Origin of the sequence: Achromobacter sp. SD115, assembly GCF_017355315.1 — a bacterium.
GTDB lineage: Bacteria > Pseudomonadota > Gammaproteobacteria > Burkholderiales > Burkholderiaceae_B > Achromobacter > Achromobacter xylosoxidans_B.
Genome location: NZ_JADIJM010000032.1, coordinates 1 through 57,671, shown reverse-complemented (window position 1 = coordinate 57,671; position 57,671 = coordinate 1). Strand labels below are relative to the sequence as shown.

At 66.4% G+C, this 57,671-nt stretch carries 48 protein-coding genes (1 of these 48 running past the window's edge); 39 read left to right on the top strand and 9 right to left on the bottom strand.

What is annotated here, in order from left to right; translation table 11 throughout:
* From IPU70_RS30145 to IPU70_RS30100, 10 genes are all read left to right on the top strand, one after another.
* Positions 1–675, top strand: the 3' portion of a protein-coding gene (locus tag IPU70_RS30145) for an acetate--CoA ligase family protein (protein ID WP_207472808.1). 1,410 nt of this gene lie to the left of the window's left edge; only the last 675 of its 2,085 coding nucleotides appear in the window; its start codon lies beyond the left edge, outside the window; it ends in the stop codon at positions 673–675.
* Between the two features lie 36 nt (positions 676–711).
* Complete coding sequence (locus tag IPU70_RS30140) at positions 712–1,680, top strand: tripartite tricarboxylate transporter substrate binding protein (RefSeq protein ID WP_207472806.1); 969 nt, start codon at positions 712–714, stop codon at positions 1,678–1,680.
* Between the two features lie 4 nt (positions 1,681–1,684).
* Positions 1,685–2,872, top strand: coding sequence for an acyl-CoA dehydrogenase family protein (locus IPU70_RS30135; RefSeq protein ID WP_207472804.1), 1,188 nt, complete (start codon positions 1,685–1,687; stop codon positions 2,870–2,872).
* A 5-nt stretch (positions 2,873–2,877) separates the two neighbouring features.
* Positions 2,878–3,918: an acyl-CoA dehydrogenase family protein gene (locus tag IPU70_RS30130; protein WP_207472795.1), complete on the top strand. Its 1,041-nt coding sequence runs from the start codon at positions 2,878–2,880 to the stop codon at positions 3,916–3,918.
* Between the two features lie 55 nt (positions 3,919–3,973).
* Positions 3,974–4,744, top strand: coding sequence for a spermidine synthase (locus IPU70_RS30125; RefSeq protein ID WP_207472794.1), 771 nt, complete (start codon positions 3,974–3,976; stop codon positions 4,742–4,744).
* Positions 4,745–4,912: 168 nt separating this feature from the next.
* Positions 4,913–5,665 carry a GntR family transcriptional regulator gene (locus IPU70_RS30120; protein WP_207472792.1) on the top strand — a complete coding sequence of 251 codons (753 nt, stop codon included), beginning with the start codon at positions 4,913–4,915 and terminating at the stop codon, positions 5,663–5,665.
* The gene (locus tag IPU70_RS30115; protein WP_207472790.1) at positions 5,616–6,962 is read left to right on the top strand and encodes a malonyl-CoA decarboxylase domain-containing protein; all 1,347 of its coding nucleotides are present in this window, start codon (positions 5,616–5,618) and stop codon (positions 6,960–6,962) included. The genes IPU70_RS30120 and IPU70_RS30115 overlap by 50 nt, the downstream gene beginning before the upstream one ends.
* Before the next feature lie 45 nt (positions 6,963–7,007).
* Positions 7,008–7,799 carry an enoyl-CoA hydratase/isomerase family protein gene (locus IPU70_RS30110; RefSeq protein WP_207472782.1) on the top strand — a complete coding sequence of 264 codons (792 nt, stop codon included), beginning with the start codon at positions 7,008–7,010 and terminating at the stop codon, positions 7,797–7,799.
* A 5-nt stretch (positions 7,800–7,804) separates the two neighbouring features.
* Complete coding sequence (locus IPU70_RS30105; protein ID WP_207472781.1) at positions 7,805–9,346, top strand: malonyl-CoA synthase; 1,542 nt, start codon at positions 7,805–7,807, stop codon at positions 9,344–9,346.
* A gap of 198 nt (positions 9,347–9,544) precedes the next feature.
* Positions 9,545–10,516: a tripartite tricarboxylate transporter substrate binding protein gene (locus IPU70_RS30100; protein WP_013395030.1), complete on the top strand. Its 972-nt coding sequence runs from the start codon at positions 9,545–9,547 to the stop codon at positions 10,514–10,516.
* Positions 10,517–10,606: 90 nt separating this feature from the next.
* Here IPU70_RS30100 and IPU70_RS30095 read toward each other — a convergent pair whose 3' ends face one another.
* Positions 10,607–11,527, bottom strand: coding sequence for a CAAX protease (locus IPU70_RS30095; protein ID WP_207472780.1), 921 nt, complete (start codon positions 11,525–11,527; stop codon positions 10,607–10,609).
* A gap of 237 nt (positions 11,528–11,764) precedes the next feature.
* Entirely contained in the window at positions 11,765–12,721 is a 957-nt protein-coding gene (locus IPU70_RS30090; protein ID WP_207472779.1) for an aldo/keto reductase, read from the bottom strand.
* Between the two features lie 273 nt (positions 12,722–12,994).
* On the opposite strand from IPU70_RS30090, the gene IPU70_RS30085 reads away from it, so the two are divergent.
* From IPU70_RS30085 to IPU70_RS30075, 3 genes are all read left to right on the top strand, one after another.
* The gene (locus IPU70_RS30085; protein ID WP_207472778.1) at positions 12,995–13,966 is read left to right on the top strand and encodes an ABC transporter substrate-binding protein; all 972 of its coding nucleotides are present in this window, start codon (positions 12,995–12,997) and stop codon (positions 13,964–13,966) included.
* A 418-nt stretch (positions 13,967–14,384) separates the two neighbouring features.
* Positions 14,385–15,275 (top strand): ABC transporter permease, encoded by an 891-nt coding sequence (locus tag IPU70_RS30080; RefSeq protein ID WP_013395027.1) that lies wholly within the window; start codon positions 14,385–14,387, stop codon positions 15,273–15,275.
* A 1-nt stretch (position 15,276) separates the two neighbouring features.
* A complete protein-coding gene (locus IPU70_RS30075; protein WP_013395026.1) occupies positions 15,277–16,071 on the top strand; it encodes an ABC transporter ATP-binding protein in 795 nt (264 codons plus the stop codon).
* 48 nt (positions 16,072–16,119) lie between these two features.
* On the opposite strand, the gene IPU70_RS30070 is transcribed toward IPU70_RS30075, so the two are convergent.
* The 3 genes from IPU70_RS30070 to IPU70_RS30060 all read right to left on the bottom strand — a co-directional run bounded on the left by IPU70_RS30070 (position 16,120) and on the right by IPU70_RS30060 (position 20,609).
* On the bottom strand, positions 16,120–17,367 hold the full coding sequence (locus tag IPU70_RS30070; RefSeq protein WP_207472777.1) for an FAD-binding oxidoreductase: 1,248 nt from the start codon (positions 17,365–17,367) through the stop codon (positions 16,120–16,122).
* Between the two features lie 96 nt (positions 17,368–17,463).
* Positions 17,464–19,098 (bottom strand): NAD(P)/FAD-dependent oxidoreductase, encoded by a 1,635-nt coding sequence (locus IPU70_RS30065; protein WP_207472776.1) that lies wholly within the window; start codon positions 19,096–19,098, stop codon positions 17,464–17,466.
* Positions 19,098–20,609 (bottom strand): polyamine aminopropyltransferase, encoded by a 1,512-nt coding sequence (locus IPU70_RS30060; RefSeq protein WP_207472775.1) that lies wholly within the window; start codon positions 20,607–20,609, stop codon positions 19,098–19,100. Before IPU70_RS30060 ends, IPU70_RS30065 begins: the two co-directional genes overlap by 1 nt.
* Before the next feature lie 89 nt (positions 20,610–20,698).
* Between IPU70_RS30060 and IPU70_RS30055 the strand changes: the two genes are divergently transcribed.
* The 8 genes from IPU70_RS30055 (at position 20,699) to IPU70_RS30020 (ending at position 26,442) form a co-directional block, all read left to right on the top strand.
* Positions 20,699–21,085 carry a DUF350 domain-containing protein gene (locus tag IPU70_RS30055; RefSeq protein WP_041654065.1) on the top strand — a complete coding sequence of 129 codons (387 nt, stop codon included), beginning with the start codon at positions 20,699–20,701 and terminating at the stop codon, positions 21,083–21,085.
* A 41-nt stretch (positions 21,086–21,126) separates the two neighbouring features.
* On the top strand, positions 21,127–22,161 hold the full coding sequence (locus IPU70_RS30050) for an SPFH domain-containing protein (protein ID WP_207472774.1): 1,035 nt from the start codon (positions 21,127–21,129) through the stop codon (positions 22,159–22,161).
* Positions 22,162–22,167: 6 nt separating this feature from the next.
* Entirely contained in the window at positions 22,168–23,637 is a 1,470-nt protein-coding gene (locus tag IPU70_RS30045) for a DUF4178 domain-containing protein (protein WP_207472773.1), read from the top strand.
* A gap of 4 nt (positions 23,638–23,641) precedes the next feature.
* Complete coding sequence (locus IPU70_RS30040) at positions 23,642–23,803, top strand: hypothetical protein (protein ID WP_207472772.1); 162 nt, start codon at positions 23,642–23,644, stop codon at positions 23,801–23,803.
* Positions 23,800–24,150 (top strand): adenosylmethionine decarboxylase, encoded by a 351-nt coding sequence (gene speD / locus IPU70_RS30035; RefSeq protein ID WP_041654064.1) that lies wholly within the window; start codon positions 23,800–23,802, stop codon positions 24,148–24,150. Before IPU70_RS30040 ends, speD begins: the two co-directional genes overlap by 4 nt.
* Positions 24,151–24,293: 143 nt before the next feature.
* Positions 24,294–25,052: a molybdate ABC transporter substrate-binding protein gene (modA, locus tag IPU70_RS30030; protein WP_207472771.1), complete on the top strand. Its 759-nt coding sequence runs from the start codon at positions 24,294–24,296 to the stop codon at positions 25,050–25,052.
* 23 nt (positions 25,053–25,075) lie between these two features.
* A complete protein-coding gene (gene modB, locus IPU70_RS30025; RefSeq protein ID WP_207472770.1) occupies positions 25,076–25,759 on the top strand; it encodes a molybdate ABC transporter permease subunit in 684 nt (227 codons plus the stop codon).
* The gene (locus tag IPU70_RS30020) at positions 25,756–26,442 is read left to right on the top strand and encodes a sulfate/molybdate ABC transporter ATP-binding protein (RefSeq protein WP_207472769.1); all 687 of its coding nucleotides are present in this window, start codon (positions 25,756–25,758) and stop codon (positions 26,440–26,442) included. Before modB ends, IPU70_RS30020 begins: the two co-directional genes overlap by 4 nt.
* Before the next feature lie 4 nt (positions 26,443–26,446).
* Here the strand turns inward: IPU70_RS30020 and IPU70_RS30015 are convergent, their stop codons facing one another.
* Positions 26,447–27,241: a TOBE domain-containing protein gene (locus IPU70_RS30015; protein WP_207472768.1), complete on the bottom strand. Its 795-nt coding sequence runs from the start codon at positions 27,239–27,241 to the stop codon at positions 26,447–26,449.
* 158 nt (positions 27,242–27,399) lie between these two features.
* Here IPU70_RS30015 and IPU70_RS30010 point away from each other — a divergent pair, with 158 nt between their 5' ends.
* The 13 genes from IPU70_RS30010 (at position 27,400) to IPU70_RS29950 (ending at position 43,512) form a co-directional block, all read left to right on the top strand.
* Positions 27,400–27,990: a DUF4136 domain-containing protein gene (locus tag IPU70_RS30010; RefSeq protein ID WP_013395013.1), complete on the top strand. Its 591-nt coding sequence runs from the start codon at positions 27,400–27,402 to the stop codon at positions 27,988–27,990.
* 33 nt (positions 27,991–28,023) lie between these two features.
* Positions 28,024–29,217 (top strand): patatin-like phospholipase family protein, encoded by a 1,194-nt coding sequence (locus IPU70_RS30005; protein WP_207472767.1) that lies wholly within the window; start codon positions 28,024–28,026, stop codon positions 29,215–29,217.
* 192 nt (positions 29,218–29,409) lie between these two features.
* On the top strand, positions 29,410–29,775 hold the full coding sequence (locus tag IPU70_RS30000; RefSeq protein ID WP_207472766.1) for a helix-turn-helix domain-containing protein: 366 nt from the start codon (positions 29,410–29,412) through the stop codon (positions 29,773–29,775).
* 197 nt (positions 29,776–29,972) lie between these two features.
* On the top strand, positions 29,973–31,235 hold the full coding sequence (locus IPU70_RS29995; RefSeq protein ID WP_207472765.1) for an efflux RND transporter periplasmic adaptor subunit: 1,263 nt from the start codon (positions 29,973–29,975) through the stop codon (positions 31,233–31,235).
* A 62-nt stretch (positions 31,236–31,297) separates the two neighbouring features.
* On the top strand, positions 31,298–34,528 hold the full coding sequence (locus IPU70_RS29990; RefSeq protein WP_207472764.1) for an efflux RND transporter permease subunit: 3,231 nt from the start codon (positions 31,298–31,300) through the stop codon (positions 34,526–34,528).
* The gene (locus IPU70_RS29985; RefSeq protein ID WP_207472763.1) at positions 34,525–36,012 is read left to right on the top strand and encodes an efflux transporter outer membrane subunit; all 1,488 of its coding nucleotides are present in this window, start codon (positions 34,525–34,527) and stop codon (positions 36,010–36,012) included. Before IPU70_RS29990 ends, IPU70_RS29985 begins: the two co-directional genes overlap by 4 nt.
* Complete coding sequence (pdxJ, locus tag IPU70_RS29980) at positions 36,009–36,749, top strand: pyridoxine 5'-phosphate synthase (protein ID WP_207472762.1); 741 nt, start codon at positions 36,009–36,011, stop codon at positions 36,747–36,749. The genes IPU70_RS29985 and pdxJ overlap by 4 nt, the downstream gene beginning before the upstream one ends.
* 48 nt (positions 36,750–36,797) lie before the next feature.
* Positions 36,798–37,229: a holo-ACP synthase gene (gene acpS, locus IPU70_RS29975; RefSeq protein WP_054452884.1), complete on the top strand. Its 432-nt coding sequence runs from the start codon at positions 36,798–36,800 to the stop codon at positions 37,227–37,229.
* Positions 37,230–37,285: 56 nt separating this feature from the next.
* Positions 37,286–38,344 carry a beta-N-acetylhexosaminidase gene (nagZ, locus tag IPU70_RS29970; protein WP_013395005.1) on the top strand — a complete coding sequence of 353 codons (1,059 nt, stop codon included), beginning with the start codon at positions 37,286–37,288 and terminating at the stop codon, positions 38,342–38,344.
* Complete coding sequence (gene uvrC / locus IPU70_RS29965) at positions 38,307–40,133, top strand: excinuclease ABC subunit UvrC (RefSeq protein ID WP_013395004.1); 1,827 nt, start codon at positions 38,307–38,309, stop codon at positions 40,131–40,133. The genes nagZ and uvrC overlap by 38 nt, the downstream gene beginning before the upstream one ends.
* Positions 40,134–40,339: 206 nt before the next feature.
* Positions 40,340–40,912: a CDP-diacylglycerol--glycerol-3-phosphate 3-phosphatidyltransferase gene (gene pgsA, locus IPU70_RS29960; RefSeq protein ID WP_207472761.1), complete on the top strand. Its 573-nt coding sequence runs from the start codon at positions 40,340–40,342 to the stop codon at positions 40,910–40,912.
* Between the two features lie 185 nt (positions 40,913–41,097).
* Complete coding sequence (locus IPU70_RS29955) at positions 41,098–42,402, top strand: MFS transporter (protein WP_207472760.1); 1,305 nt, start codon at positions 41,098–41,100, stop codon at positions 42,400–42,402.
* 108 nt (positions 42,403–42,510) lie between these two features.
* Positions 42,511–43,512, top strand: coding sequence for a cytochrome-c peroxidase (locus tag IPU70_RS29950; protein WP_207472759.1), 1,002 nt, complete (start codon positions 42,511–42,513; stop codon positions 43,510–43,512).
* 15 nt (positions 43,513–43,527) lie between these two features.
* Here the strand turns inward: IPU70_RS29950 and queF are convergent, their stop codons facing one another.
* Positions 43,528–44,352, bottom strand: coding sequence for an NADPH-dependent 7-cyano-7-deazaguanine reductase QueF (queF, locus tag IPU70_RS29945; RefSeq protein ID WP_207472758.1), 825 nt, complete (start codon positions 44,350–44,352; stop codon positions 43,528–43,530).
* A 324-nt stretch (positions 44,353–44,676) separates the two neighbouring features.
* Between queF and aceA the strand changes: the two genes are divergently transcribed.
* From aceA to IPU70_RS29920, 5 genes are all read left to right on the top strand, one after another.
* The gene (aceA, locus tag IPU70_RS29940; RefSeq protein ID WP_013394999.1) at positions 44,677–45,996 is read left to right on the top strand and encodes an isocitrate lyase; all 1,320 of its coding nucleotides are present in this window, start codon (positions 44,677–44,679) and stop codon (positions 45,994–45,996) included.
* A gap of 204 nt (positions 45,997–46,200) precedes the next feature.
* Positions 46,201–46,839, top strand: a complete 639-nt coding sequence (locus IPU70_RS29935) for an HAD-IB family hydrolase (protein WP_207472757.1) — start codon at positions 46,201–46,203, stop codon at positions 46,837–46,839.
* Entirely contained in the window at positions 46,803–47,714 is a 912-nt protein-coding gene (locus IPU70_RS29930) for a decaprenyl-phosphate phosphoribosyltransferase (RefSeq protein ID WP_242702760.1), read from the top strand. Before IPU70_RS29935 ends, IPU70_RS29930 begins: the two co-directional genes overlap by 37 nt.
* A 2-nt stretch (positions 47,715–47,716) precedes the next feature.
* Entirely contained in the window at positions 47,717–48,049 is a 333-nt protein-coding gene (locus IPU70_RS29925) for a ligand-binding protein SH3 (RefSeq protein ID WP_207472756.1), read from the top strand.
* A gap of 119 nt (positions 48,050–48,168) precedes the next feature.
* A complete protein-coding gene (locus IPU70_RS29920) occupies positions 48,169–49,209 on the top strand; it encodes a hypothetical protein (RefSeq protein WP_242702759.1) in 1,041 nt (346 codons plus the stop codon).
* Positions 49,210–49,233: 24 nt separating this feature from the next.
* On the opposite strand, the gene IPU70_RS29915 is transcribed toward IPU70_RS29920, so the two are convergent.
* Positions 49,234–53,877: a hypothetical protein gene (locus IPU70_RS29915; protein ID WP_207472755.1), complete on the bottom strand. Its 4,644-nt coding sequence runs from the start codon at positions 53,875–53,877 to the stop codon at positions 49,234–49,236.
* 9 nt (positions 53,878–53,886) lie between these two features.
* Positions 53,887–57,671: hypothetical protein (locus IPU70_RS29910; protein ID WP_207472754.1), on the bottom strand; the 3,785-nt coding region annotated here is incomplete at its 5' end.

Below are 57,671 nucleotides of genomic sequence, written 5' to 3'. Positions count from 1 at the left end.
GCGGTTCCGGCCTTGCCCTGCAATGAAACCGACGCGCGCGAATACGTGGCCGCTTTTGGCTTGCCGCAAGCGCGCGTGGGCGCGGCCGTCAATGCGGACGAAGCCGTCGCGCAAGCGCGTGCAGCCGGTTATCCGGTGGCGCTGAAGATCCTGAGCGCCGACATCGCGCACAAGACCGAGGCGGGCGGCGTGGCGCTGCACCTGGCCGACGACGAGGCCGTGCGCCGCGCCTTTGCCGAAGTAACGCGTGCCGCGGCTGCGGCGCAGCCGGACGCGCGCATCGACGGCGCGATGGTGCAGAAGATGGAACGCGGCGTGGCCGAGATCATCGTCGGCGCCACGCGCGATCCCGTCTTCGGTCCGGTGCTGACCGTGGGCCTGGGCGGCGTGTTGACCGAGCTGTACCAAGACACCAGCCATCGCCTGCTGCCGGTGGACGAGGACATCGCGCTGCAAATGCTGCAGGAACTCAAGGCCTACGCGCTGCTGGACGGCTACCGCGGCAAGCCCCAAGCCGACGTGGCGGCGGCGTGCAGAAGCATCGTGGCGGTGGGCAATGCCCTGCTTGCCGCGCCCGCGCATGTGGCGGAAATCGAAGTCAATCCATTGCTGATCAAAGAGGACGGACAGGGCGTCGCGGTACTGGACGCGCTGATCCTGCCCGCAACCCCATAGCGCCAAGCGCGCAATGCACCCCAGGAGGAGACAAGCATGATGAAGAAACTATTGGCCGGCGTCGCGCTGGCTTGCATCGGCGTCACGGGCCAGACCATGGCCCAGGACAGCTATCCCAACCGCCCGATACGCATCGTGGTGCCGTTCTCGCCAGGCGGCGCGACCGACATCATGAGCCGCCTGCTGGCGGAAAAGCTCAGCGGCAAGCTGGGCCAGCCGGTGATCGTGGAGAACAAGCCGGGCGGCGGCACCATGATCGCGTCCGACTACGTGTCGCGCGCCGAACCCGACGGCTATACCTTGCTGATGGCGGCCTCGTCGCTGGGCATCGCGCCCAGCATCTACGCCAAGGTGAACTACGACCCGATCAAGGACTTCGCGCCCATCAGCCAGGTGGCCTCGGTGGTGCACGTGCTGGAGGTGCATCCCTCGGTGCCGGCCAAGAACGTGGGCGAGCTGATCGCCTACCTGAAGGCGAATCCGGGCAAGGTCAGCTACGGCTCGGTCGGCACGGGCAGTTCGACCCATCTGGAGGCCGAACTCTTCAACAGCATGGCGGGCGTGCAGATGACGCACATCCCGTACAAGGGCAGCGCGCCGGCGCTCAACGATCTGGTGGCGGGCCGCCTGCAAGTCATGTTCGACGCCTGGGCCTCGTCCGGCCCCTTCGTCAAGGACGGCAAGCTGCGCGTGCTGGCGGTGACCACCGCCCAGCCTTCGGCCTCGGTGCCGGACCTGCCGACCGTGGCGGCCTCGGGCCTGCCGGGCTATTCGGCCATGCCGTGGCTGGGCCTGGTGGCGCCGGCGCGCACGCCGCAGCCGGTGGTGGACAAGATCTACAGCAATCTGGCGCAGATCCTGCAACAGCCCGACGTCAAGGCGCAGTTCACGGGCCTGGGACTGGACATCATCGGCAGCGATCCCAAGACCTTCGCCGCTTTCATCCGCCAGGACGTGAGCACCTGGGCCAAGGTCGCGCGCGATTCGAATATCCGCCTGGAGTAATGGCATGACGCAGTTGGAAAGCGCCGCGCGGGAAGATGAGGCGTTCCGCCTGGACCTGCGCGGCTGGCTGGCATCGGCCTACGCCCGTTTCGCGCAGGACTGGCCGGGTGGGGCGGATCCGCGCAGCCTGGATTTCAGGCGCGCGTGGGAAGACACCTTGTGCGCCAACGGCTGGTCCGGGCTGGGCTGGCCCAAGGAGCACGGGGGCCGCGCCCTGCCGCTGTCGCGGCAGGCGGTGTTCCACGAAGAGCACGCGCGCTGCGGCGCGCCGCTGGGTGTGAACCTGATCGGACACGGCATCCTGGCGCCGACCCTGCTGCATTTCGGCAGCGAGGCGCAGAAGCGCCGTTTCCTGCCCGGCATCCTGTCGAACCGCGAAGTCTGGTGCCAGGGCTATTCGGAGCCGGGCGCCGGCTCCGACCTGGCGTCGGTGCGCACGCGGGCGGAGGCCGCGCCCGGCGGCTACCGCTTGAATGGCCACAAGATCTGGACCTCGTTCGCCGACCGCGCGCAGTGGTGCTTCGTGCTGGCGCGCACCGATCCGCAGGCGGCCAAGCACAGGGGCCTGAGTTTCCTGCTGGTGGATATGCGCAGCCCCGGCGTGCGGGTCGAGCCCATCCGCCAGATCACGGGCGAGGCCGAATTCTGCGAGGTGTTCTTCGAGGACGTGTTCGTGCCCGAGGACGGCCTGCTGGGCGAGCCGAACCAGGGCTGGAAGATCGCCATGGCCGCGGCCAGTTTCGAGCGCGGCACTTACTTCATCCCGCGGCTGGTGCGATTCGCGCAGGAACTGAGCCAGGTGCGCGAACTGGCGCTGCGCGCCGACGCCCATGGCCAGGTGCCGGCGTCTTCGGCCGCGGTGCGCCAGCAGTGGGCGCGGCTGGCGGCCGACAGCCACGTGCTGGCGCTGAAATCGCAACGCGCGCTGGCCGGCGCGATGCGCGGGGATCCGCCGGGGCCCGAGGGCTCGTCGACCAAGATCCATTGGAGCGAAGCGCACCAGCGTTTGCTGGAACTGTCGCTGCAATTGCTGGGCGAGGACGCCTGCCTGGCGGATGGCGCGCCCGACGCGCGTGCCGCCGAACTGACGCACGCCTACCTGTGGTCGCGCGCCGAAACCATACTGGCCGGCACCTCTGAAATCCAGCGCAATATCATCGCCGAGCAGATGCTCGGCCTGCCCAAGGCTTGAACCTCATGGATCTGCATCCGACCGAAGACCAGCGCATGCTGGACGACGCGGCCCGGCGATTTCTGGCCGACCGCCATCCGCCATCCGTGGCCCGCGCCGCGGCCTGCAAGCCCTATGAAGCGCGCCTGGCGCAGTGGCGCGAGTTCGCCTCCCAGGGCTGGCCGGCCTTGCTGGCGCCGGCCGCGCAGGACGGGCTGGGACTGGGCATGCGTGAAGCCTGGATCGTGGCCGAAGCCGCCGGGCGGCACCTGCTGAGCCTGCCGCTGGCGGCCAATATGGTGGTGCTGCCAACCTTGTGCGCGGCGGGAGCGGCAGGGTTGGCCGCGCAATGGGCGGGTGCCGTGATGGCGGGCGATACGTATTTCGCCGACGCCGCCATGCGTCCCGACGGCTCCGCCTTTATCGAAGGCGCGGGCGAGGGCGTGCGCGTCCTGGCGGCGCGGCGCCTGGACGCCACCCACCTGCGCTTGGAGGTGTTAGCGCCAGTGTCCGGTTCCGCCGGACTCGATCCGACCATGCCCGTGGCGCGCGTGGTCCGTCCGCAGGTGCTGGAGAGCGTCGAACTGGGGGGCGAGGCTGGAACCTGGGAGCGGTTGCGCACGCGGCTGCGCCTGCTGCGTTCGGCCGAGCTGCTGGGCGCGGCCTCGGCCGCGCTGGAAATGGCCGCGGCCCATGCGCGCGAGCGCCGCCAGTTCGACCGCGCCATTGGCGCCAACCAGGCGATCAAGCATCGCTTGGCCGAGGATTGGATGGCCTTGGACGACGCCAGACTGGCGGGCATCGCGGCCGTCGCGGCGCATGATGCGGGCGCCGCCACGACGGAACGCGACAGCCTCTTCGCGCCGCTGCTGGCGGTCGAAGCCGGCCGGCGCGCCGCGCAGAACGCCATCCAGGTCCATGGCGCCCTGGGCGTCACCTGGGAGTGCGATGCGCATCTGTACCTGAAGCGGGTGCTGCGCCTGGCGGCGGGCTTGCAGGCGGAAATGTCGCGCGCGGAATTGTTGGAACGCATCTGGGAGGGCGGGAACCGCAAGCTGGCCGCGTAGTCCGCCACGGCCGGGCGCCTGACGCGCGGGCGGCGTCCGACCTACAATCGCCGCCATGCACAAATCGAACTTTCCTTCCGAGCTGGACCAGCCGACCCTGTCCGAGGTGGACGGCGTCCGCTATCTGCACTTCAACACCGTCTGGGTCCAGGGCGCCATGCGCATCAAGAATCCGTCGGAGCTGGTGCTCGAATACACCGCGCAGATGATGGCCTGGCTGCTGTTCCTGGAGCCGCCCAAGGACGAAGCCATCGGCATGCTGGGCCTGGGCGCCGGCTCGCTGGCGCGCTATTGCGTGAAGCACGCGCGCAGCCCGCTGCTGGCGGTGGAGTGGAATCCGCGCGTGACGGCGGCCTGCCACATGTTCTTCCGCCTGCCCGGCGCGAACCGTCTCGAAGTCGAGCACGCCGATGCTGGCGCCTGGGTGGCCGATCCCATGAACGCCGGGCGCTGCCCGGTGCTGATGGTCGACCTGTACGACGCCTCCGCCGAGGGACCGGTGCGCGACAGCGTGAAGTTCTACCGCGACTGCCGCCGCGTGCTGGGCGAGGTCGGCGTGCTGGCCGTGAACCTGTTCGGCCGCCACGAGAGCTTCGGCAAGAACATCGACAACCTCTCCAAGGCCTTCGACGACCGCATCGTGCTGCTGCCCGAAGTCGAAGCGGGCAACCAGATCGTGCTGGCATTCTCCGGTCCGCGACTGGAAGTCACGCCCGCCGAATTGCTGGCCCGGGCCGAAGTGGTGGAGGCCAAGTTCGGCCTGCCGGCGCGCCGTTGGGCCCGCTCGCTGACCCGTCACGCGGTGGACGGGGTATTGCACTTCTGACGTCCAGTCCAATTTTCCAAGGACGGGCCACCGAGCCTCCGCAAGGCGGGGGCTTTTTTTTTCTTAGGGTAGCTACCGAGACGTAAGGGGTTTTCTTTTTCCCGCATCCGGCTCTATCATGGCCTTATTCATAATTATGAATTACGGCATAGTCCAGGCCGTTGACCCATGACCCTACCCATCGTCCGGCAAGCCCTCTACCTGGAAGTCGCGGACCGCCTGCGCGGCATGATCCACGCGCGCTCCCTGCGTAACGGCGAATGGATCGACGAATTGCGCCTGGCGGGCGAGCTGGGCATTTCGCGCACTCCCTTGCGCGAGGCGCTCAAGGTGCTGGCCACCGAAGGGCTGGTGCGGCTGGAGCCGCGCCGGGGCTGCTTCGTCAACGAGCTGTCGGCGCAAGACCTGGAAGACATCTTCCCTCTGATGGCCATGCTGGAAGGGCGCTGCGCGTTCGAGGCCGCGCGCAAGGCCAGCGACGCGCAACTGGCTGAACTAGAGCCGCTGCACGCGGCGCTGGCGGGCCACGCCCAGGCCGGCCGCATCGACGCCTACTACAAGACCAATTACCTGATCCACGAAGCGGTGCAGGCGCTGGCCGGCAACCAATGGCTGTCGGACATGGTGGGCAATCTGCGCAAGGTGCTGAGCCTGTCGCGCCACCGCAGCCTGTCGCAGCCCGGCCGCATCCAGCAGTCCTGCGCCGAGCACCTGGCCATATTCGAGGCGCTCAAGGCACACGACAGCGAGGCCGCGCAAGCGCTCGCGCACAATCATCTGATGCGGCAGCTGGAAGCGCTGCGCGCATTGAGCCATGCGGATGCCGCCGACGCGGCGCCGTCCGATCCCATCGTCATCGAGGAGCCCGCCCATGTCCGCACCCGCCCATCTCGCACCCGCGCGCGGCGCACGCACGCCTGAGCCCGAGGCCGATGCCGTCGATGCGGCGGCCGATGCCGCGGCGGCCGGTGCCGCGGCCGCCGCCGCTGAAAGCGCCGGCCTGATGTCCCGCCTGGGCAAGCTGTGGGAACGCGGCCGGTTGCCCAGCGAATCCGAAGTCCGGCGCCTGTTCGAGGCGCGCCTGACCGACGTGGCCGCCAACAAGCTGGCGCGCCGCTGGTGCGAGCAGTACAGCGCCGCGGACGGCAAGGACCGCCGGCTGATGCTGACGGCGCTGGCGCAGGCGCGCGGCGGCTATGCGGGCGACGGCGGCGAGGGCGTGCGCTTGTTCAAACGCTTCAATGCCCAGCCCCAGGGCCTGCGCTTCCTGGTCGAGCTGCGCGCGGACATGCTGCGCTGGCGCAAGCAGGTGGCGGGCATCCAGACGCTGGACAAGGATCTCGAAGGCCTGCTGTCCGCCTGGTTCGACGTGGGCCTGCTGGAGTTGCGGCCGCTGACCTGGGATTCGCCGGCGTCGCTGCTGGAAAAGTTGATTCTCTACGAGGCCGTGCACGAGATCACCTCCTGGGACGACCTGCGCCGCCGCGTCTCGCCGGACCGCCGCTGCTACGCCTACTTCCATCCGCAAATGCCGGGCGTGCCGCTCATCTTCGTGGAAGTGGCCTTCGCCAGCCAGATGGCCGACAACGTGCAGGTGCTGCTGGACAGCACCTTGCCACCGCAGGACCTGGACAAGGCGCGCTGGGCCATCTTCTATTCCATCTCCAACACGCAGCCCGGCTTGAAGGGGATCAGCTTCGGCAATTTCCTGCTCAAGCGCGTGGTCGAGCAGCTGCTGCACGAACTGCCCAAGCTGAAGTCCTTCGCCACGCTGTCCCCCATCCCGGGCTTCGCCGATTGGCTGGCCAAGCTGGACGCCGAGGCGGTGGAGGCCATCGTGCGCGAGGACAAGGTGCGCGCCAAGTCGCGCAAGCGCGAGGGCGTGCCCGACGGGCGGCGCTGGGTCGCGCGCTTGGCCAAGGCGGCCCAAGGCAAGGCCGTGGACGTGGTCAAGCGTGCCGGTTTCCGCCTGACGGCCAATTATCTGCAGTCCATGAAGAACGGCATGCCGGTGGACGCGGTGGCGCGCTTTCACCTGGGCAACGGCGCGCGCATCGAACGGCTCAACTGGGCCGCGGATACCTCGCCCAAGGGGCTCAAACAGTCTTGCGGGATGATGGTGAACTACCTCTACGACCTCGACGAACTGGACGACAACCTCGCCCTGCTGGGAGAAGGCAAGCCGCAGGTCAGCCGAGGCGTGGGGCGGGTGGCGTAGGCGCCGCGCCCGCTACCCAACAACATAAGAAAGAGGGCAGGAGACATGACGGACAACGTGGCCGGCCGCGTGCTGCTGGAGCGCGAGGGCGATCTGGTCCGGGTGACGCTATCGCACCCGGGGCGCCTGAACGCGATCACGGTGGGCATGTGGCATGAACTGCGGGACGTGTTCACCCGCATCGCACAGGACGACGCCCTGCGCTGCGTGATCGTGCGCGGCGAGGGCGGCAATTTCGCCGCCGGGGCCGACATCCGCGAATTTCCCGCGCAGCGCGGCGACATGGCCGGCGTGCAGCGCTACCACCGCGAGGTACTGGCGCCTGCCCTGCAGGCGGTCGCCCTGTGTCCGCATCCGGTGGTGGCGCAGATCGAGGGCGTGTGCGTGGGCGGCGGCCTGGAGATCGCCAGCCAGTGCGATCTACGGATCGCCGGCGAGTCGGCGCGTTTCGGTGTGCCGATCAACCGCCTGGGATTTCCCATGGCGCCCGACGAAATGAGCGGCCTGCTGGCCCTGGTCGGGCGCGCCGCCACCCTGGCCATCCTGCTCGAAGGCCGCGTGTTCGGCGCCGAAGAGGCCCGTGAACTGGGCCTGCTGACCCGCATCGTCGCCGACGGCCAGGTGGCCGACGCGGCCACGCGCAGCGCCCGGCGCATCGCCGCCGGCGCGCCGCTGGCGGCCCGTATCAACAAGCGCTTGTCGCGCAGGCTCGCCGCGGGCGGCGCCTTGACCGAAGCCGAATACCAGGATTATTTCTCGTACGCCGACAGCCGGGACCACAAGGAGGGCGTGCGCGCTTTCCTGGCCGGCGAGGACCCTTCCTTTTCCGGAGACTAGACAAGGTGAGCAACGCAAATCTATATGCTGTCCTGCAAGGCGGCTTCCCCAAAGACCGCAGCAAAGTCGCGCTGGAAACGCCCGACCTGCAATACACCTGGGACGACATCGATCGCGCCACCGCGTGCCTGGCGAACCTGCTGACCTCGCTGGACCTGCCGGCGGGTTCGCGCGTGGCGGTGCAGGTCGAGAAGTCGCCCGAAGCGCTGCTGCTGTACCTGGCCACGCTGCGCGCGGGCCTGGTGTACCTGCCGCTGAACACCGCCTACCGCGAATCGGAAATCGAGTACTTCCTGGGCAATGCCGAGCCGGCCGTGGTGGTCTGCTCCAGCAAGAATCTGGACTGGGTGCAGCGCGCCGCCGACAAGGCTGGCACCGCGCACGTGTACACGCTGGACGAGGACCGCAGCGGCACGCTGCTGGATGCCGCCGGCGGCTTGGCGCAGACCTTCAAGACCGTGGCGCGCAAGCCCGACGACCTGGCCGCCATCCTGTACACCTCCGGCACGACCGGCCGCAGCAAGGGCGCGATGCTGTCGCACGGCAACCTGGCCGCCAATGCCCGCGTGCTGCACGACTATTGGGGCTGGCGCTCGGACGACGTGCTGCTGCACATGCTGCCGATATTCCACGTGCACGGCCTGTTCGTGGCCTCGCATGGCGCCTTGCTGGCTGGCGCCAGGATGATCTGGCTGCCGAAGCTGGACGTCGATCAGGCCCTGCGCTACCTGCCCCAGAGCACGGTAATGATGGGCGTGCCGACCTACTACGTGCGCCTGCTGGCCGACTCGCGCTTCGACTGCGGTGTTTGCGCCAACATGCGCCTCTTCATTTCGGGTTCGGCGCCCTTGCTGGCCGAGACCTTCTCGGACTTCCAGCAGCGCAGCGGCCACGCCATCCTGGAACGCTACGGCATGAGCGAGACGGTCATGCTCACCTCCAATCCCTATGACCCCAAGCTGGGCGAGCGCCTGGCGGGTACCGTGGGCCGCGCCTTGCCTGACGTGCAGATGCGGGTGGTCGACGATGCCGGCATTGCGCTCGCGCCCGGCGAAATCGGCAATGTGCAGGTGCGCGGGCCGAACGTGTTCTCGGGCTATTGGCGCATGCCGGAAAAGACCCGCGAGGAATTCACCGCGGACGGCTGGTTCAAGACCGGGGACGTGGGCCGCTGGGGCGGCGAGTCCGCCGGGCGCGATGTGCCTGCCGACTATCTGTCCATCGTGGGCCGTAGCAAGGACTTGATCATTTCCGGCGGATTCAACGTCTATCCCAAGGAAATCGAGACCCTGATCGACGACATGCCCGGCGTGGCTGAATCGGCGGTCATCGGCGTGCCGCATGCCGACTTCGGCGAGGCCGTGGTGGCGGTGGTGGTGCCCAAGGATGGCGTGGCGCTGGACGCGGACGCCATGCAGGCCGAGTTGAAATCGCGCATCGCCAATTTCAAGGTGCCCAAGCGTCTGCACATCGTCGGCGAACTGCCACGCAACACGATGGGCAAGGTGCAGAAGAACGTACTGCGCGAAACCTATAAAGCGCTCTGACGTTCGCCCGGACCGCTACCCGGACCGGGGGGCGGATTTTTCCGGCCTGGCGCGGCATTCATGCGCCGCGCAGGCCATTCCTCAGGAGTCCACGTCCACACCCAACCGCAGGTCCAGGCAGCCCATTCCCTACAAGAACTTCAAGAGACGAGACGCACAAAACCGCGCCGTCCCCATGCTGCAGCAAGAGGAGACAATATGAAATATCGCACCACCGCCGCGGCCGTGTTCGCCGTGGCCGCCCTGGGTTTTGGCGGCGTCGCCGCCGCGCAATGGCCCGAACGCCCGATCACGCTGATCGTTCCGTTCCCCGCCGGCGGCGGCACGGACACCTTCGCCCGTCCGCTGGCCCAGCAACTGACTACGCAGTTGGGCCAGCCCGTGGTCATCGACAACAAGGGCGGGGCGGGCGGAACCGTGGGCGCGGGTGTCGCGGCCAAGGCCAGGCCCGACGGCTACACCTTCTTCATGGGCGGCGCGCATCACGCGTTGGCCCCCTCGCTGTACAAAAACCTGAACTACGACATCCAGAAGGACTTCGTGCCGGTGGCGCTGGTCGCGCAGCCGCCGCAGGTCATCGTCATCAACCCGGCCAAGCTGCCGGTGAAGACGGTCCAGGAGCTGATCGACTACGCCAAGAAACGTCCCGGGGAAATCAACTTCGGCACCGCGGGCAAGGGCAGCACGCACCACCTGGCCGGCGAGCTGTTCGCCATGCAGACCGGGATCAAACTGGTGGACGTGCCTTACCAGGGCGCGGGTCCCATGCTGTCGGCCCTGATCGGCGGACAGGTGGACCTGGCGTTCGACGGACTGGGTTCGTCCGCGGGCCATATCCGTTCCGGCACGATCAAGCCGCTGGCCGTGGCCGCCACCGAGCGTTCGCAATCGCTGCCCGACGTGCCGACCGCCGCCGAGGCCGGCGTGCCGAACTACGTGGTGTCGACCTGGTACGCGATCTGGGCGCCCGCTGGCACGCCCAAGGAAGCCGTGGACAGGATGAGCGCCGAGATCACCAAGGCCTTGAACGCGCCGAAGATCAAGGAAACCTGGGCTGGCAACGGTTCGGCCGTGCCCACGCTGACCGGCGCCGAATTCGGCAAGTTCGTCGACAGCGAGGTTGGGCGCTGGGCCAAGGTGGTGAAGGACTCGGGGGTGAAGCTGGATTGATCGAGGGCGGGTCGGAGAGGGGTTTGCGATCGGCTCGGTTCGCCGCTCGCAAACCGCCTTCCTTTTCGTCTGGGCGGCGTGGCTGCTTCGTCACTCCGGCAGAATCAGGAAGCGCCGCCTGCATCCCAGATGGACTTTCGCTGCGAGGGCCCTGTTTTCTCGTCCAGATTGATCTACTAGTCTGGCCAGCTTGCGTAAGGAGCTGATCCTGCGGGTCTGGAGCCGATGCTGGAAGCGGCGTATCTCGCCTGCGGTGCAGGCCCTGCGCGCGTCGCGCAGCAGGCCGTTTATCTGCAGCAACCGCAGATTCTCCGGGTGGATCAAGGCCAGCAAACTTTCCGCCTTGTCGATCTTTTCCTGCAGGTGTTGCAACGCGTCGGCCTCGGTCTGAACGCCGTAGCGTTTCCACGCGGGTTCGTGATGGAAAAGCCGGTTGCGGAATTCCCTCAGCGTTGCGACCAGCTCTCTGCCATGTGCCAGCACGACGCTCGCCTGGCGGGCCGGCCAGGCCCCGCGAAACACGGTTGAAAGATGCTTGGGCCAAATCAGGCCCCGGCCCATGAAATCGGCATCGAGCAGGAACTCCCAGGACGAGAATTCCGTCTTGGAAATAACGCCAGCATGATTGGGAGTGATGTGACCGCGTAGGCGGTGGCGGCTGCGTACCTCGCCGATGTACTTGCGTGTCGCCTTGACGAAATTGTCATGCACCGCCTGCACGGCATAGGGCGGTGCTGCGCCGGGCGCATAGGATTGATACCGCAGTCGGGCGCCCGACCACCAGAACGACCCCAGATCAGCGGTCAGCGCCTGGTCGATGGCATTGCGCAAGCTGATTTCCACGGCATTGATCAGTGGATACAACGCGCCGCTGGCGCAGGTGTTCCACAGATAAACGCCCATCAGCTCTACATCGTTCGAGGGGCGGAAGACAGTCTGGTAGCTGTTCATGCGCTCGTTGCTGATGAGCGTGTCAATCAGAACAGGCCGATATTGCAGTGTTGTTGGCATTTCACTCACCCTGGGAAATCCACGGCCGTCCAAGATTGACCGGAGGCAGCCGTGCGGAATAGAATTTCTCCAAGGTTGGTGGTGGCTTCCAATGGGCGCAAGCCTACGACCCATCATGTAAGACCTGATGTCACCCCGGCCTTGAGCCGGGGATTTCTTTTTCTGGCCTGGAAAGAGCCGCTTCATGGGGCACGGACGCGCCGCTTCGGTCCGCCCGACTTTTCCGCTACGCCCTCATCACCGCCATTCACTCGCCTGGCTCAGCTTGGCCAGCTGATCATGCGTCAGCGTCAGGCTGGCCGCCTTGACCAATTCGTCCAGTTGTTCCAGCGAGGTCGCGCTGACGATGGGCGAGGTGATGCCGGGTTGCGCGATCTGCCAGGCCAGCGCGGCCTGGGCGGGCGTGCAGCCGGCATCCTCGGACACTTCGTCCAGCGCTTTCAGGATGCGGTAGCCGCGGTCGTTGAGATAGGTCTCGATGATCTTGCGGCCGCGTGGGCTCTTGCCGGCGTCGGCCGGGCTGCGGTACTTGCCGCTGAGGAACCCGCTGGCCAGCGCGTAGTAATTGATCGTGCCCATCTGCTGCGTCTTCACCAGGCTTTGCAGGCCTGACTCGAAGGGCTCGCGGCGGTACAGGTTGTATTCCGGCTGGATGCTCTCGTAGCGCGGCAGGCTGTGCCGCTCGCTCGCGATCAGCGCTTCCGACAGCCGCACCGCGGTGTAGTTGGATGCGCCGATGGCGCGCACCTTGCCGGACTCGATGTGCTTGGCGTATTCGGCCAGGGTATCGGTCAGCGGCGTGTCGGGATCGTCCTGGTGCGATTGGTACAGGTCGATGTGGTCCGTCTGCAGCCGGGCCAGGGAAGCTTCCAGCGAGCGGCGGATGTAGGCGGGCGCCAGGCCCTTGGCGTCGGGTCCCATCTCCATGCCGACCTTGGTGGCGATCAGCACACGGTCGCGTTTGCCCGAGCGCTTGAGCCATTTGCCGATGAGGGCTTCGGATTCTCCGCCCTGGTTGCCCGGGACCCAGCGGGAATACACGTCCGCCGTGTCGATGAAGTTCAGGCCGGCGTCCACCAGCGCGTCCAGCAGCGAGTAGGTGCCGGCTTCGTCGACGGTCCAGCCGAAGACGTTGCCGCCGAAGGTGAGCGGGGGAACCTGCAGGCCGGAGCGGCCCAATGCGCGTTTGATCATGATGTGGCCTCTGGATGCTGCGGGTGGCGGCTGGGAAAGAGTCCGGTTTCTGTCTGTCCGGCCAAAGCGATTCCGGGCTTTTTCAGTATATTGACGCCGCTGCGCTCCGTCGCGGGGCATGCCGTTGAGGCATGCACCATTTCAGGGATTCCCCCCAAACGTTTTGGGGTGGCGGCAAGTTAGACTATACGGCTTTATGGCTAGTCCGGCCGGCGGGGAGCCGCCAGCGGCGCCGTAATAATGAGCAAATACAAGGGTTCAAGGAGCTTAACTATGCTGATCGGAAAAAAACATTTTCTGACGGTTGGCGCCATGGCGCTGGCGATGGCTATCGCCGCGCCGGTGGCGGCGCAGCAGAAGTCGGTGGCGGTGACCGCCATCGTCGAGCATCCGGCGCTGGACGCCGTGCGTGACGGGGTGCAGGACGCCCTCAAGCAAGCCGGCTACGAGCCGGGCAAGAACCTGAAGTGGCAATACCAGAGCGCCCAGGGCAACAACGGCACCGCCGCCCAGATCGCGCGCAAGTTCGTCGGCGACAAGCCCGACGCCATCGTCGCGATCGCCACTCCCTCGGCCCAGGCCGTGGTCGCAGCCACCAAGGACGTGCCGGTGGTGTATTCCGCCGTGACCGATCCGGTCGCCGCCCAGCTGGTTGCCAGCATGGACGCCTCGGGCACCAACGTGACTGGCGTGTCGGATCTGCTGGCCCTGGACAAGCAGGTCGAACTGATCAAGAAAATCGTCCCCAACGCCAAGCGCGTGGGCATTGTCTACAACCCGGGCGAAGCCAACTCGGTCGTGGTCGTGAAGAAGCTGCAGGAAATCCTGCCGAAGTCGGGCATGAGCCTGGTCGAAGCGGCCGCGCCGCGTTCGGTGGACGTGGCTTCCGCGGCCCGCAGCCTGATCGGCAAGGTCGACGTTATCTACACCAACACCGACAACAACGTCGTGTCGGCCTATGAGTCGCTGATCAAGGTCGGCAACGACGCCAAGATCCCGCTGATCGCGTCCGACACCGACAGCGTCAAGCGCGGCGGCATCGCCGCCCTGGGCATCAACTACCGCGACCTGGGCGTGCAGACGGGCAAGGTGGTGGTGCGCATCCTGAAGGGCGAGAAGCCCGGCGCCATCCCTTCGGAAACGATCTCCAAGCTCGAGCTCTACGTGAACCCGGGCGCCGCCGCCAAGCAGGGCGTGACCCTGTCCGATGCGATCATCAAGTCGGCCGCGGTGGTTGTGAAGTAATAATCAGCCGTACCTGCCCCGCCATGCCTACCCGGCGTGAGCGGGGTTTGTTTTATTTTTTGGTGTCTTGCCTTACCCCATGGTCTTCAGGGCGGCAGCATTCACAAGATGCTCGCGGCCCGGCGCAATGTGCTGGTCTTGAATGGCCGGCGGCCCGCCTTACGGCGTCGAGCCCGCCCGGCGTTTTTGCTCCCTGAATGGTCCTGCAGACTCCTGCTGGCGGCCTGGCCGCCCGGCACGGGAACGCTTTGGCAGGAAACGAGAGAAAATCCACCGCCGAGAAACGTTTCTTGCGAAAGCTGGGGTAAAACTGACCCCGAAACGCAAGATATCCGACGTTGCAACTCTTTAATATGCTCGTTTCTTGCCTTCGTGCAACTTCTTAATATGCTCGCTTCTTACTGATTGGATTTGACCCATGTCATTGTTCTCGTTGTTAGGCGCGTTGGAGATCGGCCTGATCTTCAGCCTGGTGGCTCTGGGCGTGTATATCTCGTTCCGTCTGTTGCGCTTCCCGGACCTGACCGTTGACGGCAGCTTTCCGTTGGGTGGCGCGGTCTGTGCCACGCTGATCGCTTCGGGCACCGACCCCTTCCTCGCCACCGTCATTGCCACGGTCGCGGGCGCCGCGGCCGGACTGGTCACCGGCTGGTTGAACGTCAAGCTCAAGATCATGGACCTGCTGGCCAGCATCCTGATGATGATCGCGCTGTACTCGGTCAATCTGCGCATCATGGGCAAGCCCAACGTTCCCCTGATCACCGAATCCACCGTATTCACCGTCCTGCAGCCCGAATGGCTGTCGGATTATGTCGCCCGGCCGCTGATCCTGATCGTGATTGTGATCCTGGCCAAGCTGGCGCTGGACTGGTTCTTCGCCACGCAGACCGGCCTGGCCGTGCGCGCCACCGGCTCCAATGGCCGCATGGCCCGCGCCCAGGGCGTCAATACCGGCCGCATGATCCTGGGCGGCATGGCGCTGTCCAACGCGCTGGTCGCGCTGGCGGGCGCGCTGTTCGCCCAGACTCAAGGCGGTTCGGACATCTCCATGGGTATCGGCACCATCGTGATCGGCCTGGCCGCCGTGATCGTGGGCGAAAGCATCCTGCCGTCGCGCAAGCTGGTGCTGGCGACGCTGGCGGTCATCATCGGCGCCATCGTCTACCGCTTCTTCATCGCGCTGGCGCTGAACAGCGATTTCATCGGCCTGAAGGCGCAAGACCTGAACCTCGTCACCGCGGTGCTGGTCACGTTCGCCCTGGTCATTCCCATGCTCAAGCGCCGCCTGGTCGGCAAAAAGGTGCGCTGATATGTTGTCCGCAAAAGACCTGAAAATTACGTTCAACGCTGGCACGCCCATCGAGACCCGCGCCTTACGCGGCCTGTCGCTGGAGATCCCCTCGGGCCAGTTCGTGACCGTCATCGGCTCCAATGGCGCCGGCAAGTCCACCTTCCTGAACGCGGTGTCGGGCGACCTGCCGGTCGACTCCGGCCGCATCGACATCAACGGCGTCGACGTCACGCGCCAGCCGGTGTGGGCGCGCGCGGGCCGCGTGGCCCGCGTGTTCCAGGACCCCATGGCGGGCACCTGCGAAGACCTGACCATCGAAGAGAACATGGCGCTGGCGCAGATGCGCGGCGCGCGCCGCGGCTACAGCCGCGCGGTCAAGGCCTCCATGAAGGAGGGCTTCCGCGAGCGCCTGGCCACGCTGGGCCTGGGCCTGGAAAACCGCCTGACCGACCGTATCGGCCTCTTGTCGGGCGGCCAGCGCCAGGCGGTCAGCCTGCTGATGGCGGCCTTGCAGCCTTCGCGCATCCTGCTGCTGGATGAGCACACGGCGGCGCTGGACCCGCGCACGGCGGACTTCGTGTTGCAACTGACCGCGCGCATCGTCGCCGAAAGCCAGCTCACCACGATGATGGTGACCCACAGCATGCGCCAGGCGCTGGACGTGGGCGACCGCACCGTCATGCTGCATCAAGGGCAAGTGGTGCTGGATGTGTCGGGCGACGAGCGCCGCGGCATGGACGTGCCGGATCTGCTGGCCATGTTCGAGCGTGTGCGCGGCGAGAAGATCTCGGACGACGCCCTGTTGCTGGGGTGAGCGCCAGTCGCCGGTTGCGTGAACCGCAGCCGGCGGCTTCCCGCCGCCCTAGATGAACCGGCCCGGCCGGAATGCCTCGTGGCCTGAGGCATTCCGGCCGTCGCACATCAGTTCGCCCAGTATCCTGGCCGTGCCGGGGGCGGTACTGAAGCCGATGTGCTGGTGGCCCAGCGCCAGCCACAGACCGGGATGGCGCGGCGCCTCGCCTATCATCGGCCGGCTGTCGGGCAAGGTCGGACGCCGCCCGAGCCATGGCTCGGCATCCAGCCGCCGGTCCAGCGGAAACGCCTCGCGGGCCCGCGCCTCCGCCAGTTCCAGCTGCAGCGGCCGGGCGGGCGCCTCGCAGGCGTCCAGTTCCACGCCCGTGGTCAGGCGCAGCCCGCGCGCCATGGGCGACAGCACATAGCCGCCGCCGGTGTCGTAGACCGGACGCGTCAGGCTGGCGCCGTCCACGCCGCTGTAATGCATGTGGTAGCCGCGCTCGAACGCCATGGGCAGGTCTATGCCCGCCGTTTTCAAGAGGCCCTTCGACCAGGGGCCCAGCGCCACCACCAATCGATCCGCTGCCACCGATCCGGACCCCTGTGCGCCTTGCACGACCCAGCCCTGGCCCTCGCGGCGGATGGCGCTGGCGGCCAGGCGCTGGAACGTGCCGCCTGAGCGGCGGAACAGGGCGGCATAGGCCGCGACCACTTCGTGCGGGTCATTGACGGAGTAGGAGCCCTGGATCCACAGGGCGCGGCGGAAGATGGGCGCAAGCGCGGGTTCGATCTCCGCGAGTTCCGCGGGCTGCAAGACCTGGGTCGGCACCTGGTACTGGGTAAAGGTCTTGCGCGACAGTTCGCCGCTGTTCCAGCCCTGTTCCGAGCGGTACAGGAAAATCCAGCCGGTATCGCGCAGCCGGTGCGCCGCGCCCGATTCGTTCAACAGCCGCAGATGCTCGGGCGCCGAAAGCCGGATCAGACCGTCCAGCGCCTCCACGGTCTGCCTGAACACCGCCGGTCGGGCGTTGAGCAGGAAGCGGGCGGCCCAGCCCAGGTTCTGCGCCAGATAGCCCAGCTTGTAGCGGAACTGCACGGTGTCGTTCTTCAGCAGCCGGGGCAACTGGGCCCACAGGCCCGGATGGTTGAACGGCATCAGCGAACTGCGCGCGATCACGCCGGCGTTGCCCAGCGAGGTTTCCAGCCCCGGCTCCTGCCGGTCCAGCAGCGTGACGGACAGGCCGCGGCGCTGCAGTTCCAGCGCGCAGCAGACGCCCACGATACCCGCGCCTAGGACAACGACGTGCTTTCCCATGTCTTTTTATCTGAGTCCGGTCAGGAGGTGCCGTGATGCCCGGCAAGCTCGCGGAATTGTATTGCAGGCGGCCGGCGAAAACGCGGCGCGCGAACTTCAGGCCTGCGGCGGCTTTTGGCCCATGATCCGCCCAGCGGCAGCCACGCCCCACCACGAGGCTTCCTCGAACACGGAATAGCCCGATAGGTCCGAGTGCGCGAACAGGATCGGACCGTCCACGTCGCGCAGCGCGGCCAATCCCGGATTGGACAGGTAGCCGCATAGCGGCGAGGCCATGGCATGGCCGCGCACCGTGATTTCCAGCTGGCGCGCGTGGCGCCAGAATTCCTTGCCGTAGGCCGCGACCAGATCGGACGCGGCCTCGGCCCGCAGTTCTTCCGGACTGGCGCGGGTCAGCCACTCGCGTGCGGCCTGGGGCGTCTGTCCGCTGAGCGCGTGATACGCCGTGAAGACGCAGCGCGGCGTGCGTGCCACGCGCAGCAGCTGGTGCGTGGAGACGACATAGCCCAGCGCCTTGCCCTGGTAGACCACGTTGTCCCAGGACAGCGGTTCGCCCGGGGCTTCGGCCGGGTAGCCTTCCATGACGAAGTTCGACACCATCCAGGGCGCGTGCGGCGGCGCGTGCACCGTCGGATCGTAGCCATAGGCGCGGATGTCGGGCAGGATGCGCTGGGCTACAAACAAGGGCATCGCACACACGGCGCGGCGTGCTTGCACCGCGTAGGCGCTGGAGGGCGAGGCCAGGCAGGTGACCAGCGCGCCGGCGGGCGTCTCCTGTACCCGGACCGCCGTGCCGGCGGCCAGCCAATCAGCGCGGCCGAGCTTGTCCGTGATGGCGTCGCGCATGCGCTGCATCAACGTCGACAGGCCGCCGGGCCAGGTCAGCACGGCGCCTTCGCCCGCGTTTTCGGCGTGGCCGTCGCGGCTGGCGAAATAGTGCAGGCCGGCCCAGGCGGAAACCACGTCGTACTGCGCGCCGTAGTCGTCGCGGCAGCAGTAGTTCAGGTACCAATGCAGCGCGGGCGAGGTGTAGCCTTCGCGGTCCAGCCATTGCTTGAACGTGATTGCGTCCAGCGCGCGCCAGGCCGGGTCCCGGGATGAAAGCGTGAGCGGGATGCTGAAGACCTTGCGGCCGTCGTTGCCAGTCTGCGTGTGCAGGCGCTCGATCAGGGCAAGAAATTTGCGGTGCTGCGCCAGATCTTCTTCCGGCAACCCGCTCATGGGCAGCAGGCTTTCTTCCCAGCGGCCGCCACGCAGCAGGCGTTCCTGGGGCGAGTGCACCAAAGCGGTTTCGTCGTAGTAGGGGCGGGCCTCGCTTGCGCCGCGCTCGATGATGCCGAAGTCGGCCAGCATCTCGCGCACATGGGTGGACGCCAGCGAGGGCAGCGGCAGGTAGTGCGCGCCCAAGGGGTAGTCCAGGCCGTTGCGCAGGCCGGCCGCGGCATTGCCTTCGAATTCGGGACCCTGCACCACCAGGAAATCGGTATGCCCTTCGCGCGCCAGCTTCCAGGCGCAGGACAGGCCCGCCACGCCCGAGCCCAGGATCACGACGTCGCGCTGGTGGTTGGCCGAGGGCTGCGGCCAGGCTGCGCCGTCGCGCAGGGCGTGGCCCGCCTGCATGCCTGGGTAATGGATTTCCGGCGTGGTCTCGACGATGCGCGAACGGTAATACCCGGCGGTGCCGGCAATCGCTGCCGTGGCCGCGCCCAGCAGGAAGCTGCGCCGCCGCATCAGCGGATGACCTTGCGCCAGTCTTCGTCGAAGTAGCGCACGAGCGACTGCTCGTTCAGCCGGTTCGGAGGCATCGCCAGCGCGGGCATGTCGGCAGGGAAGTGGAACAGTTCGCGTGTCGTTACCGGATCCAGATAGCGCGTGGGCACGGTAATGCTCGCCGGCGGCTCGTAGTCGCGGCGCTTGCTGGCCAGGATGAAGCCCCAGTCGCCGAAGGATGGCACGTAGGTGTGGTACGGCCAGGTATTCAGCCCGGCCTCCTTCAAGGTGGCGTCCACGCTCCAGAACGAGCGCGGCGCGAAGTAGGGCGAGGTCGACTGCACCACCATGTAGCCGTTCTCGGCCAGATGGCGCGCCATCAGGTGATAGACCGGTACCGAGTACAGGCGGCCCAGGCCGAAGTTGGACGGGTCGGGAAAGTCCACCACGATGTAGTCATAGACCTCGGCATGGGTTTCCAGCCAGCGGCCGGCGTCGTCGTTGACGACCGTGACCCGCGGATCCTTCAGCGATCCCTGGTTCAGCTTGACCAGCGGTTCGGAACGCGAGAACAGGCCGGTCATGGCCGGGTCCAGATCCACCAGCGTCACGTGTTCGATATTCTTGTATTTGAGGATTTCGCGCACGGCCAGGCCGTCGCCGCCGCCCAGCACCAGCACGTTGCGCGCCCAGGGCAGGGCCTGCAAGCCGGGGTGCACCAGCGCTTCGTGATAGCGGTGTTCGTCGCGCGACGAGAACTGCAGGTTGCCGTTGATGTACAGGCGCAGGTCGTCGTGCCAGCGCGTGACCACCAGGCGCTGGTATTGGGTGGTTTCCGCATGCACCACGTCGTCCCCGTACAGGCCCTTCTCGGCCCAGGCGGTCATGTTGCCGGAGTAGATGAAACCCAGCCCCAGGAAGCCGATCACCACGCTGGCGCGGATGGCTTTCTCGCCGGGCCGGTGGAGCTCCGCGCGGAATAGCCAGGTAGTCCACAGCGCCACGCTGGCGTTCATGATGCCGAAGAGGAAGCTGGTGCGCAGCAGGCCGAGCTTGGGGGCGAGCAGCAGCGGGAACACCAGCGACACGGCCAGTGCGCCCAGGTAGTCGAAGGTCAGCACGCGGCTGACGATTTCGCGGAACTCGGTCTTGCGCTGGTTGAACACCCGCATCACCAGCGGGATCTCCATGCCGACCATCAGGCCGATGAGGAATACGCCCACGTACAGGGCCGCGCGGAAGGGCGCGGCCATCCAGGCGAAGACCAGGAACAGCACCGCGGCGGAGACGCCGCCCAACAGGGCGACCAGCAGCTCCACATCGATGAAGCGATTCAAAACGTCTTCGTCTCTTACATATTTTGACAACCACGAGCCTATGCCCATGGCGAACAAATAGCAGCCGATGACGGAAGAGAACTGCAGTATCGAATCCCCCAGCAAATAGCTGGCCAGCGCGCTGCTGATGAGCTCATAGCCCAAACCGCAGGAGGCGACGATCAATACCGAAAGAATGAGAACGCGGTCGCGCATGAGGTGTCCGACACGAAAAATGCGTTCGCAGTATATCGAACGCGCCGTATATACTGCGCGCAATTAGGAGGGTGGCAATGGGAGAAGCAATGCATCCGGTGGTGACCTATCTGATCTATATGGCGTCCGCGCTTGCCATGCTGGGTGTCTTCACCCTGGTCTACACGGCCGTCACGCGCTACAAGGAATTCGAGCTGATCCGCGAAGGCAATATCGCCGCGGTGCTGTCGTATGGCGGCGCGCTGGTGGGCTTCAGCTTCACCTTGTGCTCGAGCATCGCGATCCACGCGAGCTATGCCATGTTCCTGCTCTGGGGCCTTGTGGCCATGTTGGTGCAGATCGTCGTGTACGTGGGCGTGTCCCAGGCCGTGCGCGGCATGAACGAGGCCATCGAAGAAAACAACATCGCCATGGGCGGGCTGATCGGGTCGATTTCGATCGCCGCCGGCATCGTCAACGCCGCCAGCCTGACCTGATACGGGCAGGCGCCGAACCCGATCTGACAGGAGAACTACTCATGAGTCTCGGTTCATTCATCCGCAAACAGTTCATCGACATCCTGCAATGGAACGAGGACCGTGACGGCGTGCTCGCCTGGCGCCATCCGATGCAGGACTTCGAAATCCAGTATGGCGCCAGCCTGACCGTGCGCGAGTCGCAGATGGCGGTGTTCGTCAATGAAGGCAAGGTGGCCGACGTGTTCGGCCCCGGCATGTATAAGCTGACCACGCAGACGCTGCCGATCCTGACCTACCTGAAGAACTGGGACAAGCTGTTCGAGTCGCCCTTCAAGTCGGACGTGATCTTCTTCAGCACCCGCCTGCAACTGGGCCGGCGCTGGGGCACGGCCCAGCCGGTGACCCTGCGCGACAGCGAGTTCGGCATGGTGCGCCTGCGCGCCTTCGGCGTGTATTCCTACCAGATCTCCGATCCCGCCAAGTTCTACCGCGAGATCAGCGGCACGCGCGACGAATACACCGTGGACGACCTGGAGGCGCAGTTGCGCAACATGGTGGTCGCGGCGATGACGACGGCGCTGGGCGGCTCCAAGGTGCCGTTCCTGGACATGGCCGGCAACCAGGGGCTGATGTCGCAAAGCATCGCCGAGCAACTGGGGCCGGTGTTCGACCGCTACGGCGTCAAGCTGGACAACTTCACGGTCGAGAACGTTTCGCTGCCGGAAGAGCTGCAGAAAGCGCTGGACACCCGGATTTCCATGGGCATGGCCGGCGACCTGGGCAAGTTCACCCAATATCAGACCGCCACGGCCATCCCGATGGCGGCGCAGAACGAGGGCGGCATTGCCGGCATCGGTGCGGGCCTGGCGGCCGGCGCGGCGCTGGGCCAGACCATGGCAGCGGGACTGGCCGGGGTTCAGGGCCAGCCGCCGCAGCCGGCGGCGCAGCAACCCGCACAGCCGGCGCCGGCTGCCGCCGGGATCGACCCGGCGCAGCGGCTGCAGCAGCTCAAGGACCTGCTGGACAAGGGCCTGATCACGGCCGCGGACTACGATTCGGCCAAGGCCGAAGTGCTGAAGAAACTCACCAGCTAAGGTTCCATGCAGCAGGTTCTGTGTCCGCAGTGCGGCGCCCCAGTCAAATTCACGTCCGCGGCATCCGTCATGGCGGTCTGCGGCGCTTGCCGCAGCACCTTGCTGAAGGACGCCGAGTCGGTCAAGCGCATCGGCGAGGCCGCCGAAGTCCTGGAGGACTACTCGCCCTTGTGCCTGGGCGCGGCCGGCACCCATGAAGGCAAGCGCTTTGACCTGATCGGCCGCATCCAGCTGCGCTACGAAGAAGGTTTCTGGAACGAGTGGTACCTCTGGTTCGAGGACGGTTCCGACGGCTGGCTGTCGGACGCCTCTGGCCAGTACGCCGTGACCCGGCGGCGCAAGGTCAAGTCCACGCAGGGCATGCCGGCGTTCGATGATATTTCGCCGGGCGACGAACTGAAGCTGGACGGGCAGCGCTACACCGCCGCCGACGTGCGCGCCTGCCAGGCGGGCGGCACGCAGGGCGAACTGCCGTTCGTGCCGGGCGAGGGCTGGCTGGCCAAGGTGGCGGACTACCGCTGCCTGGACGCCTTCCTCACCCTGGACTTTTCCGACGGACCCGAGCCCGAGCTGTACATCGGCAAGGCGTTCGACCTGTCCGCCATGCAAGCGGCATCGTTGCGGACCAACGAGCAGGTCGAGGAGACCGCCGGCCGTTTCCGCGGCCAGATCAAGGCGCTGGACTGCCCGAACTGCGGCGGGCCGATAAGCTTCGTGGCCGCCATGGCCACCCAAGTGATCTGCCCCTCTTGCTCGGCCGCGGTCGATTGCTCGGGGCCCACCGCCGAAGTCATCGAGAAGGCCCGCAAGGTCAAGGCTATCCAGACCACGCTGGCGCTGGGCGCGGTGGCCAAGATCGACGGTGCTTCCTACACGCTCATCGGCCTGATGAAGTGCGCAGATCCGGATCCCGAGGAACCGTCCGACTGGATCGAGTACCTGCTGTTCAATCCGGTGAAGGGGTTCATCTGGCTGGTGGAAACCGACGAAGGTTGGGAGCGCGTGCAGGTGTGCGACACCTGGCCCAGCCTCAACAATGCCAGCAGCGTGCGCTGGCGCTCCAAGCTTTATCAGAAGCTGTACGACTACACCTCGCGCGTGGAGCTGGCGCTGGGCGCGTTCAACTGGCGCGTCAAGGTCGGCGACAGCACCAAGATCACGGATTACAAGGCCGGCAACCTCAAACTGACCCGCGAGCTGAGCGAGTCCGAACTGGGCTGGTCGGCCTCGGGGCCGGTGGCGCCGGCGCAATTGGCCGAATGGTTCGGGGACCCTGAACTGGCCAAGCAGAAGGCCATGCCGCTTAGCGGCAAACCCGGGGGGTATCGCAAGTTTGCCTGGACGGCCCTGATCGCGCTGGCCTTCCTGAACTTCGACAATATCTTCAGCGGGGGCATCGTTCCTCTTCTGATCGGCGCGGCGTTCCTCTGGATTCCGGCGGCGCTGGCGGACAAACTATCCGGCAAGGACGAATGACAAGATGGGCAAGCTGCTATATACCGTCTACGCCATTGTGGTGGTGATCTTCGCCACCGGGGTCAGCTCGCCGGGCGCGCGCATGTCTGGCGGCGGCTCCAGCAGCAGCTGGGGTAGCAGTTCGTCCGGCGGCTCGGGCTGGTCCTCGGGCGGATCCCACAAGTGACCCCGCATGCTACCCCTGGCCGCCACGTGCTGGCGGATTTCCGCGGCGTGCCGGCGGATCGCCTGACCGACGCGCAGGCGCTGGAACGCGATCTGGTCGCCGCGGCGCAGGCGGCGGGCGCGCGCGTGCTCAGCGCGCATTTTCATCATTTCGGCGACGGCGCTGGCGTGACCGGCGTGGTCCTGCTGAGCGAATCCCACATCAGCATCCACACCTGGCCCGAGCACCAGTTCGCCGCGCTGGACGTCTTCATGTGCGGCGCGGCGCGGCCCGAGCTGGCGCTGGAGCACCTGCGGACGCTGCTGGCGCCCGAGTCGGTGCACGCGACCACGGTGGCGCGCGGCTGAAGCCTGCGCCGGGTCCTGGGCCGGAAGCCATGGCCACCACTCCTTGATATTGCTCAACGGTCCCCCGGGAAGCCAAATTGACGGGCGTTATATACCTATATATATTTCGTTACCGACTTAGCGATTTCCTCTGGGAGAAGAACATGTTCTGCAAACGTCCGATCGTGGCGCTGTCCTTGGCGCTGGCCGCCGCATGGAGCGCCAACGCCAACGCCGGCGACCTGGTGGTGTCGGCCGCCGCCAGCCTGACCAACGCCTTCAAGGAAGTCGCGCAAGGCTACGAAAAAGAGCACGCCGGCACCAAGGTCATCCTGAACTTCGGCGCTTCCGACGTGCTGCTGCAGCAGATCGTCAAGGGCGCGCCGGCCGACGTGTTCGCCTCGGCGGATCAGAAGGCCATGGACAAGGCGGTCGAGGAAAAAGCCGTCAAGCCGGCCTCCCGCGTGGACTTCGCCGCCAACCAGGTGGTGCTGATCGTTCCTGCCGACAGCAAGGCCAACATCACAGCGCTCAAGGACCTGACCCGCGACGACGTCAAGCGCATCGCCTATGGCAATCCGGCATCGGTGCCGGTCGGCCGCTATACCCAGGGCGCGCTGGAAGCGGCAGGCCTGTGGAAGGAAGTGCAGGCCAAGAGCGTGCTGGCCCAGAACGTGCGGCAGAGCCTGGACTACGTGGCGCGCGGCGAGGTCGACGCGGGCTTCGTGTTCGCAACCGACGCGGCCATCATGGCGGACAAGGTCAAGGTCGCGGTGCGCGTGCCTTCGCAGACGCCGGTGACCTATCCCATCGCCGTCACCACCCGCGAAGCCGCCGCCAAGGAAGCCGAAAGTTTCGTCGCCTATGTGCTGTCTCCCGCAGGTCAGGCGATACTGTCGCGCTACGGCTTCCAGAAGCCCTGATACCTGTTGAATCGTAGGCATTGATGAGTGATCCGGTTTGGGTGCCACTGCTGCTTTCCCTGAAAGTGGCAGGCTGGGCAACGCTGTTGGCGACCGTGGCAGGCACGGCCGCGGCCTATGGCCTGTCGCGCTGGCGCTGGCCGGGGCGCGATCTTCTGGACGCGCTGCTGACCTTGCCGCTGGTGCTGCCGCCCACGGTGCTTGGCTACTACCTGCTGGTGCTGCTGGGGCGCCGCGGCATCATCGGCGAGACGCTGGCGGACTGGGGCATCGAACTGGTCTTCACCTGGCAGGGCGCCGTGATCGCGGCTTCCGTGGTGGCGTTTCCGCTGGTGTTTAAATCGGCCCGCGCCGCCTTCGAGAACGTCGACAGCCAGCTCGAAAGCGCGGCGCGCGTGCTGGGGGTGTGCGAGGCGGGAGTGTTCTTCCGCGTTACCCTGCCTTTGGCCGCGCGCGGCATCGCTGCCGGCGTGCTGCTGGCGTTCGCGCGGGCGCTGGGCGAATTCGGCGCCACGCTGATGATCGCCGGCAATCTGCCGGGACGCACGCAAACCCTGTCGGTCGCCATCTACGAGGCGGTGCAGGCAGGCGACGACGCCACCGCCAACATGCTGGTGCTGGTTACCTCGGTGACCTGCGTGGTGGTCTTGCTGCTGGCCGGCAAGCTGGTGCCCGTCAGCGGTCGGCGCAACGGGAGCGCGCTATGAGCGTCAGCATCCGGGTGTGCAAGCAGATGGTGTCCGGCGACCGCCGCTTTGCGCTGGACGTAGCGTTCGATTCCTCGGCCAAGCGCATCGCGCTGTTCGGTCCGTCGGGGGCGGGCAAGAGCCTGACGCTGCGCGCGGTGGCTGGCCTGCTGCGCCCTGACTCGGGCCGCATCGAGATCAACGGCCGAGTGCTGTTCGATGCCGACGCCGGCGTCAGCCTGCCCGCGCAATCGCGCCGCGTCGCTTATCTGTTCCAGGACTACGCCCTGTTTCCTCATCTGACCGTGGCGCAGAACATTGCTTTTGGATTGCGGCGCGGTTGGCGCAATCCGCCCAGGCGCGAGGTCGGGCCCGAGGCGCAGCGCTGGGTGGACGCGTTCGAGCTGGGCTCCATCGTGGGCAGCTATCCCAGCGAAATCTCGGGCGGGCAGAAGCAACGGGTCGCCTTGGCGCGAGCCCTCATGCTGCGGCCGGACATCCTGCTGCTCGACGAGCCCTTTTCAGCGCTGGACTCGCAGCTGCGCGGCAAGATGCGTTCGGAGCTCAACGCCTTGCAGCGCCAGCTGGACGTGCCCATGCTCCTGATCACGCACGACCCGGCCGACGTGGACGCGCTGGCCGACGAAGTGTTCGAAGTGCGCGAGGGCAGGGTGCGGCGCCACGATGAGGACGTGGGCGTCTGACAGGTCAGTCCAGCACGCCGAGTATCACGCTGGAAGCCTTGAAGATCGCCACCGCGTCGGCGCCTACGTCCAGGGCCAGGTCCCGCGCGCTTTCATTGGTGACGATGGCCGCCAGCGTCACGCCGCCGTCCAGTCCGATCAAGATCTCGCTGTTGACGGCGCCCGGGCGCAGGGCGGTGATTTTGCCCGGTAGCTGATTGCGCGCCGACAGGCGCAGGCCGGGGCCGGGCGCGCCCACGATCACCGACGACGCCTTGACCAGCGCGATCGCCTCCTTGCCCATCGCCAATCCCAGTTCCTGCGTGCTTTCGCGGGTGATGGTGGCCGTGATGGTCAGGCCGCCCGCGATGCGCAGCACGATTTCGTCGTTGACGGCGCCGGCGCGGATCTGGATGACGGTGCCTAGCAGTTTGTTGCGTGCGCTGGTCTTTAGCATGAAACGCCTCATGAGGTCGATGTCCCCGCTGGCGTTCATGCCAGCGCGGGTCAGGTTTTCCATGAACTTGCGGTGTTCGGCTTCCAGGGCGCGGAAGGTGCTGATCAGGCCGCGCGCGCGGTCCGTCAGGCGCGTGCCGCCGCCGCCCTTGCCGCCGGCGGCCCGGATCACCAAAGGCTCGCCCGCCAGGTTGTTCATGGCGTCGATGGCGTCCCAGGCCCCCTTGTAGCTCATGCCCACGGCGCGCGCGGCGGCCGTGATCGAGCCAGTAGCGTCGATTTGCGCCAGCAGGTCTATGCGGTTTTTGCCGCCCCAGGTCTGGGCGCCGGAGCGAAACCAAATCGAGCCGTCAAGTTCCAACATTTGTGTCGTGCCGTGGTCAGGGTATGGGACAGATGAAAGTGTAATGGACGGCGGCTGCTTCAGCGTTTTGCTGCGGGAGCGATGCGAATGAGATTCTGTTGAAATTTTGTGGGCTTCGCGGCACTATGTTCGAGCATCGGGCTCTCGGAGAAAACGACATGAAAGCGTTCAAATTGCTGGCTGCGGGTTCCATGACGGCTCTGTTGGCGGCTTGCGCCTCGGGTCCCACCGTCAAGAGCGACTACGATCACCAGGCGAATTTCGCCCAGTATCGGACATTTGGGTACATGACGCCGCTGGGCACGGACAAAGCGGGCTACAGCAGCTTGCTGACCGAGCGCCTCAAGAACGCCACGCGCGGCCAGATGGAAATGCGCGGCTATACCTATAGCGCCTCCAATCCGGACCTGCTGGTCAATTTCAGCGCCAAGCTGCAGCAGAAGGTGCAGGTCACGCCGGCCGCTCCGCCCATGGGCCCGTACTACGGCTATCGCGCCGGCTTCTACGGCGGCTGGCCCGGCTACGGCTGGGGCGACGACGTCTACCAATATACTGAGGGTACCTTGAATATCGACCTGGTCGACATGCGCCGCAGACAGCTGGTCTGGGAAGGCCTGGCGGTGGGCGAGGTCCAGCCCGACGCGGCCGCTACGCCCGAGAACACGGACAAGGTGGTCGCGCAGATATTCTCCAAGTATCCGTTCCGCGCGGGCGTGGGCACGCCGCAAGTGCCGGACAAAAGCAAGTAGGGCGGTCCGCCAGCCCTGCCTAGAGGAAGCCGTATGAGTACTCGCCGCAAGGCCCCGACCCAAGACACCGGCGATACGCCGCCCTATGAAGTCGTCGCCCTGGTGCTGCAGGGCGGGGGAGCGCTGGGGGCCTACCAGGCCGGGGTGTACCAAGGGCTGCACGAAGCGGGCATCCGGCCCAACTGGATTTCCGGCATTTCCATCGGGTCGATCAATGCGGCCATCATCGCGGGTTCCCGCGAGGACGAGCGGGTGGAGCGCTTGCGTGGTTTCTGGGAAGCCATCTGCCGGCCGGCGGGTTTCGCCTCGGTGCCGTGGGGCGAGACGCTCGGGCCCATGTTCGAAGGTTTGCCGTTCGGCTTCGGCTCACCCGTCATGAACGGGCACGTGTCGGCCTTCCAGGCCCTGTTCTCGGGCCAACCGGGCTTTTTCAAACCGCGTTTTCCGCCGCCCTACCTGGTGCACGGCAGGGGCGCGGCGTCCACCAGCTTCTACGACACCACGCCGCTGGCCGCCACCTTGCGGGAGTTCGTGGATTTCGACCTGCTCAATAGCGGTGCCGTGCGCGCCAGTTTCGGCGTGGTCAACGTGCGGACCGGCAACTTCGCCTATTTCGACAGCCTGAAGGACACCCTGAGGCCCGAGCACATCATGGCCTCGGGCGCCTTGCCGCCGGGCTTTCCCTCCGTCGAGATCGACGGCGAACACTATTGGGACGGAGGCGTCGTGTCCAACACGCCGCTGGCCCAGGTGCTGACCACGGACAACATGCGGGACACGCTGGCGTTCCAGGTCGATCTGTGGCCGGCGCGCGGCGGCCTGCCGACCAACCTGGAGGAAGTGGCCGAGCGGCAGAAGGATATCCAGTATTCCAGCCGGACCCGCCTGGTCACGGACCAGATGCGGCGCGTGCTCAAGCTGCGGCACGGCTTGCAGCGTCTGCTGGCGAAGCTGCCGGAGGCCGAGCGCAACGCAGTTGAGTTCGACGACATCCGCAAGCTGTCCCATACGCCGGCCACCAACATTATCAACCTCATCTACGAGTCCAAGCACCTGGAGCGTTACTCCAAGGACTACGAGTTCGGCACCGAGGCCATGCGCGAGCACTGGGAGTCCGGGCTGTCCGACATCCGCGCCACGCTGGCCAAGCCCGGCATCCTGGCCCGTCCGACCCAGGACAGTTGTTTCGTCACCCACGATATCCATCGCAACGGCAAGCGCACCTGAACTGGCGGGGCACAGGCGAGGCGGGCGATGCTGAATAGGGTGGGCAGCCTTCCGCTCGGATTGGTCCTATAGATGCCTTACAAATCCAACATAGGCGGTTTCCGGCGGTAGTCTTCCGGGGCAATTTGCAACCTTGTTCCGGGAGCCGGTCGCCATCCCGCGCGGCGCGGGCCGTCCTGGTGGAGATCCGTCGTGAATGCCCCCGCTCGCCTTGCCCAAGTCGCGCCCGCCCGCGCGGCCGACACTCTCTATGCCATGGACGGCTGGTGGACCCTGGTCTACCAGGGCTGGACCCTGCTTACGCCCCAGGGCATCCGCATCGGCCTGACTGCCCTGGAACGCACCTGCCTGCTTTGCCTGGCGGGTAATCCCGCCAGGGAACTGCGGCGCGATGAATTCATGGCCGTTCGCAAGCGCACCACGATGCGCACGTTGAATGTGGCCATCTGCCGCCTGCGCGGCAAGGTCTTGCTGGCCGGCGCCCGGCTGCCGTTGCATACGGTACATGGCATGGGCTATGTGTTCCTGGGCAAGCTGCGGGAGCTTTCCGAGACCTGATTTGTTGTATGAAATCCCGTCGCGCGTGGTATTTGAAGCACTAAAAATCAGTGATTTCCCCAATAACTGAGTTACATTACTGGGCTGATTACGTGCCGTGATGACGCATGCTTCTTATTTGGTCGCGGCCAGAGCCGCGGTTAAATACTGCGATTACATGACGCGATTACGGTTAATTACGCTACGCGGGGGTTTCAATGCGGTTTTCGCCTAAACGTGTTTCAGGGCTGGTGTTTTCTGGTGGGGTCCTCGCACTGATATTGGCTGGTTGTGGTGAAAAACCGCACATGAATCCAGGCATGCCCCAGGTTAGCGTCATTACGATCCAGCCGCAGCGCGCGCCCATCGTGTCCGACCTGCCTGGCCGCGTCGATGCCGTCCGGGATGCGCAGATCCGTTCGCGCGTCACCGGCATCGTCCAGAAGATCGCCTTCGAGCAGGGCGGGGACGTCAAGGAAAACCAACTGCTCTTCAAGATCGATCCGGCGCCCTACAAGGCCGCCTACGATCAGGCGACGGCGCAGCTCAAGCAGGCCCAGGCCAATCTGTTCAGCGCCAAGCTGCTGGCCGACCGCTACGCGCCGCTGGTCAAGGCCAACGCCGTCAGCAAGCAGGAATACGACAACGCCGTGGCCTCGTACCGCCAGGCGGACGCCGCCGTCGCCGCCGCCAAGGCCGCGCAGGACAACGCTGCGATCAATCTCGGCTACACCGACGTCACCTCGCCCATCACCGGCCGCATCGGCAAGCCGCTGGTCACCGAAGGCGCGCTGGTCGAGGGCACCTCCGCCACGCAGATGGCCACGGTGCAGCAGTTGGATCCGATCTACGTGGACTTCACCCAGTCCACCGCGGAACTCGCATCCCTGCGCCGCGCTTTTGCCAGCGGCCAGCTGCAGCAGGTCGGCAAGGACACGGCGCGCGCCACCATCGTGCTGGAAGACGGTTCCGAGTACGGCCAGCCGGGCAAGCTGCTGTTCACCGGCATCACGGTGGATCCGACCACGGGCCAGGTCAACCTGCGCGCCGAAGTCCCCAACCCCGACGGCATCCTGCTGCCCGGCATGTACGTGCGCGTGCGCCTGGAGCAGGGCGTGGACGACAAGGCCCTGATGGTGCCGCAGCAGGCGCTGCAGCGTACCGCCGACGGCCTGCAAAGCCTGTTGCTGGTCAAGGACAACAAGATCGAGCAGATTCCGGTCACCACTGGCGGCGCTCTCAAGAGCAACTGGATCGTCACCAGCGGCCTGAAGGCTGGCGACGTGGTCGTGGTGGAAGGGTTCCAGAAGGTCCGCCCGGGCGCGCCGGTGCAGGCCAGCGAATGGAAGAACGGCACGCCCGCAGCGGGCAGCCAAGCTCCCGCGCAACCGGGCGCCAAGCCCGCGGAATCCACTCCGCAGCCCGGCGCCAAGCCTGCCGAGCCTGCGCAGCAGGACAAGGCCGCAGGCCAGAAATCTTAAGCGGCACGCGGCGCAAGCGCCGCGTTCCTCTTTGGTGAGCATCGCTTTCAGAGTCAGCCCACATGCCGCAATTTTTTATTGATAGACCGATTTTCGCTTGGGTAGTCGCCCTGTTCATCCTGCTGGCCGGGGTGTTGGCGATCCCGAATATGCCGATCTCGCAGTATCCGGACGTGGCGCCGCCCGCGATCACGATCACGGCTACGTACCCCGGCGCTTCGGCCAACGAAGTGGCCGAGCAGGTCACCAGTATCATCGAAGACCAGCTCAACGGCGCCAAGGGCCTGATCTACTACGAGTCGGTCAGCGATTCCTACGGTACCTCGACCATCACCGCGACCTTCGCGCCTGGGACCAACCCAGACTTGGCGCAGGTGGACGTGCAGAACCGCGTGTCCAACGTGGTCGCGCAGTTGCCGACCGCCGTGCAGCAGCAGGGCTTGCAATACGAGCAGACCAGTACCGGCTTCCTGATGGTGGCGGCGGTGTCGTCCACCGACGGTTCGCTGGACCAGACCGCGCTGGCCGACTACATCACCCGCAACATCAAGAATCCGGTGTCGCGCGTGCCCGGCGTGGGCCAGTTCCAGCTGTTTGCGGCGCCTCGCGCCATGCGCGTGTGGGTCGATCCCGCCAAGCTGGTCGGTTTCAACCTGAGCATGTCGCAGGTCAACCAGGCCATCGCCCAGCAGAACGTGGTGATTTCCGGCGGCAGCATCGGCGCGCCGCCCAACCCGGACTCGCAGCGCATCACCGCCACGGTCACGGCCAACGGCCAGTTGAGCACGGTGGAGGGCTTTGGCAAGATCGTCCTGCGCGCCAATACCGATGGCTCCCAGGTGCTGCTGCGCGACGTCGCCCGCATCGAAGTCGGCGCGGACAATTACCAGTTCGGCGCCCGCCTGAACGGCAAGCCGACGGCGGCATTCGCCATCGTGCTGTCGCCCAACGCCAACGCGCTGGCTACCGCGCAGGGCGTGCGCCAGCAAATGGAAGAACTGTCCAAGTACTTCCCGGGCAACATTACCTACTCCATTCCGTACGACACGGCGCCTTACGTGAAGGTGTCGATCGAGCAGGTGGTCCACACCCTGGCGGAAGCCATGGTGCTGGTGTTCCTGGTGATGTACCTGTTCTTGCAGAACGTCCGCTATACCCTGATCCCGGCCCTGGTGGTGCCGGTGGCCATGCTGGGGGCGTTCGCGGTGATGCTGGCGCTCGGGTTCTCCATCAACGTGCTGACCATGTTCGCCATGGTGCTTGCCATCGGGATTCTGGTGGACGACGCCATCGTGGTGGTGGAGAACGTCGAACGGATCATGTCCACGGAGGGCTTACCACCCAAGGAAGCCACCAAGAAGGCCATGCCGCAGATCAGCGGCGCCATTATCGGCATCACGCTGGTGCTGGTGACGGTGTTCCTGCCGCTGGCCTTCATGAGCGGTTCGGTGGGCGTGATCTATCGCCAGTTCTCGATCGCGATGGCCGTGTCCATCTTCTTCTCGGCGCTGCTGGCGTTGACCTTCACCCCGGCGCTGTGCGCCACCATCCTCAAGCCGGTGCCCAAGGGCCACCACGAGGACAAGAAGGGCTTCTTCGGCTGGTTCAACCGCAAGTTCGACGCCACCACCCACAACTACCAGAATTGGGTGTCGCGCATCCTGCACAAGGGCGGCCGCATGATGCTGGCCTTCCTGTTGCTGGTCGTGCTGCTGGGCTGGCTGTACCTGCGCCTGCCGTCGTCGTTCCTGCCCGAGGAAGACCAGGGCTATGTGGTCAGCAACATCGAGCTGCCCACCGGCGCCACGGCCAACCGCACGGTCGAGGTCATCGAGCAGGTCGAGAAGTACTTCTCGGACGTGCCCGCGGTCGAGAACATCATTGCCGTGCAGGGCTACAGCTTCAACGGCAACGGCCTGAACGCCGCTATCGCCTTCGTCACGCTGAAGGACTTCAGCGAACGCAAGGCGCGCAAGGACTCCGCGGGCGCGATCGCCTTCCAGGCCTTCGAGAAGCAGTTGATGGGCATCCATGACGCGCAGGTGTTCACCCTGGTGCCGCCCGCCATTTCGTCCCTGGGCAACGCCACCGGCTTCGACTTCCGCCTGCAGGATCGCGGCGCGGCGGGTTCCGCTGCCCTGGCCGCGGCCACCGGCGAACTCATGGGCCTGGTCATGAAGAGCCCCGTGCTGTCGCAAGTGCGCATCACCGGTCTCGGACCGGGCGCACAGCTCGGCCTGACCATCGACCGCGACAAGGCGGCCGCGCTGGGCGTGGATTTCAACGAGGCCGCCTCGCTGATTTCCACGGCGGTCGGTTCCGCCTACCTGAGCAAGTTCCCCAACCTGGGCCGGATGCAGAACATCTGGGTGCAGGCCGACGCGCCGTACCGCATGCAGCTCAATGACGTGCTGCAGCTGAATGCGCGCAACGGCCAGGGCGGCATGGTGCCGCTGTCCACCTTCGTCAAGGCCGAATGGAAACAGGGCCCGGTGCAGGTGGTGCGCTACAACAGCTACGAGTCCATGCGCATCAGCGGCGACGCCGCGCCGGGCTACACGACGGGCGAGGCGATGGCCGAGATGGAACGCCTGGTGGGCCAGTTGCCGCAGGGCTTCGGCTACGAGTGGAACGGCCTTTCCTACCAGGAGCGCCAGGCCGGCAACCAGGCCCCGATCCTGATGGGCCTGTCGCTGCTGGTGGTGTTCCTGGTGCTGGCCGCCCTGTATGAAAGCTGGGCCATCCCGATTTCGGTGATGCTGGTGGTGCCGCTGGGCATGCTGGGCGCGGTGGCGCTGATCAGCGCGCTGGGCATGTCCAACGACGTGTACTTCCAGGTGGGCATGGTGACCGTGATCGGGCTGGCGGCCAAGAACGCCATTCTTATCGTGGAGTTCGCCAAGGACCAGTACGCGCGCGGCATGGGCTTGTACGAGTCGGCGGTGGAAGCCGCCAGGCTGCGGTTCCGCCCCATCCTGATGACTTCGCTGGCGTTCATCCTGGGCGTGGTGCCCCTGGCCATGGCGACCGGCGCCGGCGCCGCCAGCCAGCGCGCGGTGGGTCTGGGCGTGCTGGGCGGCATGCTGGCCGCCACGCCGTTCGCGGTGATTTTCGTGCCGACCTTCTTCGTGGTGGTGCTGGGCCTGTTCAAGACCCGGCCGCGCCTGCTGGGCGCCGAACTGCGCGCCTTCGAAGAAGAGCAGGCGGCCAAGAAGGCTGCAGCCGGACAGGCTGCCCCGGACGCCGCGCAACATCCCGCACAACCCAACGGTGGCCAGGAGGGCAAGGAATGAAAGCCCTGAAGTTCAAACAGACCGCCTTGTCCGCTTTCGTGGCGGTGGCGTTGGCCGGCTGCTCGCTGGCGCCTGATTACAAGCGCCCCGACGCGCCGGTGACGGGCACCTGGCCCGACCAGCCCAAGGTGCAGTACGGCGGCTATGCCAAGCCCACTTCGCTGGGGACCCAACCGTCCACCGCGGTCATGCCGCAGGACGGCACGCCCGCCGCCAATCTGGGCTGGCGCGAGTTCTTCCGCGATCCGCGTCTGCAAAGCCTGATCGAGCTGTCGCTGGTCAACAACCGCGACCTGCGCGTGGCGGTTGAACGCGTCGAAGAGGCCCGCGCCCAGTACGGCATCCAGCGCGGCGCGCAATGGCCCAGCATCGGCGCCGGCATCCAGGGCCAGCGCCAGCATCTGCCGCAGAACATGCGGGCCGCCGGCTCGGGCTCCATCAGCAGCTCGTACCAGGCCGGCATCGGCCTGACCACCTTCGAGATCGACCTGTTCGGCCGCTTGCGCAACCTTTCCGAGGCCGCGTACCAGCAATACCTGTCGACGGAACAGGCGCAGAAGAGCGCCCAGATCACGCTGGTCGGGTCGGTCGCGCAGTCGTATTTCAACCTGCGCGCCGCCGAGGTCCAGCTGGAGCTGACGCAGCGCACCTTGGCGTCGCGCCAGGAGTCCTATGACCTGGTCAAGCGCCGTTTCGACGGCGGCGTGGCCTCCGAACTGGACCTGAACCAGGCCAAGACGCTGCTGGATACGGCCTCGTCCGATCTGGCGCAGTTGGCCCGCGCCCAGGCTCAGGCCATGAACGCCCTGGTGCTGCTGGTTGGCACGCCGTTGCCGCCGGACCTGCCGGCGCCTGCCGTGTTCGGCCGCGACCAGCTGTTGGCCACGGTGCCTGCCGGCCTGCCGTCCGACCTGCTGGAACGCCGCCCGGACATCATGGCCGCGGAAAACCAGTTGCTGTCCGCCAACGCCAATATCGGCGCGGCGCGCGCGGCGTTCTTCCCGACCATCTCGCTGACCGGCCTGCTGGGCGTGGCCAGCCCGTCGTTGGGCGACCTGTTCAAGGGCGGCCAGGGCTATTGGAGCTTCTCGCCTTCGATCACCACGCCGCTGTTTGCCGGCGGCAGCATCCGCGAAGGGCTGAACCTGGCCAAGGCGCGCGACAATATCGCCGTGGCGCAGTACGAACAGTCCATTCAGCAGGCGTTCCGCGAAGTCTCGGACGCGCTGGCGGGCGAAGCTACCTACGGGGCGCAGCTGGATGCCCAGCGCGCCTTGCAGGACGCGTCCGGACGCACGCTGGAACTGTCGAATCTGCGCTATACCAACGGTATCGACAGCTACTTGCAGGTGCAGACCGCGCAGGTGGACTTTTTCAATGCCCAGCTCTCTCTGGTCCAGACTGGCCTGGCCGCGCTGATCAACCGCGTGGAACTGTACAAGGCCCTGGGCGGCGGCTGGGAAGAAACAACGAAAGTGCAATGATAGAACTTGGTGTAAACATCGATCACGTTGCCACGCTGCGGCAACAACGCCACACGACCTATCCGGATCCGGTGCTCGCCGCGTTGCGCGCGGAGGATGCCGGCGCTGATCTGATCACGCTGCATCTGCGCGAAGACCGGCGCCATATCCAGGACAAGGACGTCTATGCCATGCGTCCGCAACTGCGCACGCGCATGAACCTGGAATGCGCGGTGACGGCGGAAATGCTGGAAATCGCCTGCGCGGTCAAGCCCAGCGACGTCTGCCTGGTGCCCGAAAAGCGTACCGAGCTCACGACCGAAGGCGGCCTGGAAGTCGCTGGCGCCATGGGGTCCGTGTCGGACGCCGTGGGCCTGCTGGCCGAGGCCGGCATCCGTGTGTCGCTTTTCATCGATCCGGATCCGGTGCAGATCGCGGCCGCGGCCAAGGCCGGCGCGCCGGTGATCGAATTGCACACGGGCGCCTATGCCGAAGCCGAAGGGGAGGCCGCCGAGGCCGAACTGCAACGGCTGCGCCTGGCCGTGGCCGAAGGGCTGCGCCATGGCTTGCGCGTGAATGCCGGCCACGGCCTGCATTACGGCAACGTCAAGCCGGTGGCCGCGCTGGACGGCATCGCCGAGCTCAACATCGGCCACGCCATCGTGGCGCAGGCGGTGTTCGACGGCTGGGAAAAGGCGGTGCGCGACATGAAGGCGCTGATGGTGCAGGCCCGCCTGCAGGCGCTGCGCGGGCTGTGACCGCGAACCCGATGCCTCTTGCTTGCCGCTGGATGCGCGCTCATTCCCATGTCTGACGCCTCCCGCCCCGCCGCGCCCGCGGGCGCCATTGCCGGCATCGGCATGGACCTGCTGCGCATCGACCGCATCGAGCGCGCCTTGGCGCGTCACGGCGACCGTTTCGCTGAAAAAATCCTGGGCGTCGAGGAACTGCAGAAATTCCACGCGCGCCGCGCCCGCGACCCGGTACGCGGCCTGCGTTTTCTGGCCACGCGCTTCGCGGCCAAGGAAGCGTTTTCCAAAGCCATCGGCCTGGGCATGCGCATGCCCATGACGTGGCGCCGCGTGCAGACGCTGAATGCGCCCGGCGGGCGTCCCGTACTGGTGATCGCGCCCGAACTGCTGCAATGGTATGAGCAGCGGTTTGGCGCGGCGCACGTATCCATTACCGACGAATCCGACATGGCCGCCGCTTACGTGGTGGTTGAACGCAAGCCCTGATCCGCGGACCCGTGTCCGCGGCCGGCTTGCCAGACTCAGACAGAAGGAAGCCAGACATGGCCAAGAAGAAATCCAAGGCGGTTTTGCCGCCCGGCCCCGTGATGGTCGATGTGGCGGGATACACGCTGACGAAGGCGGAAAAGAAACGCCTGCGCCACCCGTTGGTGGGCGGCGTGATTCTTTTCGCGCGCAATTTCGAAAGCCGCAAGCAGCTGACCGAGCTGACGCGCCAGATCCACAAGGCCCGCAAGGAGCCCCTGCTGATCCTGGTGGACCACGAGGGCGGCCGCGTGCAGCGCTTCCGCGAGGACGGCTTCACGCCGCTGCCCGCCATGCGCGATCTCGGCGTTCTATGGAACCGCGATCCGCTGCAAGCCATGCGCCTGGCGACCGAAGCCGGCTACGTGCTGGCCGCCGAACTACGCGCCTGCGGCGTGGATATGAGCTTCACGCCCGTGTTGGACCTGGACTACGGCGTCAGCAAGGTGATCGGCACCCGCGCCTTCCATCAGGACCCGCGCGTGGTCGCGATGCTGTCGCGCGCGCTGATCCAGGGTTTGCAGCTGGCGGGCATGTCGGCCTGCGGCAAGCACTTCCCCGGCCATGGTTTCGTGGAAGCGGATTCGCACCATGAGATCCCGGTGGACCCGCGTCCGTTGGACAAGATCCTGAAGGACGACGCTGCCCCGTATGCCTGGCTGGGCGACGCGGTGCTGCCGTCGGTGATGCCCGCGCACGTGATCTATCCCAAGGTCGACAAGCACCCGGCCGGTTTCTCCAAGCGCTGGGTCCAGGACATCCTGCGCACCCGCCTGGGCTACGATGGAGTGGTGTTTTCGGACGACCTGACCATGGAAGGCGCCTCGGTGGCAGGCGACATCCTCGACCGCGCCAACGCCGCCTTGGGCGCCGGGTGCGACATGGTGCTGGTATGCAACCGGCCGGACCTGGCCGACGAACTGCTCGAGCGCCTGAAGTTCGAGCACCCGGCCGAGTCCGTGGCCCGCATCCGCCGCCTGATGCCGCGCTTTGATGCGCCGGACTGGGATACTTTGCAGGCTGAAAGCCGTTACCAGAATGCCCGACGACTTCAATCTCAAATCGTTCCTGGCTGACCTGCCGCATCTGCCGGGCGTGTACCGGCATCTGGATGCGGCCGGCGAGGTCATGTATGTCGGCAAGGCGCGCGACCTGAAGAAGCGCGTCTCGTCGTATTTCCAGAAGAACCTGGCCAGCCCGCGCATCGCCCAGATGGTGGCGAAGGTGGCGCGGCTGGAGGTGACGGTGACGCGCTCCGAAGCGGAAGCGCTGATCCTCGAAAACAACCTCATCAAGACCCTGAAGCCGCGCTACAACATCCTGTTCCGCGACGACAAGTCTTATCCCTACCTGCTGATCACCGGCCACGATTGGCCGCGCATCGCTTATTACCGCGGCGCCACCAACAAGCGCGGCCAGTACTTCGGACCATTCCCCAACGCCTGGGCCGTGCGCGAAACGATCCAGATCCTGCAGAAGGTATTCCGCCTGCGCACCTGTGAGGACTCGGTCTTCGCCAACCGTTCGCGGCCCTGTCTGCTGCATCAGATCGGGCGCTGCTCGGCCCCCTGTGTCGGCGCGATCGAGGCAGCCGACTACGAACGCGACGTGCAGCGCGCCGTGCGCTTCCTGAACGGGGAAGCCAAGGACGTGATGGGCGAGATCGAAAACCGGATGCAGCAGGCCGCCAGCGAATTGCGTTTCGAGGAGGCCGCGGCGCTGCGCGACCAGATGGGCTCGCTGGCGCGCGTGCTGCACCAGCAGACCATGGAGAACGTCAGCGGCGAGGACACCGACATCATCGCGGTGGCGATTGCCGGGGGCAAAGTCTGCGTCAACCTGGCGATGGTGCGGGGCGGCCGCCATCTGGGCGACAAGCCGTTCTTTCCCTCGCATGCGGAAGGCGAGGCCGCGCCCCAGGTGCTGGAAGCCTTCGTCGCCCAGCACTACACCGACAACGCCATGCCGCCGGTGCTGGTCTGTTCGCACGCCTTGCCTGATCCCGACCTGATCGGCCTGCTGGTGGAGCAGGCTGGCGGGCGGCCGTCGCGCGTGCTGACTCGCCCGCAGGGCGCGCGCCGCGCCTGGCTGGAGCAGGCGACCAAGAATGCCGAAATGGCCCTGGCCCGCGCGCTGACCGAGTCCGGCGCCCGCGCGGCCCGCACCCTGGCGCTGGCCGAAGCGCTGGACCTGGACACGGACGAAGCCGCACTGGATGCGCTGCGCATCGAATGCTTCGACATCAGCCACACGGCCGGCGAAGCCACCCAGGCGTCCTGCGTGGTGTTCGAGCATCACGACATGCAGCCCTCGCTGTACCGCCGCTACAACATCGGCGGCATCACGCCGGGTGACGACTACGCCGCCATGCGCCAGGTGCTGAGCCGCCGCTTCGCCAAGGTGGCGGACGGCGAGGCGCCCATGCCTGGCCTGGTGTTGATCGACGGCGGCAAGGGCCAGGTGGAAGTCGCCCGCCAGGTGTTCGTGGAGCTGGGCCTGGACGTCCAGACGCTGGTGGGCGTGGCCAAGGGGGAAGGGCGCAAGGTCGGCCTGGAAACCCTGGTGTTTGCCGACTCCCGGCCGCCGGTGGCGCTGGGCGGCGAATCCGCCGCGCTGATGCTGATCGCCCAGGTGCGCGACGAGGCGCACCGCTTCGCCATCACCGGCATGCGCGCCCGCCGCGCCAAGGCCCGCAACGTGTCGCGCCTGGAAGAGATCGAAGGCATCGGCGCCCGCCGCCGCCAGCGCCTGCTGGCCCGTTTCGGCGGCTTCTCCGGCGTGGCCTCCGCCAGCATCGAAGACCTGGCCTCGGTCGACGGCATCTCTCAGGACCTGGCCATTCGCATCTATGAAGCCTTGCGGTAACGCGGCTATGCGTAAATTCCGGCTTCAAATGCAACCCACACCTCATGCGGCGCGAATGCCGCACGACATTGGACGCAGATGCAGCAAGCGGCTTAGCGCCTAGCCGGGCCGCGCGGATCCGGCTCCGCCGGTCCGCTGCCGGCGCCCCCTGGGGGGAAGCGCCTCCGGCGCTTCGGGGGGGGCTCTTGATGTAGCATACGGACACTATGCCAATTAATGTACCCATTATCCTGACATGGCTGCGCATCGCCATGATTCCGCTGGTGGTCGGGCTGTTCTACCTGCCCGAAAGCTGGATGTCGGTCCCTGTTCGCGACACCTTCGCCGCCTGGGCTTTCATTATTGCGGCGCTGACCGATTGGTTCGACGGCTGGCTGGCCCGCCGCTGGAACCAGACCTCGGCGTTCGGCGCCTTCCTGGATCCGGTCGCCGACAAGCTGATGGTCTGCGCCGCCCTGATCGTCCTGTTGGACCTCGGCCGCGCCGACGCCTTTATTTCCCTGATCATCATCGGCCGTGAAATCACGATTTCCGCCTTGCGCGAGTGGATGGCCAAGATCGGCGCCAGCGCCAGCGTGGCGGTGCACCGGCTGGGCAAGTTCAAGACGGCCGCGCAGATGGTGGCGATTCCGTGCCTGCTGTACAACCAGCCGATCTACGGCGTCAGCGCGCGCCTGCTGGGCGATGTGCTGATCATCGTGGCGGCGGTGCTGACGGTATGGTCGATGCTGTACTACCTGCAGCGCGCCTGGCCCGCCATCCGCGAAAAGGCCCTGTAGTATTGATTTGCACAACGGCGGCCCGGCTCGCGCAAGGCGGCCGCCGTTACATACAAAGAGCGATCGGCCGGCATGTCCGGCATGGCGCCTCAAAGTCCAACGCCCGGAGCACCGGACGTTGCCGGAGACAACCTGCGCATCGCCCCTGGCGCCGCGCCACCTGCCGCTGACCGCGGCCGTCTGCAATGAACACCGCTGCGAATACCCTGGCTCTGGACGCCGCCGCCCGCCGGCGCGACTGGAAGCTCATCATGCTGATCGGCGTGGCCCACGCTTCCTCGCACTTCTTCCAACTGGTACTGCCTTCGCTCTATGTCTCGCTGGGTAACGAGTTCGGGCTGGACTTCGCCCGCCTCGGGCTGCTGGTGTCCACGTTCTACGTGGTGTCCGGCATCGGCCAGGCGTCCTCGGGCTTCGTGGTCGACCGGATCGGCGCGCGGCCGGTGCTGTGGTTCGGGCTGGCGTGTTTCGTGCTGTCGGGAGTGCTGATCGGATCGGCCAACGGCTATGCCATGCTGATTGCGGCGGCGGTCGTGGGCGGCATCGGCAATTCCGTTTTCCATCCTGCCGACTATTCCATCATCAACCATCGGGTTTCCGCAGCGCGGCTGGGGCATGCGTTCTCCGCGCACGGGCTGACGGGCAACCTGGGCTGGGCGCTGACCCCGGTTTTCATGACCAGCATCACCTTGCTGGCGGACTGGCGTGTGGCGGCCTACAGCGCCGCCGGGCTGGTGGCGCTGGTGCTGCTGCTGACGATACTGGGCCGCGACCTGCTTGGCGGCCCGTCGCCGCTGGAAGGCCATGCGGACGCGGAAACCGGCAAGACTGTCGCCAAGCCCGTCGCGAAACCCCAGGAAAGCGTGCTGACCACGCTGGCCACGCTGTTGTCCAAGCCGGCACTGTGGGGCGCGTTCCTGTTCTTCGCCTGCACCTCCATTGCGCTGTCCTCGGTGCAGAACTACACCATTCCCCTGCTGGGCCAGCTGTATGACCTGTCCAAGGTCGCCGCCAGCTCGGCGCTGTCCGGTTACATGGTGGCGTCGGCCGTCGGCATGGCCGCGGGCGGTTTCCTGGTCTCGGCCAATCCGCGCACCGAGCGCACCGTGATGGTGGCGCTGATTCTGGCCGGTTTGACGCTGGTGGTGCTGGCGCTCGGCCTGGTGCCCGCCGTCCTGGCCGCGCCAGTGGTGGCCCTGGCTGGCTTTTGCTCCGGCGTGGCGGCGCCGTCGCGCGACATGCTGATCCGCCGCGTCACGCCCAAGGGATCCACCGGATCCGTCTACGGGCTGGTGTATTCCGGCATGGACGTGGGCTCGGCGCTGGGTCCGCTGGCATTTGGCCTGCTGCTGGACGCCGGGCTGCGCCAGGGCCCCTGGGTGGGCGCCGGCGTGGCGTTCGCCGCCGCAGCCTTCCTGGCGCAGTGGATCGCGGTGCAGGCGCGCCGCGCGGAACCCGCGGCCCCGGCCTCGGCTGCCGCGCGATCCTGAACCAGCCGGGGCGGGCGCCCCGGCGGTTTGACCCCACGCAAGGTTGATGCGGCGTCTCTCTGATGTAATGACCTCGTCAGTGAAGTGGTCATTACTCAGGAGAAGCAAATGAGAAGGGCAAGCGCGTTGCTGGCGGCAGGGGTCGCCTTGGGCAGTTGGATGGGTCTGGCCAGTGCGGCCTCGCAGGAACCGATACAGCCGGTCGAGCCGGCGGTCATCAAGGAGCCGGCCAAGGTCGAGCTGGGCAAGAAGCTCTTCTTCGATCCGCGCCTGTCGCGCTCGGGCGCGATTTCCTGTAATTCCTGCCACAACCTGGGAATGGGCGGCTCGGACAATCTCAAAGCCTCGATCGGCCACAAGTGGCAGCAGGGCTCGATCAACTCTCCCACGGTGCTCAATTCCAGCCTGAACATCGCCCAATTCTGGGACGGCCGCGCCAAGGATCTGCGCGAGCAGGCGGGCGGCCCCATCGCCAACCCCATGGAAATGGCCTCCACCCACGAGCTGGCGGTGCAGGTGCTGAACTCCATCCCCGGCTATCGGGCGGAATTCAAGCAGGTCTTCGGCAAGGACGACATCACGATCGAAGAGGTCACCGGCGCCCTGGCCGCGTTCGAGGAAACGCTGGTAACGCCCAACTCGCGCTTCGACCAGTGGCTGCGCGGCGACCAGAAGGCACTGACCGTGCGTGAGCTGGCGGGTTATGAACTGTTCAAGAACAGCGGTTGCGTGGCCTGCCACAACGGCGTGGCGGTGGGCGGCAATTCGTTCCAGAAGATGGGCCTGGTCACGCCCTACGTCACCGAGAACAAGGCCGAGGGCCGCGCGGCGGTGACGGGCAAGGACGCCGACCGCTTCAACTTCAAGGTGCCGACGCTGCGCAACGTGGCGCTGACCTATCCGTACTTCCATGACGGCGAGGCAGCCACGCTGACGCAGGCCGTGGATGTGATGGGCCGCTTGCAGCTGGGCCGGACCTTCACGCCGGATGAGAACGCGCAGATCGTGGCGTTTCTGAAGACCCTGACGGGCGATCAGCCGGCTTTCCAGTATCCGGTGCTGCCGCCATCGGAAGACGACACGCCGCGGCCCGAACCCTTTGTGCAGTAGAGCGGTTGTGGGGGCCTACTGGCGGACGGTGCGCACGTCCGCCGGCGGGCCGGCTTCGAAGTTGCTGCGCCACGGGTTGATGTCCAGCCCGCCGCGGCGCGTGTAGCGCGCGTAGATCGTCAGCTGCTCTGGCCGGCAGGCCTGCATGATGTCGCTGAAGATGCGCTCGACGCAATGCTCGTGGAATTCCGCGTGCTGGCGGAACGACACCACATAACGCAGCAGCGACTCGCGGTCTATCGGTGCGCCGCGGTAGCGGATCTGCACGCTGGCCCAGTCGGGCTGGCCCGTCACGGGGCAGTTCGATTTCAACAGGCGCGAGGCCAGGGTTTCCTCGACCACTTCGCCCGGGCGGGTGCGCAGCACTTCGGGCGCCGGCTCGTAGGTGTCGATCTCGATGTCCAGCTTGTCTATATAGATGCCGTCCAGCTCGCCCATCTGCAATTCGGAGAAACGCTGCGGCAGGAAGAAATCCAGCCCCACCGGCGCGCCGGCGGCGGCGCTCAGGTCGCGTTCCAGGCGGCCGCGCAAGGCGGCCGAATTGACCAGGCGGGTCTGGTTGAACGAGTTCAGGTAAAGCTTGAAGGACTTGGACTCGATGATGTTGGGGCTATCGGCCGGCACCGAGAAGGTGGCCATGGCCACCCGCGGCTTGCCTTTGGCGTCCAGCCACGACAGCTCGTAGGCGTTCCACAGGTCCACGCCGGTGAAGGGCAGCTTGCCTGCTTCCAGGTTCAGCGCCGCACGGTTGTGCGAACGCGCGATGGGGAAGAGCAGCGAGGGGTCGTATTGCGAGGCGTAGGCCACGCTCTGGCCCAGCGGGCCGTGGGACAGCGTCATAGCGGAGTCATCGGAAAACTGAAGAATGAGCGCATTGTAGGCGCTGGCAAAAAAGCCTGATTTTCCATATCGTGAAATGTAACCTTCGTCATGTGAAAGCCGCTGCTGCGCAGCAGCGGGAAGCCATTTCACAGATGACAATTGCGTTTCGCAATACGAAATTGAATTTATAAATAATTGATTTATAAGAATAATATTTTTCGTCTTGTATAAGACATAAGCCCACATTGCTCCGCAGCAGAGGCATAGACTTTGTCCAACGATTCACGCAACGCAGGACGCGAATCTTTTGAAGTCTTCCCATCACTGACCAGGAGCATCACCATGAGCCACCGCGAAACCGAAATCCGCAATCTGCAGAAGGACTGGGCCGAAAACGCCCGCTGGCAAGGCATCAAGCGCGACTACAGCGCCGAGGACGTCATCCGCCTGCGCGGCTCCATCGGCGTGGAACACACGCTGGCGCGCCGCGGCGCCACCCGCCTGTGGGAACTGCTGCATAGCGAGCCTTTCGTGAATTCGCTGGGCGCCCTGACCGGCAACCAGGCCATGCAGCAGGTCAAGGCCGGCCTGAAGGCCATCTACCTGTCGGGCTGGCAGGTTGCCGGCGACGCCAACCTGGCCGGCGAGATGTATCCCGACCAGTCGCTGTACCCCGCCAACTCGGTGCCGCAGGTGGTCCGCCGCATCAACAACTCGCTGACCCGCTGCGACCAGATCCAGTGGATGGAAGGCAAGAACCCGGGCGACGAAGGCTACATCGATTTCTTCGCGCCCATCGTGGCGGATGCCGAAGCCGGCTTCGGCGGCGTGCTGAACGCCTTCGAACTGATGAAGGCCATGATCGAAGCCGGCGCCTCGGGCGTGCACTTCGAAGACCAGCTGGCTTCGGTGAAGAAGTGCGGCCACATGGGCGGCAAGGTGCTGGTTCCGACCCGCGAAGCCGTGGCCAAGCTGGTGTCGGCGCGCCTGGCGGCCGACACGATGGGCACGCCCACCGTGCTGCTGGCCCGCACCGACGCCGACGCGGCCGACCTGGTGACCAGCGACGTCGACGAAAACGACCGTCCCTTCATCACCGGCGAGCGCACCGTCGAAGGCTTCTTCCGCACCAAGGCCGGCATCGACCAGGCGATCTCGCGCGGCCTGGCCTATGCGCCGTACGCCGACCTGATCTGGTGCGAAACGTCCACGCCCAACCTGGAATATGCCCGTAAGTTCGCCGAGGCCATCCATCGCCAGTTCCCGGGCAAGCTGCTGGCGTACAACTGCTCGCCCTCGTTCAACTGGAAGAAGAACCTGGACGACGGCACCATCGCCAAGTTCCAGCGCGAACTGGGCGCCATGGGCTACAAGTTCCAGTTCATCACGCTGGCCGGCTTCCACGCGCTGAACTACGGCATGTTCGAGCTGGCCCACGGCTACGCCCGCCGCCAGATGAGCGCCTTCGTCGAACTGCAGCAGAAGGAATTCGCCGCCGCTGAAATGGGCTTCACCGCCGTGAAGCACCAGCGCGAAGTCGGCACCGGCTACTTCGACGCCGTCACGCAGACCATCGAAGGCGGCCAGTCCTCGACCACCGCGCTGACGGGCTCGACGGAAGAGGCCCAGTTCGAACACGGCAAGGAGCAGAAGGTCGCGTAAACGCCGCAGGAGAGTTATGCAGTTGTAGTTGCTGTTGTAGGGTGGATTTGGGTGCCTTCGGGCACCCTTTTTTTTGTTATTGCGCATCGTTGTTGTGCGGCGAGGTTCGAATTAACACAGTCAGTTACAATACGTAATTCTGTGAATTCGAGCGACTGGCGCGGGCAATCCCGCCAGTTGGCTGACCCATCCCCAATTGTCAGAATGCCTCAAGAAATTTCATCCGCACCGGCCCTGCCTGTGGTGGCAGCCTTCGATTTTGACGGAACGCTGACCTACCGCGATACGCTGATTCCATTCCTGGCGCGGGTGTCGCTGTGCAAGCTGCTGCTCGGCTTGACCCTGGTGTCGCCGGTCCTGGCGCTGCTCATGTGCGGCAAGCGGGGCAACGACCACGGCATGGCTCTCAGGCAGAGCGCGAAGCAACGCCTGTGCCGCGTCGTGTTGCGCGGCCGCAGGCAGGCCGACCTGAAAGAGCTGGCAGCCCGTTGGGTCCCTGGCATCGCACTGCGGCCTGACATGCTCGCCCGGTTGCGGACACATCAGCAGTCGGGCCACCGGGTGGTGATCGTCAGCGCTTCCCCGGACCTGTATCTCGGGGAAATGGCCCGGCGCCTGGGAGTTGAGCTCATCTGCACCGGACTGGAAACAGCCGACGGTCGGCTGACCGGACGTTTCAGCACGGCAAATTGCTGGGGGCCGGAGAAGGTGGCGCGCCTGGAATTGCGTTTCGGACCTGTTGGTCGCTACGAGCTGCACGCCTACGGAGACAGCAGCGGCGATGCCTGGCTGCTGAACGCCGCGGATTGCGCCTGGCTCAATGGCAGGAAGGTGGTCCGATGATGCCGGTGCTGAACCTGTTGCGTCCTCATCAATGGCTGAAGAATGGATTCGTGCTGCTCGGACTGCTGTTCGGACAGAGCTGGAGCGACCTCGATCTGATAGCGGCTGTGGGTGTCGCGTTCGTGGCCTTTTGCATGGCATCCAGCGCCGTCTACGTGCTCAACGACTACCACGACCGCGAGGCCGACGCGCGCCACCCCAGGAAGAAGATACGCCCCATAGCAAGCGGCAGCGTGAGCCTGCACACTGCCCGCATGCTGGTGGCCGCGCTGGTTGGGGGGGCGCTGCTGCTGCCGGCGGGGGCCGGCCTGTGGGCAGTGATGGCGGCCGTGGCTGCCTATCTCGCCCTCAATATCGCCTATACGTTCAAGCTCAAGCATGTCGTCCTGGTGGACGTGTTCTGCATTGTGGCGGGCTTCATGATCCGCCTGATCTGCGGAACGTACGCGGTGGGGATCACGCCGTCGCGTTGGATGCTGCTGTGCTCGTTCATGCTCACCTTGTTCCTGGGGTTTGCAAAACGCCGCGCGGAGTTCGGTCCGGCGCCATCCGAAGGCCTGGTCATGCAGGGCTCCACACGTCTGGTGCTCCGTTACTACTCGCCTCAACTGCTCGACGTGCTCATGGCCATTACCGTAAGCATGACGATACTGACCTACGGACTCTATACCTTGGATCCCGCGACAGCGGCCCTGCATGGCACCGAAAACCTGATCATTACCTTGCCCATCGTGACCTTTGGCGTGTTCCGGTACCTGTACCTGATCTACGGGCAGGGAGCCGGCGAAGACACTGGCCGGGATCTGCTGTCCGATGTGCAAATCCGCTTGGCGGTGGCTGCCTGGGCCCTGGCAGTTTTCTTTCTCGTCAGATAACCATGGCATATCTACTTCTATTCCTGGCCAGCGCCTGCAGCGCCGCCGCGAGCATCGCCTTGAAGGTTGGGGGAACGTCCCGGGGCATGTCCTTGTTCGGCGTGCAGGGCGGGGCGTTATACCTCCTGGCCATTGCCTCGTACGGTGCTGGCTTCGGCTTTTACGCGCTCTCGCTACGCCGGTTGGATCTCACCCTGGCATATCCGCTGATGGTTGCCGTTTCCATACTTGGCATCTTCGCGTATGGGGCGTTCTCTGGCGCCGAGGAACTCGGCTCGTATCGTCTGGCGGGAGCTGCGCTCATCGTCCTTGGCGTCTTTCTTCTCTCTCGATAAAACCTGACCCGATGATGACGCGATTCTTCGGCAGCCGCTTCTACAGCGGTTTCCTGTTGCTGCTTTTTTTCCTGATGGTGGCGGCGGCCTCGTTCAACGGCTTCTATACGAAGTGGCGCTTGAACGACGGCCATCCCTCGCTGGGACTGTCGTATATGGTTGAGGGGACGGCGGCGCGTCCCTACGTCTATCGGCAGCTGCTGCCAGCCATGGCCAACCAGATTCAGAGCTTGTTGCCGGTGGCGACCCTGGCGAGGATTTCCAGCAGTCTGTCGGACCCGCGCAAGATAAACAGCCGGTCGAGCCTGGCGATGAAGTATCCCGAGTCAGAGGCGTTGAAGCCGGCCGTCGCATTGCGCTATTACATCGTCTATTACCTGACGTTTTTCGCCCTGGTCGCCAGCCTCTACGTCATGCGCGGACTTTGCCTGCGGGTGGGAGCGACAGAACCGGCGGCGATAGCCGCGCCGGCAATCATGGCCTTGCTTTTGCCTTTCATGCTGACCGAGGGCGGCTACTTCTACGACTTCACCGAGGTGCTCTTCATCATGAGCGCCGTGACGCTTGCTCTTGGCGTGGAAACGCTGCGCTCATGGCGAGCGCTTCTCCTGCTGGTGCTGGCGGGGCTGGCGACGTGGAACAAGGAGGCATTCTTCTGGTTTACGCCAGCGCTCTATCCGCTGCTGCGCGCGCACTTGGACCGCATCCGGGCGGCCGGCCTGGTTTCGGCCTTGATGCTGGCCGGCGGCTGCGTCTACTTGGCGATGCGCTTGCGTTACGCCGGAAATCCCGGTTCGACCGTGGATTTCCAACTGTGGGGCAACCTGCTGTTCTACGCCGATCCCGGCAACTGGTTCCGTACGGAAAACACCTACGGCATCCTGTTGCCGCGCGGCTTCAGCCTTGTATTCGTTCTTGTCTTTGCTGGCCTGGGCGTGAAAGCATGGCGCCGCCTGCCCGTCACCTTGCGGGTCCATGGAGCGACAGCGGCGGCGATCAATCTGCCTTTGTTCCTGCTGTTTTGCTCCCCAGGCGAAATGCGCAATCTCAGCATGCTGTATCCCACGCTGACCTTGCTGATTGCCTGCGCGCTGTCGGCGTGGCTGAGCATGGCCGCCCGGTCAGGCCCGGCTGGGCGCGGGACGAAGGCGGTCGACTAGGCGGGCGGCGCGCCGGGCGTATCGTCAGAGCCCGAAGAACGCCGAGTACACCAGTCTTTCCTCCACCACGCGGCGCTGCTGCGTGGCGCCGGCGCGCCGTTCGGGCACGGAGTTGTCGGTGTAGTAGCGCTCGTACTCGCGCACCGCGATGCGCGCCGGCTTGCCGCCGCTGTCGGGGAGCGCGGCGCTGGCGGTCCAGATGACCGGGTCCAGCAGATCGCCCAGCAGGGGACCCTCCAGTACCGGCGGGAAGCGCACCTCCGGGCCGACCACCACGCCGCCCAGCCGCGACAGGTCGGCGAAGGTGGTGGGCGTGGCGGCTTCCAGGATGGGCAGTTCGCGCATGCGGTCTATCAGGATGGGCCCCGGGCCGGGCGGCTGCGGCGCCGGTCCGGAGGGGTCCAGCAGGCCCGACGCCAGCACCTTCGCATCGCTCCAGGCCAGGTCGCTGTCCAACGCCGGGTCGCGCGTCTGCAGCACCAGTTCCACGCGGTTGCGGCCGCTTTCGGCGGTCTGGCCTATGCCGGGGATGAAGGAAATGTTCAGGTACTCGGAATCCAGCGGGAACTTCATGGGTCCATGCTTGGGCACCACGCCGCGCAGGTTGAACGTCAGCCGGCCGCGCTTGACCTCGAACACCGCGCGGCGGCGTGGCAGCACCTGGGAGAACTCGGCCTGCACCACCCGCGACAGCTTGGCCAAACTGATGGCGTTGGGCTGATAGCGCGCCAGCGCCAGGCGCACGAAGGGCATGTAGCTGCGACCCGGATCGAGTTCGATGTCGCAGTACCAGCGCGCGCGTTCTTCGCTCCAGCGTACGCGGTGTCCGACCACATGGACCAGTCGGTCCGGGATTTCCTGCAGATAGACCTGCTCGTCGGTGACGCGCGCGGAGAAGTCCGACACGCGCGCCTTATGCTTGGGCTGGGGCGTCTCCCACAGCGGATCCATGCCCCATTGCGTCACCAACGGCGTCAGCGGATTGCCGATGTCGGTGAAGTTTTGGCCGTCGCCCGCGATCACCACGCCCAGCAGTTCGCCGTCGCCGGAGGAGAACCAGGGCCGCTCCAGCCAGACCCGCAGGCCGTTGCCCAGCCGCGTTACGTCCAGCTTGCCGGCGCCCGCCGTTTCCTGCCAGCGGAAGGTGGGCACCACATAGGTCAGGACGGGGGCGTCCGGCGGCGCGCTGGCGCGCACGACGGTGTTCTGCGCCCGGCCGTCGCGCCTGAGCACCGGGGCGCCGGGGTCATCGTCCGCGCCCACTTCCACCAGCGGGCCATCGGCGACGGGCCCCAGCCGCGTGACCTTGTCCGTCTGCGCGTAAAGCGAGGGCGGCAGGTACTCGCGGAAGCGCGTGGCGGCGCGCAGGCGGTAGCGGATGAGCCGGAAGCGGGTGTCGCCGAACTCATGGCGGTCGCCGCGCGCGCGCACCTTCCCGTCGGCGTTCAGTTGTTCTTTCACCGCGTTGCTCAGGCTGAAGAGGTTTGTGTAGTTTTCCGACAAGGGAATCTCGGCCAGCACGCCATGGCCGGCATGGCGTTCCGGACGCAGCTTCTGCAGGTCGTCCACCCACTCGTGCCAGTCGGCCTCGATCTCGACCTTGCCGGTGGTGGGGCCGTGCAGCCGCACGCGGGCGTACAGGTCCGCGTGGGCATCGCCAAGCCCGCGCTGGGGTTCCTCCGCCATCAGCAGCAGGGGCTCGCAGATCGGCTGCTGCGTCGCGTGTACCAGCACCAGCGGCCGATAGGGCGTGACCATCCAGCAGCCGCCCAGCACGGACGACAGGCGCAGCGTGGCGCGCTCGCCCTCGTTGTTTGCCCAGGCGGGTATGCCGAAGGTGTTGGCCAGGCCGGGATTCACAAAGCTGGAGTAGCGCAGCCGGGCGATGCGGCCCTGGGGCAGGTAGAAGGTCAGGACCCGTTTGGCCTCGTCCCAGGTGGGCAGGCCATCGTCGGCAAAGTCCTCCGAGCAGGGCGGATCGGTCAGGGTGGCGCGGCGCTCTTGCAGCACGATGCGCAAGCCCTGCGTGTCGGGCCACTTGGATGCATGCGCCACCAGCAGCACCAGCTCCTGGGCAGGCGTCTGCGCGATGACGGCGCTGGGGCCCAGCACCTTGGGGCCCGTGACGCCGGGCAAGGCGTAGCCTGGCTGGGCGCGCAATGCGATGCCGCCGGCCGCCGGGTCCGGCAGATAGGGCGTGAGCACCTGGGCTTCGCGGTGGATGACATACTGCCCGGCGGCCAGGCGCTCGCCGGTAGGCTGCTCGGCCGAGGGCAGTCGCGGCGGCACTTGCTCGGTGGTCGCCACTTGCTCCAGCGCCTGCGGCGTCACCAGTTCTATGTCCGTGTCCGGCCCCTTGTCGTAAAGCGTGGCCGCATCGCGGGCCGCGATTTCATAGGCCTGCTTGATGCCGGCGGGATCGCCCATCATGGCGTCGAACAGGCCGTGCGTTTCGCATTGCAGCTGGGATGCCTTGGGCGGCACCACGTGGCGTTCGTTGCTGGCCGTGTACGCGAAGTCCTTGGAGGCGTCCTGCAGGCGGGCCTGCTTGAAGTCGGGGCTGTCGAGATAGGCCGCCGGGTCCAGCGCGGTATTGCTGCGGATCACCATGCGTTCCAGCGATTCGCCTTCGCTGACGCGGGCGCGCTGCACCAGCGCCGGCGGATCGACGGGTTCGAAGCGCCAGTAGACGACCGGCTGCGTGGCGTTGTCGTCCTGCTTGAGCGAGGGATCGTCGAGCGCCAGGCTGTTGCCGGCCAGGTCCACCAGGCGCGCGCGGAAACGATAGGGCATGCCGAAGCGCAGGCGCGGCAGGCTGCCCTTGGCGGCAGTGAAGCTGACCGCCAGGCCGTTGCCTTTTTCCGTGGCTGTGTCCTGCACGTCTTCCGGCGTCTCGCCCTGCACCCCGCTATCCGGGTCCACGCGGTCGCGCAGGGTGCGCCCGGGGCGCGGCGCCACCAGGCTCCAGCCGGTCCAGCGGAACAGGGATTCATGCAGGTATTGGTCTTCCGGATCCTCGCCGCCGCTGGTGGAGGCGCCTTTCACATAGCCCTCGTCATCGGGCAATTGCAGCGGCGCGCCGCCATCCGTGCAGCGGTAGGCGCCGGTGCGCCGGCACAGCGAGCGCCAGGGCGGCGGATCGCCAGGCGCTTGCGGCTGCGCGTCCACGCGATAGCCGCGCAGCAGGTCCTCGGCATAGAGCACGATGCTGCCCGGCGCGCCCGACAAGGCGGCGTTCTTCAGGGCCGCGGCAGCCGCGTTCTGCGCCACTTCCCAGGCGCGGCCACGGCGCGCCACGCCCAGGCCGCCCGAACGCAGCGCGGCCACGCCCTGCTTGTCGCCGGTGGTGTAGGTCACCGCGCCGTCGGCGCCCAGCGCCAGGCTTTTGGCGATCAGGTTCTGGGCGGTAAGCACGAAGTCCACGGTCTTGAGCGCCGCGCCATCGGCGTCGACCTGATAGACGTCGAAGGGGCTGCGCGGTTCGTACAGGTTCCAGCTGTCGTCGGCGCGGCGCAGCTTCAGCATGCCGCGCTCATGATCGGCGGGGTTGCGGGGACGCGTGGTGAAGCGTTCCGCGTCGCCCGCCCAGGCGGTGGCGGGGCAGGCGTCGTCGCCGGCGTCGTGGCCGTCTTCCCAGCGCAGGGTCAGGAAGAAATAGCCTTGCGCGGCGGGTGCGGCCGCCAGTTGTTGCGCGATCGGCGAGTCCGCCGGCAGCAGGCAGTCGATGACCAGACCGAGTTCTCGCAGCAGCGCCGGATAGTCACCGTAGGACGCGACGGTGGCGTGGAAATCCATTTCCGGCTGCGTGGGCGGCGCGGGCACGTTCTCGCCGTCTGGCCGCCGGATGCTGCGTTGTTGCGCCGTGGGCGGATCGCGGCGATAGAAACGGTTGGCCTGGAACAAGGTGTACTCGGCCTGCGAGTTCCACAGCTTCATCAGGTTCTGGTCGGGGCCGGCGAGCCCGCCATCGTTCCAGTGGGTGGGCAGGGCGCGCAGCGGAAAGCTCACCCCGGGCTGGGGATTGCCCTCGGCGTTCACGCCCGGCGCCGCGGCACGGCCCTCATAGATGCTGTGCGGACCGTAGACCTGCGAGCGCAACACGCGCTCGGCGCCGTCGCCGCTGTCGTCGAAGAAGCGGTCGAAGCCGGGCAGCGGCATCTCGACGCGCCGGTCGCCCAGCGAGATGTAGGTCGTGCGCGTGCCGCAGTCGCCCAGCATGTCCTTCAAGCCCGGATGCGCGTCGCGCCAGGGCAGCAGCGTGGGGGGCGTACCGGTGGCCTGCACCGCCAGCCTGCCGTAGTGCTTGCGGGTCAGGCCCAGCACGCCCGCCACCGAATACGAGAACAGATTGACCTTGCTCATGTCGCGGAACACGAAGCCGGCGACCGGCGTGGTCTTGGGCAGCAGCCGTTCCCACAACGCCTCATCGGCCTGCGCCTGCGGCTCCAGCTCGATCTCCGCCATGCCGGTGTTCAGCACGAAGCGCACCCGCTGCAGCGTGCGCGGCCAGTTGACCCAGTCGGCGAACGCGTGCAGCTGCTGCTCGTCCGTGGCCTGCGGCGTCAGGCGCGGCGAGGCCACGATGGAGATGCGCAGCCGGCCTGCATCGGGGCCGGCCGGCACGCGGCCGTTGGGGATTGCGGTCCAGACGATCGTTTGCTTGGCCATGGACGTTCCTCAGGCAAAGGCTTCGGCGTATTCGCGCCAGGCGTACTCGGTGCCGTCGTCGATCAACGCCAGCTCCTGCGCCAGCGGCAGCTCGGGACGCGGCCCCATCAGGTCGCGGAAGCCCGGGTCGCCGTTGGATCCGGCGAACTTGCGCTCGCAGGACAGGGATACGCTCATCGAGAACATGAAGACTTCGATCTCGACCGTGATGGTGGCGCGCCCCGCGCACTTGCCGCTTTCGAACTCGTAGCGCAGTTCCAGGTAGATCTCGATGGAAATGCTGACGATGCCCAGCACGCTGACGCAGCCGCCCATGCGGAAGTACCCGGCCAGCGAGCAGGCGTTCTTCTCCATGCGGAAGTAAATGCCCGCCATGACGTGCACGCCGCCCGAAGCCACGCCCAGGTTCACCGACACGCTGGCGCCGAACTCGAAGGCGGCCTCCATGAGCTGGACGCCGCTGGGATCCAGCGTGATGCCGAAAAAGCCGCCGCCGCCGAACATGCACACCGACAGATTGAAGGGCTGTTCGCGCGTGCAGAAATTGAAGCGCACGGACAGGGGCTGGCCGATGAAGGGCACGGTGAAGCCCGCGCCCAGGCTCAGGTTGGAAAGATTGAAGACGCCGATGGCGACGGCCGGCAGCGCCACATCGAAGCCCGCGTCCACCCCCTTGGCCGAGATGTCCAGGTAAGGCGGATCGGAGAATCCGTCCAGCGGGATCAGGTCGCGCAGCGTTTCGACGAAGGACAGGGGGCCGACGAACTTGATGTCGGTCAGCAGCACGTCCACGTCCATCTTCGCGGCCGTGTCGATGCGGAATTCGATCTTCTCGAAATTCAGTTCCATGAAGCTGGCCGGCGCGATCAGTACCAGGTCGAAGTCCTTCAGCGAGCAGACCACCGACATCTTGGGCGCGCTCTGCCCGTTCTTGCGCACGCGCGCTTCCACCGCCACCCGGAAGCCGCGCGCATCGTTGACGCGGAACAGCGGCGGGTCGCCGGGCTTGATCGACCAGCTCTTGATCACCGGATTCCAATCGAAGCGGAGGGTGAGTTCATCGCCGGTCAGCAGCTCCAGCAGCTCGGCGCTGGCCAGCACCGCATCGACCGCCAGCTTGACCGCTTGCAGCGCCGTCTGCGCGATCTGGCGCGGCGCGCCTTCGAGCAGGCGCGCGCTGCCGATGGTGCCGGACAGCGGCCCGACGGCGTCCGTGATGGCCTGCAGGCGCGGGGTGAGCGTCGCGGCGTCCGCGAAAAGCTCGTCCAGCTGGCCGGGCTGGCCCACCACCGCATCGAGCGCGTCGTACAACGCCTTGCCCTGCACCAGCAGCACCGGCACGACGCCCACGCTGTCCAGCAGTATCCCGGCGGTATTGGCGGCCTGGCGCAGCGACAGGCGCAAGCCGTCGGGCAAGCCCACGCCATTGACCTTCGCGTCGGCGGCCGTGCGTAGCGCCGTGGCCGCGTCGCGCGCGGCGGTGAGCACCGCGGGCAGCCCCGGCAGCGCGGGCGCGGCGTCGAAGGACTGCCCGGCCAGCAGCGCGACCTGTGCGCGCACCGCCTCGAGCGCGGCCATCAGCGCGTTGACGCGCGCCTTCGCGTCCTGCACCAGGTTCTGGGCATAGGCCTGCGCCTGGCCGAGCAGATCCTGCAAGGTGTCCTTCAGCACCTGCAGGGCGGCTTCGGCGATGCGGCCCGGCTGCTGCGCCAGGTCCGCCACCAGGCCGTAGAGCCGGCCCATTTCGTTGACCAGGCTTTCAAGCTGGGAACAGGCTTCCGATACGAAGCGCGGCACCTGTTCCGGCGTGCCGGCTGCGTTGGAAACTGCCTCGATCACGTCACCCAGCGGAATGCAGCCGAATAGCAGCGGAAAGGGCAGGTCCGAGGACAGGACCTTGGGGAAGATGTCGGGGCCGCTCATCTTGCCGGCCACGAAGTCCGCCACCTTGCCGCTGACCGGGCCGGCCATGCGCGACAGGGCCGTGGGGCGCAGATTCGGCTGCACGAAGCCGCCTGCGCGGTCGCCTTGGGCGGAGAAGTTCAACACGGCATTGCCGCTGTAGCCGGGCTCGGCGTCTATGTCGCCGAAGACCTGACCGACGTTGGCGGAGTCGAATCCGAACCGCAGGTAGTGGTCGTTCCAGCTCAGCCCGCTGTTGCGGTCGCTGCCGGTCAGTTCGGCCAGCGCGGCGATGCGGATCTGGGCGCGCTTGATGCCCGGATAGAACAGGGGGCCGTTCAACGAGTCGCTGTAGGCGCGCAACTGGGTATTGCCCGGATCGACCAGGCCGTCGAACTCGATCGTCTCCGCTTGCGCCGCGGTATCGCCGGGCTTGAGCGGGGAGGCGAACGTGACGCGCTGCTGCATGAACTGCGCGGTGCGGCGAGTGGATTCGGCATTGCGCCAAGCCTCACGCGTTTGCTCGGCGAAGGTCTCCGCATTCACATAGTCCGGCGTCAGCCATTGGCCGCTGAGCTTGCGCGGGCAGGCGCGGCCGCCGTCCATGAAGATCATGGGCAGGTCGAACTGCACGTTGCGGCCGTCGATGTCGGTGGCCGAGCAGGCGAAGCGGAACGGGGTACCGCCTACGCAGGGCCAGAACAACAATTGCCCCAGGTCGCCGATTTTGCTTGGCGGCGAGGTGGGCGCATCCAGGCTGGGCGTGACGGCGGTCAGGATGCGCACGCTGGAAAACGGCATCCGGCGATGCAGGAAGATCATGTTGCCCGTGTCGTCCCGCGCTTGCAGCTCCGGGTCGGCGTACACGCGTTCGCGTTCTCGCAGGATGATGAACAGGCGCTGGCGCAGGTACGCCGTGTTGCCGGGCGTACCTTGATGGAACTTGCGTTCGCTGACCTTCACCAGCGAGGCGCGGTGGCCGAAGGGATACAGCAGGCCTTTGTAGACCACGCGGACGTAATGGTCGCGGCCCATGGCGCCGCGATGGGTCCATTCTTCCAGCGACAATCCCGGCGCGTCCCAGTTGCCGCGCGAGTCTAGCCAGGCGCCCAGCGCGGACAGCATCAGCAGTTTGGCGTCCACGGGCTGGGGCGTGTAGTTGGCCACGGAAAAGTTCGACGACAGATGCGCGATCTGGAAACGGTCGAAATCGTCCATCGGCATGCGGAAGGGCGAGGTGTTCGGCTGCGGCAGATAGGTGACCGTCGGCACCGGGAACGCCGCCTGCATGGGCTTGGTCGTGCCTTCGCCGCCCAGCGCCCAGACCGCGCGCACGGTGGGCCGGGGATCGTCCGCGAGCGGCGCCCGGGCGCTGTCCTCCGGCTGCGCGGCCAGCAGCTGGGTATGCCAGAGTTCGGTGTGTTGCGTGGCGCCGGAGGTCGCCGGCGCCTTGGCGTGGCGCCAGCGCTCGTCTGCATGCGGGCTGAGGATCAGCCGCCAGGGCAGCTCTATCGCCGTCTGCTGCGCGGCGGGCAGCGCGGGCTTGGGTCCTCGCCTGAGGAGTTCGATCAGGGCGCTGGTGCGCTGCACTTCGCGGACAGGCGTGCCGCCACCCAGGCGCAATGCGCGCAGTCCGGGGGCGCCGCTGGCCTGACGCAGCAGCAGCGCGCCGGGCGCGTTCAGCTGCGCGGCGATGCGCGCACTGCGCAGCGCGAAGCTCGACAGCGCCGCGCGTTGCACCGGCGAGAGCTTGTCGATGCGCTTATCGAACAGGTCGCGCAGGTTCAGGCGCGGCGCGCTGGGCCCCGGCGGGCGCGCGTTGGCGGCCACGGCCTGGGGCAGGGACTCCATGGCCGCCAGCACGCCCTCCAGCGTGTAGGGCACGTCGAAGC

Excerpts from the sequence above, each read along its gene's own strand:
- IPU70_RS30140 (WP_207472806.1), top strand. The coding sequence starts at position 712 with ATGATGAAGAAACTATTGGCCGGCGTCGCGCTGGCTTGCATCGGCGTC.
- IPU70_RS30135 (WP_207472804.1), top strand. The coding sequence starts at position 1,685 with ATGACGCAGTTGGAAAGCGCCGCGCGGGAAGATGAGGCGTTCCGCCTG.
- IPU70_RS30130 (WP_207472795.1), top strand. The coding sequence starts at position 2,878 with ATGGATCTGCATCCGACCGAAGACCAGCGCATGCTGGACGACGCGGCC.
- IPU70_RS30125 (WP_207472794.1), top strand. The coding sequence starts at position 3,974 with ATGCACAAATCGAACTTTCCTTCCGAGCTGGACCAGCCGACCCTGTCC.
- IPU70_RS30120 (WP_207472792.1), top strand. The coding sequence starts at position 4,913 with ATGACCCTACCCATCGTCCGGCAAGCCCTCTACCTGGAAGTCGCGGAC.
- IPU70_RS30115 (WP_207472790.1), top strand. The coding sequence starts at position 5,616 with ATGTCCGCACCCGCCCATCTCGCACCCGCGCGCGGCGCACGCACGCCT.
- IPU70_RS30110 (WP_207472782.1), top strand. The coding sequence starts at position 7,008 with ATGACGGACAACGTGGCCGGCCGCGTGCTGCTGGAGCGCGAGGGCGAT.
- IPU70_RS30100 (WP_013395030.1), top strand. The coding sequence starts at position 9,545 with ATGAAATATCGCACCACCGCCGCGGCCGTGTTCGCCGTGGCCGCCCTG.
- IPU70_RS30095 (WP_207472780.1), bottom strand. The coding sequence starts at position 11,527 with ATGCCAACAACACTGCAATATCGGCCTGTTCTGATTGACACGCTCATC.
- IPU70_RS30090 (WP_207472779.1), bottom strand. The coding sequence starts at position 12,721 with ATGATCAAACGCGCATTGGGCCGCTCCGGCCTGCAGGTTCCCCCGCTC.
- IPU70_RS30085 (WP_207472778.1), top strand. The coding sequence starts at position 12,995 with ATGCTGATCGGAAAAAAACATTTTCTGACGGTTGGCGCCATGGCGCTG.
- IPU70_RS30080 (WP_013395027.1), top strand. The coding sequence starts at position 14,385 with ATGTCATTGTTCTCGTTGTTAGGCGCGTTGGAGATCGGCCTGATCTTC.
- IPU70_RS30075 (WP_013395026.1), top strand. The coding sequence starts at position 15,277 with ATGTTGTCCGCAAAAGACCTGAAAATTACGTTCAACGCTGGCACGCCC.
- IPU70_RS30070 (WP_207472777.1), bottom strand. The coding sequence starts at position 17,367 with ATGGGAAAGCACGTCGTTGTCCTAGGCGCGGGTATCGTGGGCGTCTGC.
- IPU70_RS30065 (WP_207472776.1), bottom strand. The coding sequence starts at position 19,098 with ATGCGGCGGCGCAGCTTCCTGCTGGGCGCGGCCACGGCAGCGATTGCC.
- IPU70_RS30060 (WP_207472775.1), bottom strand. The coding sequence starts at position 20,609 with ATGCGCGACCGCGTTCTCATTCTTTCGGTATTGATCGTCGCCTCCTGC.
- IPU70_RS30055 (WP_041654065.1), top strand. The coding sequence starts at position 20,699 with ATGCATCCGGTGGTGACCTATCTGATCTATATGGCGTCCGCGCTTGCC.
- IPU70_RS30050 (WP_207472774.1), top strand. The coding sequence starts at position 21,127 with ATGAGTCTCGGTTCATTCATCCGCAAACAGTTCATCGACATCCTGCAA.
- IPU70_RS30045 (WP_207472773.1), top strand. The coding sequence starts at position 22,168 with ATGCAGCAGGTTCTGTGTCCGCAGTGCGGCGCCCCAGTCAAATTCACG.
- IPU70_RS30040 (WP_207472772.1), top strand. The coding sequence starts at position 23,642 with ATGGGCAAGCTGCTATATACCGTCTACGCCATTGTGGTGGTGATCTTC.
- modA (WP_207472771.1), top strand. The coding sequence starts at position 24,294 with ATGTTCTGCAAACGTCCGATCGTGGCGCTGTCCTTGGCGCTGGCCGCC.
- modB (WP_207472770.1), top strand. The coding sequence starts at position 25,076 with ATGAGTGATCCGGTTTGGGTGCCACTGCTGCTTTCCCTGAAAGTGGCA.
- IPU70_RS30020 (WP_207472769.1), top strand. The coding sequence starts at position 25,756 with ATGAGCGTCAGCATCCGGGTGTGCAAGCAGATGGTGTCCGGCGACCGC.
- IPU70_RS30015 (WP_207472768.1), bottom strand. The coding sequence starts at position 27,241 with ATGTTGGAACTTGACGGCTCGATTTGGTTTCGCTCCGGCGCCCAGACC.
- IPU70_RS30010 (WP_013395013.1), top strand. The coding sequence starts at position 27,400 with ATGAAAGCGTTCAAATTGCTGGCTGCGGGTTCCATGACGGCTCTGTTG.
- IPU70_RS30005 (WP_207472767.1), top strand. The coding sequence starts at position 28,024 with ATGAGTACTCGCCGCAAGGCCCCGACCCAAGACACCGGCGATACGCCG.
- IPU70_RS29995 (WP_207472765.1), top strand. The coding sequence starts at position 29,973 with ATGCGGTTTTCGCCTAAACGTGTTTCAGGGCTGGTGTTTTCTGGTGGG.
- IPU70_RS29990 (WP_207472764.1), top strand. The coding sequence starts at position 31,298 with ATGCCGCAATTTTTTATTGATAGACCGATTTTCGCTTGGGTAGTCGCC.
- IPU70_RS29985 (WP_207472763.1), top strand. The coding sequence starts at position 34,525 with ATGAAAGCCCTGAAGTTCAAACAGACCGCCTTGTCCGCTTTCGTGGCG.
- pdxJ (WP_207472762.1), top strand. The coding sequence starts at position 36,009 with ATGATAGAACTTGGTGTAAACATCGATCACGTTGCCACGCTGCGGCAA.
- acpS (WP_054452884.1), top strand. The coding sequence starts at position 36,798 with ATGTCTGACGCCTCCCGCCCCGCCGCGCCCGCGGGCGCCATTGCCGGC.
- nagZ (WP_013395005.1), top strand. The coding sequence starts at position 37,286 with ATGGCCAAGAAGAAATCCAAGGCGGTTTTGCCGCCCGGCCCCGTGATG.
- uvrC (WP_013395004.1), top strand. The coding sequence starts at position 38,307 with ATGCCCGACGACTTCAATCTCAAATCGTTCCTGGCTGACCTGCCGCAT.
- pgsA (WP_207472761.1), top strand. The coding sequence starts at position 40,340 with ATGCCAATTAATGTACCCATTATCCTGACATGGCTGCGCATCGCCATG.
- IPU70_RS29955 (WP_207472760.1), top strand. The coding sequence starts at position 41,098 with ATGAACACCGCTGCGAATACCCTGGCTCTGGACGCCGCCGCCCGCCGG.
- IPU70_RS29950 (WP_207472759.1), top strand. The coding sequence starts at position 42,511 with ATGAGAAGGGCAAGCGCGTTGCTGGCGGCAGGGGTCGCCTTGGGCAGT.
- queF (WP_207472758.1), bottom strand. The coding sequence starts at position 44,352 with ATGACGCTGTCCCACGGCCCGCTGGGCCAGAGCGTGGCCTACGCCTCG.
- aceA (WP_013394999.1), top strand. The coding sequence starts at position 44,677 with ATGAGCCACCGCGAAACCGAAATCCGCAATCTGCAGAAGGACTGGGCC.
- IPU70_RS29935 (WP_207472757.1), top strand. The coding sequence starts at position 46,201 with ATGCCTCAAGAAATTTCATCCGCACCGGCCCTGCCTGTGGTGGCAGCC.
- IPU70_RS29925 (WP_207472756.1), top strand. The coding sequence starts at position 47,717 with ATGGCATATCTACTTCTATTCCTGGCCAGCGCCTGCAGCGCCGCCGCG.
- IPU70_RS29915 (WP_207472755.1), bottom strand. The coding sequence starts at position 53,877 with ATGGCCAAGCAAACGATCGTCTGGACCGCAATCCCCAACGGCCGCGTG.